At 42.5% G+C, this 57,671-nt stretch carries 60 protein-coding genes, 2 tRNA genes and 2 riboswitches (2 of these 64 only partly in view); of the genes, 50 read left to right on the top strand and 12 right to left on the bottom strand.

Going from position 1 to position 57,671, the window contains the following annotated elements:
• On the bottom strand, window positions 1–847 hold the 5' portion of the coding sequence (locus EJP82_RS07635; protein ID WP_127191441.1) for a YhgE/Pip domain-containing protein. 1,316 nt of this gene lie to the left of the window's left edge; only the first 847 of its 2,163 coding nucleotides appear in the window; the start codon lies at window positions 845–847; its stop codon lies off the left edge, out of view.
• A 500-nt stretch (window positions 848–1,347) separates the two neighbouring features.
• On the opposite strand from EJP82_RS07635, the gene EJP82_RS07630 reads away from it, so the two are divergent.
• Together EJP82_RS07630 and nagE are read left to right on the top strand one after the other, a co-directional pair.
• A complete protein-coding gene (locus EJP82_RS07630) occupies window positions 1,348–1,848 on the top strand; it encodes a PTS sugar transporter subunit IIA (protein ID WP_127191440.1) in 501 nt (166 codons plus the stop codon).
• A gap of 28 nt (window positions 1,849–1,876) precedes the next feature.
• On the top strand, window positions 1,877–3,328 hold the full coding sequence (gene nagE / locus EJP82_RS07625) for an N-acetylglucosamine-specific PTS transporter subunit IIBC (protein WP_127191439.1): 1,452 nt from the start codon (window positions 1,877–1,879) through the stop codon (window positions 3,326–3,328).
• Window positions 3,329–3,447: 119 nt separating this feature from the next.
• On the opposite strand, the gene EJP82_RS07620 is transcribed toward nagE, so the two are convergent.
• Both EJP82_RS07620 and EJP82_RS07615 read right to left on the bottom strand, forming a co-directional pair.
• Window positions 3,448–3,762: a DMT family transporter gene (locus EJP82_RS07620; RefSeq protein WP_127191438.1), complete on the bottom strand. Its 315-nt coding sequence runs from the start codon at window positions 3,760–3,762 to the stop codon at window positions 3,448–3,450.
• Window positions 3,762–4,103: a DMT family transporter gene (locus EJP82_RS07615; RefSeq protein ID WP_127191437.1), complete on the bottom strand. Its 342-nt coding sequence runs from the start codon at window positions 4,101–4,103 to the stop codon at window positions 3,762–3,764. The genes EJP82_RS07620 and EJP82_RS07615 overlap by 1 nt, the downstream gene beginning before the upstream one ends.
• 80 nt (window positions 4,104–4,183) lie before the next feature.
• Window positions 4,184–4,280: riboswitch (guanidine-I (ykkC/yxkD leader) on the bottom strand.
• Window positions 4,281–4,635: 355 nt separating this feature from the next.
• Between EJP82_RS07615 and EJP82_RS07610 the strand changes: the two genes are divergently transcribed.
• The 9 genes from EJP82_RS07610 (at window position 4,636) to EJP82_RS07570 (ending at window position 17,625) form a co-directional block, all read left to right on the top strand.
• The gene (locus EJP82_RS07610; protein WP_127191436.1) at window positions 4,636–4,998 is read left to right on the top strand and encodes a replication termination protein; all 363 of its coding nucleotides are present in this window, start codon (window positions 4,636–4,638) and stop codon (window positions 4,996–4,998) included.
• A gap of 99 nt (window positions 4,999–5,097) precedes the next feature.
• A riboswitch (cobalamin riboswitch) is annotated at window positions 5,098–5,293 on the top strand.
• A 217-nt stretch (window positions 5,294–5,510) separates the two neighbouring features.
• A complete protein-coding gene (gene metE / locus EJP82_RS07605; protein WP_127191435.1) occupies window positions 5,511–7,793 on the top strand; it encodes a 5-methyltetrahydropteroyltriglutamate--homocysteine S-methyltransferase in 2,283 nt (760 codons plus the stop codon).
• Window positions 7,794–7,984: 191 nt separating this feature from the next.
• Entirely contained in the window at window positions 7,985–8,611 is a 627-nt protein-coding gene (locus EJP82_RS07600; RefSeq protein ID WP_127191434.1) for an FMN-dependent NADH-azoreductase, read from the top strand.
• Between the two features lie 238 nt (window positions 8,612–8,849).
• On the top strand, window positions 8,850–9,389 hold the full coding sequence (locus tag EJP82_RS07595; RefSeq protein WP_127191433.1) for a hypothetical protein: 540 nt from the start codon (window positions 8,850–8,852) through the stop codon (window positions 9,387–9,389).
• A 64-nt stretch (window positions 9,390–9,453) separates the two neighbouring features.
• Entirely contained in the window at window positions 9,454–9,972 is a 519-nt protein-coding gene (locus EJP82_RS07590) for a GNAT family N-acetyltransferase (RefSeq protein WP_127191432.1), read from the top strand.
• A gap of 31 nt (window positions 9,973–10,003) precedes the next feature.
• Window positions 10,004–10,672 (top strand): hypothetical protein, encoded by a 669-nt coding sequence (locus EJP82_RS07585; protein ID WP_127191431.1) that lies wholly within the window; start codon window positions 10,004–10,006, stop codon window positions 10,670–10,672.
• 215 nt (window positions 10,673–10,887) lie between these two features.
• Entirely contained in the window at window positions 10,888–11,760 is an 873-nt protein-coding gene (locus EJP82_RS07580) for an AraC family transcriptional regulator (RefSeq protein ID WP_127191430.1), read from the top strand.
• Window positions 11,761–12,026: 266 nt separating this feature from the next.
• Window positions 12,027–16,109, top strand: coding sequence for an immunoglobulin-like domain-containing protein (locus tag EJP82_RS07575; protein WP_127191429.1), 4,083 nt, complete (start codon window positions 12,027–12,029; stop codon window positions 16,107–16,109).
• 271 nt (window positions 16,110–16,380) lie between these two features.
• Window positions 16,381–17,625: a chitinase gene (locus EJP82_RS07570; RefSeq protein WP_246054004.1), complete on the top strand. Its 1,245-nt coding sequence runs from the start codon at window positions 16,381–16,383 to the stop codon at window positions 17,623–17,625.
• A gap of 183 nt (window positions 17,626–17,808) precedes the next feature.
• On the opposite strand, the gene pdxR is transcribed toward EJP82_RS07570, so the two are convergent.
• Window positions 17,809–19,239, bottom strand: a complete 1,431-nt coding sequence (gene pdxR / locus EJP82_RS07565; RefSeq protein WP_127191427.1) for a MocR-like pyridoxine biosynthesis transcription factor PdxR — start codon at window positions 19,237–19,239, stop codon at window positions 17,809–17,811.
• Window positions 19,240–19,455: 216 nt separating this feature from the next.
• Here pdxR and EJP82_RS07560 point away from each other — a divergent pair, with 216 nt between their 5' ends.
• Window positions 19,456–20,004, top strand: coding sequence for a pyridoxamine 5'-phosphate oxidase family protein (locus EJP82_RS07560; protein WP_127191426.1), 549 nt, complete (start codon window positions 19,456–19,458; stop codon window positions 20,002–20,004).
• 244 nt (window positions 20,005–20,248) lie between these two features.
• Window positions 20,249–21,163 carry an HPr(Ser) kinase/phosphatase gene (gene hprK / locus EJP82_RS07555; RefSeq protein ID WP_127191463.1) on the top strand — a complete coding sequence of 305 codons (915 nt, stop codon included), beginning with the start codon at window positions 20,249–20,251 and terminating at the stop codon, window positions 21,161–21,163.
• Window positions 21,164–21,233: 70 nt separating this feature from the next.
• Here hprK and EJP82_RS07550 read toward each other — a convergent pair whose 3' ends face one another.
• Window positions 21,234–22,175, bottom strand: a complete 942-nt coding sequence (locus EJP82_RS07550) for a copper amine oxidase N-terminal domain-containing protein (RefSeq protein WP_127191425.1) — start codon at window positions 22,173–22,175, stop codon at window positions 21,234–21,236.
• 242 nt (window positions 22,176–22,417) lie between these two features.
• Here EJP82_RS07550 and pnuC point away from each other — a divergent pair, with 242 nt between their 5' ends.
• The 7 genes from pnuC (at window position 22,418) to EJP82_RS07515 (ending at window position 27,866) form a co-directional block, all read left to right on the top strand.
• Window positions 22,418–23,095 carry a nicotinamide riboside transporter PnuC gene (pnuC, locus tag EJP82_RS07545; RefSeq protein WP_127191424.1) on the top strand — a complete coding sequence of 226 codons (678 nt, stop codon included), beginning with the start codon at window positions 22,418–22,420 and terminating at the stop codon, window positions 23,093–23,095.
• Window positions 23,092–24,102, top strand: coding sequence for an AAA family ATPase (locus EJP82_RS07540; protein ID WP_127191423.1), 1,011 nt, complete (start codon window positions 23,092–23,094; stop codon window positions 24,100–24,102). The genes pnuC and EJP82_RS07540 overlap by 4 nt, the downstream gene beginning before the upstream one ends.
• An 81-nt stretch (window positions 24,103–24,183) precedes the next feature.
• Window positions 24,184–25,074 carry an NUDIX hydrolase gene (locus EJP82_RS07535; protein ID WP_127191422.1) on the top strand — a complete coding sequence of 297 codons (891 nt, stop codon included), beginning with the start codon at window positions 24,184–24,186 and terminating at the stop codon, window positions 25,072–25,074.
• Window positions 25,074–25,625, top strand: coding sequence for a riboflavin biosynthesis intermediates N-glycosidase (locus EJP82_RS07530; RefSeq protein WP_127191421.1), 552 nt, complete (start codon window positions 25,074–25,076; stop codon window positions 25,623–25,625). Before EJP82_RS07535 ends, EJP82_RS07530 begins: the two co-directional genes overlap by 1 nt.
• 137 nt (window positions 25,626–25,762) lie before the next feature.
• Window positions 25,763–26,338, top strand: a complete 576-nt coding sequence (locus tag EJP82_RS07525) for a LysE family translocator (protein ID WP_127191420.1) — start codon at window positions 25,763–25,765, stop codon at window positions 26,336–26,338.
• A 25-nt stretch (window positions 26,339–26,363) separates the two neighbouring features.
• Window positions 26,364–27,134 (top strand): helix-turn-helix domain-containing protein, encoded by a 771-nt coding sequence (locus tag EJP82_RS07520; RefSeq protein WP_127191462.1) that lies wholly within the window; start codon window positions 26,364–26,366, stop codon window positions 27,132–27,134.
• A gap of 45 nt (window positions 27,135–27,179) precedes the next feature.
• A complete protein-coding gene (locus EJP82_RS07515; protein ID WP_127191419.1) occupies window positions 27,180–27,866 on the top strand; it encodes a cyclase family protein in 687 nt (228 codons plus the stop codon).
• Between the two features lie 257 nt (window positions 27,867–28,123).
• On the opposite strand, the gene EJP82_RS07510 is transcribed toward EJP82_RS07515, so the two are convergent.
• A complete protein-coding gene (locus tag EJP82_RS07510) occupies window positions 28,124–28,342 on the bottom strand; it encodes a helix-turn-helix domain-containing protein (RefSeq protein ID WP_211350058.1) in 219 nt (72 codons plus the stop codon).
• Between the two features lie 182 nt (window positions 28,343–28,524).
• Here EJP82_RS07510 and EJP82_RS07505 point away from each other — a divergent pair, with 182 nt between their 5' ends.
• Window positions 28,525–28,938 (top strand): hypothetical protein, encoded by a 414-nt coding sequence (locus tag EJP82_RS07505; RefSeq protein ID WP_148125748.1) that lies wholly within the window; start codon window positions 28,525–28,527, stop codon window positions 28,936–28,938.
• Window positions 28,939–29,034: 96 nt separating this feature from the next.
• Here EJP82_RS07505 and EJP82_RS07500 read toward each other — a convergent pair whose 3' ends face one another.
• On the bottom strand, window positions 29,035–29,604 hold the full coding sequence (locus EJP82_RS07500) for a hypothetical protein (RefSeq protein WP_127191417.1): 570 nt from the start codon (window positions 29,602–29,604) through the stop codon (window positions 29,035–29,037).
• Between the two features lie 118 nt (window positions 29,605–29,722).
• Here EJP82_RS07500 and EJP82_RS07495 point away from each other — a divergent pair, with 118 nt between their 5' ends.
• The 14 genes from EJP82_RS07495 to EJP82_RS07435 all read left to right on the top strand — a co-directional run bounded on the left by EJP82_RS07495 (window position 29,723) and on the right by EJP82_RS07435 (window position 41,401).
• Window positions 29,723–30,229, top strand: coding sequence for a metal-dependent hydrolase (locus EJP82_RS07495; protein ID WP_127191416.1), 507 nt, complete (start codon window positions 29,723–29,725; stop codon window positions 30,227–30,229).
• Between the two features lie 32 nt (window positions 30,230–30,261).
• On the top strand, window positions 30,262–30,747 hold the full coding sequence (gene infC / locus EJP82_RS07490) for a translation initiation factor IF-3 (protein WP_127191415.1): 486 nt from the start codon (window positions 30,262–30,264) through the stop codon (window positions 30,745–30,747).
• 54 nt (window positions 30,748–30,801) lie between these two features.
• The gene (locus EJP82_RS07485) at window positions 30,802–31,275 is read left to right on the top strand and encodes a hypothetical protein (RefSeq protein WP_127191414.1); all 474 of its coding nucleotides are present in this window, start codon (window positions 30,802–30,804) and stop codon (window positions 31,273–31,275) included.
• Between the two features lie 109 nt (window positions 31,276–31,384).
• Complete coding sequence (locus EJP82_RS07480; RefSeq protein ID WP_127191413.1) at window positions 31,385–32,098, top strand: MgtC/SapB family protein; 714 nt, start codon at window positions 31,385–31,387, stop codon at window positions 32,096–32,098.
• Between the two features lie 163 nt (window positions 32,099–32,261).
• Entirely contained in the window at window positions 32,262–33,983 is a 1,722-nt protein-coding gene (locus tag EJP82_RS07475) for an ABC transporter ATP-binding protein (RefSeq protein WP_246054010.1), read from the top strand.
• Between the two features lie 15 nt (window positions 33,984–33,998).
• Window positions 33,999–34,676, top strand: a complete 678-nt coding sequence (locus tag EJP82_RS07470) for a response regulator transcription factor (RefSeq protein WP_127191411.1) — start codon at window positions 33,999–34,001, stop codon at window positions 34,674–34,676.
• A gap of 2 nt (window positions 34,677–34,678) precedes the next feature.
• Window positions 34,679–35,752, top strand: coding sequence for a sensor histidine kinase (locus tag EJP82_RS07465; RefSeq protein WP_127191461.1), 1,074 nt, complete (start codon window positions 34,679–34,681; stop codon window positions 35,750–35,752).
• A 107-nt stretch (window positions 35,753–35,859) separates the two neighbouring features.
• Entirely contained in the window at window positions 35,860–36,558 is a 699-nt protein-coding gene (locus EJP82_RS07460; protein ID WP_127191410.1) for a response regulator transcription factor, read from the top strand.
• Window positions 36,548–37,642, top strand: a complete 1,095-nt coding sequence (locus EJP82_RS07455; RefSeq protein ID WP_127191409.1) for a sensor histidine kinase — start codon at window positions 36,548–36,550, stop codon at window positions 37,640–37,642. Before EJP82_RS07460 ends, EJP82_RS07455 begins: the two co-directional genes overlap by 11 nt.
• Before the next feature lie 214 nt (window positions 37,643–37,856).
• Window positions 37,857–37,991 carry a hypothetical protein gene (locus EJP82_RS28625; RefSeq protein ID WP_281278186.1) on the top strand — a complete coding sequence of 45 codons (135 nt, stop codon included), beginning with the start codon at window positions 37,857–37,859 and terminating at the stop codon, window positions 37,989–37,991.
• 90 nt (window positions 37,992–38,081) lie between these two features.
• A complete protein-coding gene (locus EJP82_RS07450; RefSeq protein ID WP_127191408.1) occupies window positions 38,082–38,573 on the top strand; it encodes an RNA polymerase sigma factor in 492 nt (163 codons plus the stop codon).
• A gap of 150 nt (window positions 38,574–38,723) precedes the next feature.
• Window positions 38,724–39,164 carry a VOC family protein gene (locus tag EJP82_RS07445; RefSeq protein ID WP_127191407.1) on the top strand — a complete coding sequence of 147 codons (441 nt, stop codon included), beginning with the start codon at window positions 38,724–38,726 and terminating at the stop codon, window positions 39,162–39,164.
• A 147-nt stretch (window positions 39,165–39,311) separates the two neighbouring features.
• A complete protein-coding gene (locus EJP82_RS07440; RefSeq protein WP_127191406.1) occupies window positions 39,312–40,154 on the top strand; it encodes an aldo/keto reductase in 843 nt (280 codons plus the stop codon).
• A gap of 29 nt (window positions 40,155–40,183) precedes the next feature.
• On the top strand, window positions 40,184–41,401 hold the full coding sequence (locus EJP82_RS07435; RefSeq protein WP_127191405.1) for an MFS transporter: 1,218 nt from the start codon (window positions 40,184–40,186) through the stop codon (window positions 41,399–41,401).
• 15 nt (window positions 41,402–41,416) lie between these two features.
• Here EJP82_RS07435 and EJP82_RS28140 read toward each other — a convergent pair whose 3' ends face one another.
• Entirely contained in the window at window positions 41,417–42,160 is a 744-nt protein-coding gene (locus EJP82_RS28140; RefSeq protein ID WP_211350057.1) for a hypothetical protein, read from the bottom strand.
• Window positions 42,161–42,439: 279 nt separating this feature from the next.
• On the opposite strand from EJP82_RS28140, the gene EJP82_RS07420 reads away from it, so the two are divergent.
• The 3 genes from EJP82_RS07420 to EJP82_RS07410 all read left to right on the top strand — a co-directional run bounded on the left by EJP82_RS07420 (window position 42,440) and on the right by EJP82_RS07410 (window position 43,676).
• Window positions 42,440–42,868, top strand: coding sequence for a GNAT family N-acetyltransferase (locus EJP82_RS07420; protein WP_211350056.1), 429 nt, complete (start codon window positions 42,440–42,442; stop codon window positions 42,866–42,868).
• 22 nt (window positions 42,869–42,890) lie between these two features.
• Window positions 42,891–43,466, top strand: coding sequence for a nucleotidyltransferase family protein (locus EJP82_RS07415; RefSeq protein ID WP_127191403.1), 576 nt, complete (start codon window positions 42,891–42,893; stop codon window positions 43,464–43,466).
• 129 nt (window positions 43,467–43,595) lie between these two features.
• A tRNA-Leu gene (locus EJP82_RS07410) sits at window positions 43,596–43,676 on the top strand.
• 115 nt (window positions 43,677–43,791) lie between these two features.
• On the opposite strand, the gene EJP82_RS07405 is transcribed toward EJP82_RS07410, so the two are convergent.
• Window positions 43,792–43,968: a YjfB family protein gene (locus EJP82_RS07405; RefSeq protein ID WP_127191402.1), complete on the bottom strand. Its 177-nt coding sequence runs from the start codon at window positions 43,966–43,968 to the stop codon at window positions 43,792–43,794.
• Between the two features lie 195 nt (window positions 43,969–44,163).
• On the opposite strand from EJP82_RS07405, the gene EJP82_RS07400 reads away from it, so the two are divergent.
• From EJP82_RS07400 to EJP82_RS07380, 5 genes are all read left to right on the top strand, one after another.
• A tRNA-Leu gene (locus tag EJP82_RS07400) sits at window positions 44,164–44,245 on the top strand.
• A gap of 455 nt (window positions 44,246–44,700) precedes the next feature.
• On the top strand, window positions 44,701–45,495 hold the full coding sequence (locus tag EJP82_RS07395; protein ID WP_127191401.1) for a DUF817 domain-containing protein: 795 nt from the start codon (window positions 44,701–44,703) through the stop codon (window positions 45,493–45,495).
• A gap of 12 nt (window positions 45,496–45,507) precedes the next feature.
• Entirely contained in the window at window positions 45,508–45,903 is a 396-nt protein-coding gene (locus tag EJP82_RS07390; protein WP_127191400.1) for a hypothetical protein, read from the top strand.
• Between the two features lie 34 nt (window positions 45,904–45,937).
• A complete protein-coding gene (locus tag EJP82_RS07385; RefSeq protein ID WP_127191399.1) occupies window positions 45,938–46,822 on the top strand; it encodes an NAD-dependent epimerase/dehydratase family protein in 885 nt (294 codons plus the stop codon).
• An 85-nt stretch (window positions 46,823–46,907) separates the two neighbouring features.
• Entirely contained in the window at window positions 46,908–47,657 is a 750-nt protein-coding gene (locus EJP82_RS07380) for an SDR family NAD(P)-dependent oxidoreductase (RefSeq protein WP_127191398.1), read from the top strand.
• Window positions 47,658–47,677: 20 nt separating this feature from the next.
• Here EJP82_RS07380 and EJP82_RS07375 read toward each other — a convergent pair whose 3' ends face one another.
• Window positions 47,678–48,910 carry a chromate transporter gene (locus tag EJP82_RS07375; protein ID WP_127191397.1) on the bottom strand — a complete coding sequence of 411 codons (1,233 nt, stop codon included), beginning with the start codon at window positions 48,908–48,910 and terminating at the stop codon, window positions 47,678–47,680.
• Window positions 48,911–49,087: 177 nt separating this feature from the next.
• Here EJP82_RS07375 and EJP82_RS07370 point away from each other — a divergent pair, with 177 nt between their 5' ends.
• Together EJP82_RS07370 and EJP82_RS07365 are read left to right on the top strand one after the other, a co-directional pair.
• Window positions 49,088–50,014, top strand: coding sequence for a Gfo/Idh/MocA family protein (locus tag EJP82_RS07370; RefSeq protein WP_127191396.1), 927 nt, complete (start codon window positions 49,088–49,090; stop codon window positions 50,012–50,014).
• 54 nt (window positions 50,015–50,068) lie between these two features.
• Entirely contained in the window at window positions 50,069–50,998 is a 930-nt protein-coding gene (locus EJP82_RS07365) for a hypothetical protein (RefSeq protein ID WP_127191395.1), read from the top strand.
• 85 nt (window positions 50,999–51,083) lie between these two features.
• Here EJP82_RS07365 and EJP82_RS07360 read toward each other — a convergent pair whose 3' ends face one another.
• On the bottom strand, window positions 51,084–52,259 hold the full coding sequence (locus EJP82_RS07360; protein ID WP_170220149.1) for a beta-alanine-activating enzyme beta-propeller domain-containing protein: 1,176 nt from the start codon (window positions 52,257–52,259) through the stop codon (window positions 51,084–51,086).
• Window positions 52,260–52,354: 95 nt separating this feature from the next.
• Complete coding sequence (locus EJP82_RS07355) at window positions 52,355–54,052, bottom strand: RNA polymerase sigma factor (protein WP_170220148.1); 1,698 nt, start codon at window positions 54,050–54,052, stop codon at window positions 52,355–52,357.
• Window positions 54,053–54,274: 222 nt separating this feature from the next.
• Between EJP82_RS07355 and EJP82_RS28325 the strand changes: the two genes are divergently transcribed.
• The 5 genes in view from EJP82_RS28325 to EJP82_RS07330 are tightly spaced (at most 47 nt apart) and all read left to right on the top strand, a layout consistent with a single transcriptional unit that may run on beyond the window.
• Window positions 54,275–54,463, top strand: a complete 189-nt coding sequence (locus EJP82_RS28325) for a hypothetical protein (RefSeq protein ID WP_127191392.1) — start codon at window positions 54,275–54,277, stop codon at window positions 54,461–54,463.
• Window positions 54,464–54,510: 47 nt separating this feature from the next.
• Complete coding sequence (locus tag EJP82_RS07345) at window positions 54,511–55,440, top strand: helix-turn-helix transcriptional regulator (protein ID WP_127191391.1); 930 nt, start codon at window positions 54,511–54,513, stop codon at window positions 55,438–55,440.
• A gap of 27 nt (window positions 55,441–55,467) precedes the next feature.
• Window positions 55,468–56,466, top strand: a complete 999-nt coding sequence (locus tag EJP82_RS07340) for a hypothetical protein (RefSeq protein ID WP_127191390.1) — start codon at window positions 55,468–55,470, stop codon at window positions 56,464–56,466.
• A gap of 23 nt (window positions 56,467–56,489) precedes the next feature.
• The gene (locus EJP82_RS07335; protein WP_127191389.1) at window positions 56,490–57,497 is read left to right on the top strand and encodes a cysteine peptidase family C39 domain-containing protein; all 1,008 of its coding nucleotides are present in this window, start codon (window positions 56,490–56,492) and stop codon (window positions 57,495–57,497) included.
• A 40-nt stretch (window positions 57,498–57,537) separates the two neighbouring features.
• Window positions 57,538–57,671, top strand: the 5' portion of a protein-coding gene (locus EJP82_RS07330) for a GNAT family N-acetyltransferase (RefSeq protein WP_127191388.1). The gene runs 856 nt beyond the window's last position; the window shows 134 of its 990 coding nt (coding positions 1–134); the start codon lies at window positions 57,538–57,540; its stop codon lies beyond the right edge, outside the window.

The following is a 57,671-nucleotide window of genomic DNA, read 5'->3' as shown; positions in this document are numbered from 1 at the left end:
GAACCACCGCCTTAGCTGTCTGCTGTAACTGCACAATCATCTCTTTGGCGACCGGACCTGAAGAATCAATAACTTGCTGGCTATGCTCCAGAAATTGTACAGTACTTGCGGCAAACTCCTGTCCTTTAGTAGCTAAATCGGTGGCACGCGGGATTTCATTTTGTACTTTAGATACAACTTCACGGCTCGTTTGTAGATCCTTGATCGCCGTGTCTGCTGCCCGGTTAATCTCGGGAAAGAGTGCCTCGATTTGCATAACGATACTTTTTGTTTTGCGAATAAGTGGGAGTTCCTGCTCCAACTCAACTCCGATTTTATTGAATATTTGAAAAATTGTTCCGTTCGCCGTTTTGATAAAATTTTGGTTGACCTCTTCAATGATCGAATTAGCTCCCTTAGATGTGATTTTCGGGGCAATCGCATTGATTTTCTCGTTAACAAAATATTCGATTTTTGCCTTCACTGGATTCGTAGATAGTACTGTGGCAATGCGGGCTGAGAAATCGGACGGGATAATGATGACTGCATAGTAATCGCCATGGTTTAGTCCAGTTAAGGCTTCGTCTTTACCCGTAAAAGTCCAGCCGATATTGTGGTTCTCTTTTAACGAATTCGCTATTTCATCACCAATTTTGAGATCCTTACCACGTAAAGTAGTTCCTTGATCTAGGTTGGTTACGGCAATTGAAATGCCGGAGGTTTGTCCATAAGGATCCCATGAGGCTTTGATATTGAACCAAGCGTATAAAGAGGGCAAAACGATCAAACCGATAATCATAACTGCGGCTACCCAGTTGGTGATAATACCTCGAAGATCCTGAAGATAGATGGAGAAGATCTTGTTCATCGAAATCTCCTACTTTAACGTTTTTTGAGTTAGTATTCCGCGAGTCCTACAAAAAAATCCATCAGCCTGTTATTAATAGGACTATGGATCTATAGACTCTTAGGATTCAGTTGTCGACAAAAAAAGTGACCGCTTTCAATTTTTCTATTGACGAGATAAGCAAGCTTGATTTATTATAGTCACATAACAAAAATAACCTTTGCATTTGGCGTGTTACCATTACATTTATGGGCATGAGCCAAGAAAAGCTGACCTATTCATTAGGCTTCTTTTCTTGGCTCTTTTTATTTAAATCTTTTAGTAATAGGTGGAACCCTACCCGAATAAATGTAATTAGGTACATGCTGGAAATGTAATCGGTATCATTACTGTGATGACAAGGGAAGCTACAAGAAAGAGTTCTTATACGATTGCCCTATGTGTAATCAAGGAAGAAATCGCTTGAAATTTCTCAAGGATGGGTATTATATACTTCAATCACAGGATAGGAGGCAAAAATTATGTTTTCAAAATGGAGAAAAAAATCTACTGAAAGCCAAGTTGTAGAAATCTATTCACCTGTAACAGGTAATGCGGTTCCTTTAGCGAATGTGCCGGATGAGGCGTTTGCGGGGGGACATATGGGCAAAGGGGTGGCAATTGAGCCCTTAGTTGGTCAACTGATCGCTCCGTTTGACGGAACGGTTGCTCATGTAATCAAATCCAATCATGCAGTTATGTTGGAACATGCCTCAGGATTACAGTTTCTGTTCCATATAGGTATCAATACGGTATCGCTCAAAGGGGACGGGTTCACATCTCATATTTCTACAGGGGATAAAGTCAAAGCAGGGCAAGTATTAATCGAGTTTGATATTGAAAAGATTAAAGGTGCAGGTTATCCAATTATCACCCCAATCATTGTTACAAACGCTGATGAAGTAACCAACAGCATAGAGTTATTCAACGGACCTGTAAAAGCAGGCAGTGATGTTATTTTAAAAGCGGTTATCAAGTCATAATATTACACTATGAAAGGATGATTTATGAATGTTAGCTTTTCTCCAGAAAATCGGGAAATCGCTCATGCTTCCGGTCGCTACGCTACCTGCAGCGGCTATTCTACTTCGGTTTGGTAACATCAATTACATCACGGAATTTCATCTAGGAGATACTGTAGGGGGTTTCTTAAATACTTATGTTGCACCGTTTCTAAATGCGGGCGGGGGTACAATATTTGATAACCTCCCACTTATATTTGCGGTTGGGGTTGCAATCGGATTAGCCGGTGATGCGGTTGCTGCATTGTCAGCAGTCATCGGGTATATGATCTTACTTAAATTGCTTGCAATTGTACCAGGAATATTCCCTGGAATAATGCAATCCGCGGATACTAAATTGAACATGGGTGTTCTCGGGGGTATCCTTGTAGGTTGTATTGCAGCAGCACTCTATAAGAAATATCACAATATTAAGCTTCCGGATTGGCTTGGATTTTTCGGGGGTAAACGTTTCGTACCGATGGTTACAGCCTTCACAATGGTATTTGTTGGTTTAGTTTGTGGTTTGATCTGGGGTCCGGTTCAAAACGTTCTCGATACATTCGGCAACTGGGTTGTAAGTCTCGGCGGTATTGGATCTGCGGTTCACATTATTGCAAACCGTCTCCTCGTACCATTTGGATTACATCATATCATTAACTCTATCGTTTGGTTCCAAATTGGTGATTTCACTAACGCTGCAGGCGATGTAATTCATGGTGACTTGAATCGCTTCTTCGCTGGAGATAGTTCGGCTGGTATGTTTATGACAGGGTTCTTCCCAGTTATGATGTTTGGTCTTCCAGCAGCAGCTTTCGCAATTATCCACACAGCAAAACCTGAAAGACGCAAAATGGTTGGATCTATCTTCATGGGTGCTGCTCTTGCTTCGTTCTTAACTGGTATTACTGAACCATTAGAATTTGCCTTTATGTTCGTTGCACCAGTACTTTACGGTGTTCACATCGTCTTGTCCGGTATCTCAGCGTTCGTCACTTATGCGCTAGGGATGAAACTTGGTTTTGGATTCTCGGCCGGTTTGATTGACTATGGACTCGGTTGGGGGCTCTCTAGCAAACCATTGCTCCTGATTCCAGTTGGTTTGGTCACAGCAGTACTATACTATGTGATCTTCCGCTTCCTCATCGTCAAGTTGAACCTGAAAACTCCGGGCCGTGAAGACGAAGATCCTGAAGAAGAAGATATAGCTTCTGGTCCCGTATCTGCGGATAGCCGTCCAGCTCTGATTTTGGCTCAACTAGGTGGACCTAGCAACATTACATCTGTTGACGCTTGTATCACACGCCTTCGACTCATCGTTAAAGATGAGAAGGCCGTTAATGACTCAGGACTTAAGAAGCTTGGGGCTTCTGGTGTTATGAGACTCGGCAAAGGCGCAGTACAAGTCGTGTTCGGACCACAATCCGAAGCGATCAAAGATGATATTCAAAAATTGTTGTAGAGCAATCAATATTATAAAATAATTAATTCGTTATTTCAAGCAGGACGGATCTTGATCCGTCCTGCTTTTCTATTGTTAATTCGCTATTGAAATGATCTCAGGCTCAGGTCGCCATACCTTTACGAGATAAGTTTTAAGCCAAGCGCAGCTCCTAAAACCATAGCAATAAAAACAATTCTTCTCCAATCTTTTGATTCCCCGTACAAAAGCATACCTGATATCGCGCCACCTGCGGTTCCAATTCCTGTCCAGATAGCATAAGCAGTTCCCATAGGTAGTGTTTTCATCGCAAATGCAAGTAGTACAAAACTAATTCCGAATCCTGTAATTAAAAGTACTAAGGATTGCCAGTTCCGGTCCTTATGCAACTTGTTGATCATAGTAACACCCAGCATTTCAAATACTCCTGCAAAAATCAAAGAAATCCAAGCCATTAGGAAGCAGCTCCTTCCTGATCTTTATCTTTCGTAACTAGCTTCAAACCAATCACACCAACTAATAAAAGTAGAATAAATAGTATTTTTGCCACTTTAATCGGTTCTCCAAAAAAGATAATTTCAGATAAAACAGTTCCAGCTGTACCCATGCCTACAAAAACAGCGTAAACGGTCCCAACAGGAAGTTTTCTTCCAGCCATAACCATTAAATAGAAGCTGAGGATCACAGCAACAACAGTTCCTGCCCAAGTCCAAATATCATTCGCGTGCTTTAAACCAATCACCCAGAACACTTCAAAAAATGCTGCAATATAAACCTTTATCCACTCTTTGTTCATAACATGCTCACTCCTTAATTTTTTTGCGTTATCTCCTAAAAAAACAAAATAAGCCTAGGAGATAACTGTTATTATACAGTTCCTCCCAGGCTTTTATCCCTCCGTGACACAGCCGTAGCTGTGAGTTTTCTCTCGGACCAGACCAACATGTGTTGCGGAACCCTAGAAAACATTTAATATACAATTACGTATGATTATACCTATATTCTAAATTTAAACAAGAACCAAATAATGGTAGATACGAAGAGAAGGAGAGATGAGCAGCAAAGTTGTTTCGAGAGGGAACATTTTTTGCGGGCACGATAGACGAAAACTTACGAAGACCCCAAAAGAACCCTTTAAGATGAATATTTCAATATATGAAAAATTCACAATAGAAAAGATATTTCAGTTGTATCTACTTCACACGTGTTTTTTCATCAGTTCACGCTGTTTACTTACAACGGATCAAGTTATAAAAGAAGACCGAAAAACCCTATTGTGAAAAATTCATACCTTATATATACTAGGTAGAAAAGGCGGGGTGAAACGGATGGCGTTCATGATAGCACAAAGAGCATATCTTAAATTATTCCTGATAGGAATGGTAGAGAGAAGACGGGGATACGGTTATGAAATGTTGGATGAGCTGAAGGAGCAGTTCAAACCATTTGGTTATGTTCCTCCACAAAGTGAGATTTACAGAGCGCTACATGAATTGGTACAGGAAGGTGTATTGTATCGTACTAAGAAATTGAAGGGGAACGATCCAAAGGTTGATTTTCAGGAAATCGTGTTATATCACTTTACTGAAGAGGGTTACGAGAAGGCGGAACTGTACAAGAAACAGGTCAAAGCTGATTTGGATCGGTGCATTGGGATGTTGAATAAAGCGGTTACGGATCACTATTTATGAAGTTACCGCGTTAAATTAATTAATCCGAGTTGTTTGGTGTTGTATTATGAAGTGATATGCAGTAACATAAATAACATATTCATAGAATTGTAACCAAAACTGAATAATGTGGAGATAGGTGCTTCAATCATCATGGCTGAAGCTTAAAAGGGAAGACCGGTGTAATGCCGGCGCGGTCCCGCCACTGTAACAGAGGAGTCGAATAACACAATGCCACTGGTGATGCATCACTGGGAAGGCTGTTGTTCGGCAAAGATTCTGGAGCCAGGAGACCTGCCTATTTTGACAGCACTGTTGTACCTACGGGAGATAGGGGGGTGTTAAAGATGCAAGCCATTGATACTAATTTCAAGGGTCCTCTTTAGCTATTTCGCTATAGGGGGCCCTTTTTGATTTCGTTTTATCTTACGAAGTAACGCTCACAAAACTTTAAAGCATATGCTTACGAAGTAGTTTTGTACGAAGCAAATTCGTAGAAGTAACGTTCACAAAACTTTTAGGAGGTTATCGATTTGAGTAAAATTATTAGTGGTAACTTGGGGTATCCAAGAATTGGGCAACAACGTGAATGGAAGAAGAGTATTGAAGCATTCTGGAGCGGTAAAATTGAGGAATCAGAACTTCATGAGCGTCTAACAGACATCCGACTTCATAATCTGAAATTGCAAAAGGACAAAGGTATTGATATTATCCCTGTGGGTGATTTTACGTACTATGATCATGTACTCGATACTGCCGTTATGTTCGGACTTATTCCTGCTCGTTTTGAATTTGCAGGCGGTGAAGTGCCATTAACTACATATTATGATATTGCCCGGGGGAATAAAGGGGCAGCTGCCAGTGAAATGACGAAATGGTTCAATACGAACTATCACTATATTGTTCCGGAGCTCGGATCAAGAAAACCTGAAATTACGGTTAATAAGCCGCTTGTGGCTTATCGTGAAGCCAAAGAAAAGTTGAATATCGAGGGTAGACCTGTGTTGCTTGGCTTATACACTTTCCTGAAACTTTCGAAAGGTTTTGACAATGCTGGATTGGACGGCTGGATTGAACAACTATTACCCCTCTATGTGCAGGTACTGCGTGAACTTCAAGAAGCTGGAGTGAAATGGGTTCAAATTGATGAACCTGCTCTGGTTACATCGGTTACAGCTGAAGATCTTGGACGTTTAACGTTGATATATGACACGATTAGTCGTGAAGTTCCAGAATTATCTCTTCTATTACAAACTTATTTTGAAGCTCTTAGCAGCTATGAAGGGATTGTTTCATTACCGGTTGCCGGAATTGGACTTGATTTGGTACATGGACTGAACGAAAATTTAGAGGCATTACGCCGTTATGGATTCCCATCAGGTAAGACGTTAGGTGCTGGGGTCATTGATGGACGTAACATTTGGAGGGCGGATCTCTATCGCCAGTATGAACTTCTTCAAGAGTTGACGAAATTGACGCAGGGTGCGGATATTATCGTTCAACCATCTTGTAGCTTATTGCATGTACCCGTGTCGGCAGCCGCCGAGGTATCGCTACAACCTGAACTGAAGGATGCACTTGCATTCGCCGAAGAGAAGCTTGAAGAAATTGCTGCGTTGAGTCGCTCAGTATCAGAGGGGAAACTAGATGAGCTGTTTCAGAAGAACCGTAAATCTCTTGAGAGCTTGAGTGCTGACCCTGCACGCAACCGGGAGAATGTTACTTTAGCGGTAGAGCAAATCCTGCTTCAACCATCGGAAAGAAAAAGTGAGTTTTCCGTACGTAAGTCCCTGCAAAAAGAGAAATGGAACCTTCCATTCCTACCTACTACTACAATTGGGAGTTTCCCTCAAAGTTCAGAGATCCGTTCAGCTCGTCAAAAATGGCGTAAAGGTGAATGGTCCGAGCAACAATATGATCAGTTCATTTCGGAACAAATCAGTCAGTGGATCACACTTCAAGAGGAGATCGGACTTGATGTGCTCGTACATGGTGAATTCGAACGGACTGATATGGTCGAGTTTTTCGGTGAGAAATTGCCGGGCTTTGCTTTTACAAAAGGTGGATGGGTTCAATCTTATGGAACACGCTGCGTGAAGCCTCCGGTTATTTATGGGGATGTTGATTTTGACGCACCGATGACTGTGAAGGAAACAGAGTATGCTCAGTCTCTCACCGACAAACCAGTTAAAGGTATGCTGACTGGACCGATCACGATTCTGAACTGGTCGTTCGTACGCAGTGATCTACCTCGTGAGAAGGTTGCCTATCAAATTGCACTTGCACTGCGTAAGGAAGTAGAGGCACTTGAGCAAGCGGGGATCGAAATGATTCAAGTTGACGAACCTGCACTACGTGAAGGACTTCCGTTGAAGCGGGAAGACTGGGAAGGATATCTGGAGTGGGCTGTGAAGGCATTCCGCGTGTCAACTTCCACCGTACAGGATACTACCCAAATCCATACACATATGTGCTACTGTGAATTCCACGATATTATCGATTCGATTCAAGCATTGGATGCAGATGTTATTTCTATAGAGACATCAAGAAGCCATGGGGAGTTGGTGCATAGTTTCGAGGAGCACACGTACCCACTAGGTATTGGCCTTGGCGTATATGATATCCACAGTCCTCGTGTCCCGGCTGAAGAAGAGATGATCTCGATGGTTGAACGTGCACTCAAGGTTCTTGACCCCGAGCTGTTCTGGATCAATCCAGACTGTGGTTTGAAGACACGTGGGTTGGAAGAGACGGTATCCTCTTTGAAAATCATGGTATCAGTAGCAAATCACTTCCGTGAGAAGGTAGCGAACTAGTAAATATGTTAAACTAAATACTGCGAGAACTTATGGGCCATACCAGCTTATAGGTCTCGTAGTTTTTTTGTTACAAACTGTACTTGACAAAATTATAGATTCATAAGATACTAAGCATTGTTAAGTAGCAGAAATAAATACCGTTCATCACAAATAGTAAGTGCAAACACAACAGGAGGGAACTACCAATTATGTCTACCGTTTTATTTGTAAAAGCAAACAATCGTCCAATGGAGCAATCCGCAACAGTTAAGTTATATGAAAGCTTCTTGAAAACTTACAAGGAAACTCATCCTAACGATGCCGTTACAGAATTGAACTTGTTCGAAGCTGATCTTCCATATTACGATAACGATATGTTAAATGGATTGTACAAGCTTGCTAATGGTTATCCATTAACTGCAGAAGAGCAAAAGGCTGCAGATCTAGCAAATACTTATCTTGATCAATTCTTAGGTGCTGATAAAGTCGTATTTGCATTCCCACTATGGAACTTTACAATTCCAGCACAACTTCTAACTTATATGTTCTACCTTAACCAAGCTGGCAAAACGTTCAAATACACAGAACAAGGTCCAGTAGGTTTGGTTGGAGATAAGAAAGTTGCATTGCTTCACGCTGCTGGTGGTGTTTATTCTGAAGGACCAATGGCTGGACTTGAAATGTCATTGAATTATGTGAAGAATACCCTAGCATTCTGGGGTGTTCAAAACCCTGAGACTGTTGTAGTTGAAGGCCACAATCAATTCCCTGACCGCGCTGAAGGCATCCTTCAAGAAGGTGTGAAACAAGCAGCAGAATTGGCCGCTCGTTTCTAATTAGGAATACAATAACGAACTTATCTTTTTATAGAAGCTACTCCATAGGTCGATTTTGGACCTTATGGAGTAGCTTTTTTTATTGACCAAAACAAGTATATAGCCGAATACGCGAGAGTAACACATATAGCTGTGGGGCACTTACATTTAAATGGACCGTAACTCTTCAAGCCTTAATCTCGTCTAATATTAGAGTAGTATATTTTTGAGTAATGGTAAGTAGGAAAGTGGGTAAGGAATGAATAAAAAAAGAGGTATACTTTTATTGCTAGGCTTGCTCCTATTTTTAGATATTGTATTTATATTATTACGAATGAATCAGTACTATATCGTTCCTTTTACTAAACCTCCAGTAGCTATGATTATCTTATGTAACATAATCGTACTTGGAATAATACTTGTACTTAAGAAGAAAATTTTTGTGGCTACGTTTACAACTCTAATTTTAATATCGATTTGGGTTGCATGTTCCTTATGGTCTTCTTTCATGGGATATAACTATGTTGATTTTCAGTCTCCCCAACATAAACAAACCATTGTTGTTAAGTATCGTGTAGCGACTCTAGGTGAGAGTCATTATTTTTTTGAGTTTTATCAAAAGTCTAGCTTGGGTTTTTTTATGAGAAAACTAGAGGGACAAGATTATAATGTCATGCTTGAATGGAGTCAATATGCATCTCCTGAGGATGTACTTGGTACAAACGATGTGAAGTGGGCAAGTGAGAAAGAAGCTGTTTTTGATACGGCCGAAGGGGAATGGAGAGTAACACTGAAATAAAACTAATAATACTAGTTGTTTGGTAACTTTTAATTCAGTAAGTATAGAATGGTGGTTAATACAAATGGATATATTTATTGAAAAATTACATATTAGAGATGCTGAAGACTTGTTAAAATTCGAACTCGAAAACAGAACATTTTTCGAAGAAATGGTACCTACTCGAGGAGCTGACTATTATACTCCTAACATTTTTAATAAAAAACTTGAAGCTTTACTTGATGAACAATTTCAAGGAGTGTCTTATTACTTTTTAATTAAAGATAGAGATAATTCCATTATAGGAAGAATAAATTTAGTCGATATTGATGAATCTCGAAAAGTAGGACACCTTGGTTATAGGATTGGACAAGTACATACTGGAAAAGGTATAGCTAGCAAAGCATTAACATTACTATTAGAATCAATCTCTGATAAAGAAATTAAACTGATTGAAGCGAAGACAACAACAAATAATGTAGCTTCACAAAAGGTATTGGAGAAGAATGGATTTAAAAGGTTAGATAGAAGTGATAAACAGTTCGAAATGAACGGTCAAAAAGTAAGTTTTGTATACTATCGATTCGAATATACTTTGAAGTAGTAACTTATGTTGGAAGGATGATTCATTCATAATGAGTTTAAAAAAATGTCTGGTTGGCGGTGCCATACTGCTTATGTCAATTTTAGTCGCTTGTAGTGGTGGACAATCGTTAGATGGAAAAGTGAAGCTGCAAATTGTAGAAAAGATAAAGGAACTTGAAACTAGCGAATACGATCTTTATTACTTCAAAATAGACTATGATACATATTTTCTTCAAGTGGACGGAATTGTTAGTGATTCATATTTAGTTGCTGAGAGTAAGCGAGTCATATTTGGTTATGACGGAGTTAATTACACAAGTAAAGAATTGAAGGGAATGCCTCAAGATGAATGGAATAAACATAAGGATTATATGCTTAGGTTGATAGAAAAAATAGGGCTGGATGGTCAAAAAGAAACGATTCAATTTTCAGAACCATATGATAGTGAGCAGGAAAACGAAGTATTCATTTATACGAGCCATATGAAAGAAGTACAAGATAAGCCGTTCACAAAGACGAATAAGAAATACATACTGAACCTGATTGAGGGTCAATGGTTGGTAACGAGCGTTGAGTTTGATCGTTTTACTTATGGTAGCGAGAGAACAGAAGAAGAAATCAAATCCCAATTAGCTGAGATGGAATATCAAATGCATGAAGATCAACCTGTCGAGTACCTTGATGATACAATCGTTCTCCAAGGTGTCGCAGAAAAGTAAATTATGTTCCTTGGTGAGCAATAGTTCATTATGAAGAGGGCTCTCGAGTGGCAGCCCTTTATTAAGCTAACAGGCTGGATAGGTTAAGATTATACGGGGAGAACCGTACCATAGTAGTGGCATTTTCTCTTAGGTACCCCAGCAAAACTGTGCATGAGATGTCGGATGGATACCGACGAAACTTGCTATATTGTTAGTGAAGGGAGGTCATTCGAATGGATTTGCTTGCCAATCTGAACGGGGCTCTACAATACATTGAAGAGAATCTTGATGAAGATATAGACCTGAAGGAAGCGGCGAGGTTGGCTCGTTGTTCCGAATATCATTTTTCTAGAATGTTCTCATTCCTTGCAGGCATCACGCTATCGGAATACATTCGCCGGAGACGCCTAACATCTGCGGCATTTGAGCTTCAAACCGGAGAATTGAGAGTTATGGATGTGGCGGTGAAATACGGATATAGCTCAGCAGACGCGTTTTCTAGAGCTTTTCAAGGCTTGCACGGTATTCCGCCCTCTTCGGTAAAGTTGCATGGCTCATCATTAAAAGCCTATCCGCGCTTGACCTTTCAATTAACCATTCAAGGGGGAAGTGCAATGAATTATCGTATCATTGAAAAAGAGCCATTCTATATCGTAGGCATCACGAGAAGGGTGCCTATCCAATTTAATGGCGTAAATCCGGAAATCGTATCTATGTGGAAAAGCTTAACTAGTGACGACATCTACCAGCTCAAAAAGCTCTCGAATGTCGAACCTCAGGGACTGATTCAAGCATCGTTGAATTTTTCTGAGGGGAGAATGGAAGAAGAGGGTGAGCTTGACCATTATGTTGGTGTGGCTACAACCAAGGAATGCCCCGAACATTTAACAAAACTAGATGTCCCTGCAGCAACATGGGCTGTATTCGAAGCTGTTGGACCATTTCCCGATACATTGCAAAATGTCTGGGGACGCATCTATTCTGAATGGTTCCCTACCGCTAATTATGAGTTAGCAATAGGCCCGGAGATTTTATGGAATGAGAGTAAGGATGTATCTTCACCAACCTTCAGAAGTGAGGTTTGGATACCGGTTTTGAAAAAATAATAAACGGTGATTACTACTGTCGTTCTGATTTGTCAGGCCATCCCACAAAGGGATGGTCTTTCCATTATAATACAATTTGTAATATGACAGAATTCATGACAGCGATCACTATTTATTAGGCGAATATTATTGTAAAATCAATTAATTATCGAAAACTCCTTTTAATACATTTGTCGATTAATGAGGATAAAGTAAAAGATTGGGAGAGGCTAGGAATTTATCGTGCTCAATTTGTTATGTAAAAATTATTAAAGGGGGTTCTAGTTTTGAAGATAAGTAAACGCATTATAGCACTGAATGTTATTATTGCTATGATTTTGAGTTTGATACCTACTTCTATGATTGCTGCACAACAGAATGAATACGATGTTAATTTAGCTTTGGGAAAGACGGTTGAAGTTTCAAGCATTTCAGGGAGTGAACCGTCGCTAGTAGCAAGTAATATTACAGATGGCCTTGCCAATACCCGGTGGGAATCGGATGCCGATGATAAGGGAACTGTAACGATTGACCTTGCTGACATATATGAATTTAATGAAATTTCAATTAATTGGGAAGGTACTTACGGAAAGGACTACACGTTGCAAGTTTCATCCGATATGACAGACTGGGAAACTGTTGCCACGATAAGCAATGCGTCAATCGGGTTAAATATACATAAATTTTCTGCAACAACTGCTCGCTACGTTAAGCTAGAGAATAGTCAATTTGAATCATCCACATTAATTAGTATTTTCGAGATAGAGGTATATAAGCGCAGAGTGCTTCCGGCTGATCAAATGATGACTAATATTATTCCTAGTGGTTCTAGTATTATCGGTGGATTTAATGCTGATCAAGCCATATTTGATGTCAATGTAGGTAAAGAGACAGCATCAATTGCGTTCACTCCTATTCTAGCAGGCAGCTCTGCAGTAGCTTTAGTAAATGGCGAGTCTGTAGTTAGCGGTGAGGAATCAGAGCAGATTGAGCTTACTGTGGGGTTAAATCCTATTCAAGTTGTAACGGCGGATCCTAGTGATGCAGACAACAATATTGTTTACACAATAAATGTGCACAGAAAGGATTACAACTTTAACGGTGAGCAATATGCTAATGTCGCTACATCGGTAGCGGCTGCCGATACGCTGGATCAAACATCAGGAGCAGGGGATCCGGGGAGCTCATATCGGGCGAACGGACTTGCACAAAGCTTTACGGCGGGTAAATCCGGCTATCTGAATCAAATTGAATTGTACATGGCGGATTACGGGAGCTCGGGAATTGTGTTTACGCTCAGTATCTATGCAGGAGAAAGCGTAGCCGGATCGGTGCTTGCTTCTGCGACTTTTGGCAGCAGCAATATTCCTACCAATCCAGGAGGCTGGACGACTGTTTTGTTCGATCAGCCGGCACAGTTGCAGGCAGGACAACAGTATACGATGCACTTAACGTCTTCCATCGGGGAAACGCCACAAACGACATGGAAGCTCTATGCTACCGACGTATATGCAGGAGGAAGAGCTTATACTGCTTCCAATTGGTCCAATTATGACATGGGCTTTACCACTTATGTTGGTGACTCTCCAAGGGATTATACGACTACGCTAACCGTGGCTCCCATAACCGGTACATATGGCCAATCTGTAAATATATCGGTGACACTGACAACTCCGGAAGGGCCGCTTGCAGGAAAGAGAGTTAATGTCTACAGTGACGGAAGCGCTATAGGATACTTGACGACGAATTCAGCGGGGTATGGTTCAGGCAGCTATTCTCTTAGACAAGCTGCGGGCAGCTATGAACTTAAAGTATCGATAGCAGCTTCATATCCTTACCCTGCGGCGGAGCAGACAACGACGCTAACGGTCAACAAAGCCCCGCTCACTGTAACGCCTAACAATGCAACTAGACCCTATGGAACGTCTAATGGCAATTTCACAATGAGCTATGGGGGACTGATGGCATGGGACACGGCCTCCTCGCTTGGGCAACCGGTGTATTCTACTCCCGCTGACGCATCCAGCCCAATTGGAAATTATAACCTAACAGCCAGCGGTTTGACATCAACGAAGTACGCAATCACTTATTCGCCAGGCACTTTAACCGTAACGCCAGGAGCCTTAACCGTCACTACTGCGGATCGAGCGCGGGCATATGGACAAAGCAATCCATCTCTATCTGGTTCGATCACTGGTCTTGTTAATGGAGATGCTATTCTGGTGTCCTATTCGACAGCAGCAGCCGTATCAAGTCCAGTGGGATTGTATTCGATCGTTCCGGTCTTATCTGATCCGGGAGGCAAGCTGAGTAACTATCATGTTGTCATCAAGGAAGGCGAACTGACGGTTACGAAGGCAGAGCTACGCGTTGCACCGGATTCGGCGTCTAGATGGGTCGGCAAGACGAATCCGCAGTTAGACGGTAATCTTACAGGTGTTGTTGCCGGCGACTCCATTACCGCACAGTATGAATCGACGGCGACAGAAGTTAGCCCAGAAGGTGTTTATGATATTACTGCACAGCTTCTCGATCCGTTGAACCGTTTGTCCAATTATGAGGTCATAACCGACACTGGCAAGTTAACCGTCTATGCTGCTCCAAAGCCGGTGTTTGTCACAGGAGAGACGGCGGATGCGGTGAAATCGAATGTTGGGCTGCCGAGCGTAGATGCTGCAGGCCGTCCGATCCGCTGGACGTCTTCGGACAACAGCTTACTTGATGCAACAACAGGAGCCGTGCATCGGCCAGCTTACTCGGCGGGCGACTCAGCCGTAACGCTGGAAGCAGCGGTTGATGCGAATCAGACAACATATAACGTCTTATATAACTTAACGATCACCACTGCCGATATGATGGATGAAGAGGCAGTAGACCGAGACATAGCGCTGCTTGCGATCGGATACGTAGCCGGTGATGACGAAACGCACGTGCGCAATGGACTGACGCTCCCAGCTGCAGGAACGAATGGCTCTGCCATTACATGGGCTTCAAGTCGAACGGAGCTGATTAATCCCACTAACGGTTCGGTATCACGGCCATCGTATGGGGCCGGCGACCAAAAGGTTACGCTAACGGCTACAGTAACGAAAGGGTTGGAATCGGACAGCCGCCAGTTTCAATTGATTGTTTTAAAGAATAATCGAATTGATGAGGGGCCTGCGCAACCTAAGGAACCCGATCATCCTAAAGAGCCTGAGCAGCCGCAATCGGATTTTTATATCTCTTTCATCGGCGAGAATAATAAGAAGGAACGAATTAAACTTAAACAGTCTGAAGTGAAATCCGGATTGATTGAGGTCGTTAAGAATGCAGCAACGGGATACTTCGAGCTGAGCGGAGAAACGGCACACAAGCTGCTCCGGTTGAATCCTTCGTTTGTGATTCAAGTGTCAACGGCCGGAGGCACAATGAAGTTGCCTGTCTCCGAGCTGGCTGCTGCCGCAGATAAGCAATATGCAGGCAAAGACGGAGATAAACTCAACTTTGCGATATATGCTGGAGAGAATGAGGTTGCTGCTCCTTTATTGACAGAGCTGAAATCCCGGGGTGCAGAATTATTGTCTGGCCCTGTTCAGTTTAAGATTGTTATGAGCATTAGCGACGGGGCTGAAATCGCCATTGACCAATTAGCTAGCAAAGTAAAAAGGCGCATTGCAGTTCCAACTAACGATGAAGATACATTTGTAGCGGTATGGAACGAGCAGGTTCGACAGCTGCAATATGTTCCGGTCCGATATGAAAATATCGGAGGGAAAGCCTATGCGCTGCTTCCCATCAGCAGCGACGGCTTGTACGTGAATATTGATAACCGGAAATCTTTTGCCGATATGCAAGGACACTGGGCAAGAAACGAAGCGGAGAAGCTTGCTTCCTTGCTCATCTTTGAAGGAAAAGGGGAGGGCATCTTCGATCCGAATGCCGGCTTAACGCGAGCGGAGACAGCAGCGCTGCTGGTCAGGGCGCTAGACATTCCCGAGGCGGCTCAGCCCGCAGCTATATCCGATATTGCCGGGCAATGGTACGAAAAGGTGGTTTCCTCCGCAGAAGCGGCCGGATTGGTGACCGGGTACAAGAACGGAAGCTTCCGCCCGAATGATTTTGTTACAAGGGAAGAACTGGCGGTCATCCTTGCGAGAGCGATCGCATACGATAGCGTCTCCGCCTCCAATGCCCTGGAAAACGGTTCGACGCTGCTGAATGATTCGAGTGAAGTGTCGAAATGGGCTGCTGAGGCAGTGCAGCAAATGCTTGCATACGGCATCATCAAAGGCGACCATGCCGGAAATTTCAAACCGCATCAAACCACAACCCGTGCTGAAATGGCACTTATGCTGAGCCGTCTGCTCATCAAGCTTGGATATATGTGAAAAATTGCTGGTGCCTGTGTTCAACAGTCGCCAGTTTTTTTGCATTCGATTATAACATACAGTTTTCTTATATAGTTATATTCCGCCCCTAATGGCAAAACAAATGAGCGCTCTCGTCATTTCTTCATAAGAACAGATAAGCGGGTCATGAAGTAGTAATCTAAAAATAAGTTTTTTTCTATCAATAATAGTTGATTACTCATATATATAACAATTTTAATGCTGACTATAATTGGGATTATGGTAACATTTCCAGAATTGGAGGATGAACATGAAAACGAAGATGACAAACAATAGGTTTATTTTAATTAGCGCCATTGCACTGTCTGTCTTGTTAGTGTTTACATATTTAGGTTCATATTTTTTGACTGATTCTGTGAAAATGAAGCCGCAAGTTCCATTAACCACCTTATCTGAAGTGAAAACTGGAGGGAAAAGTGAAATGAAATCTGAAGATTTAGATGAATTAATTGTTGGTCAAAGTCGCGTTCTTACCGATTCCCAGGTCACATCCTTATGGGGTACATTAGATCCACAATTTTCACCTGATAATGCCGTTGCCGCCGTACAAAATGCACTGCCACAAGAGGAATATGATCAATTGTTCCCTTACCGCATTGGCACGTCGGAATGGCATAAATTTGCCGCTGATCAACCAAATTACAATGCAGAGCAAACCGACTATTATTCCTATAATAACTTGATTGCTGCCGTTAAGGATGTAGCTAATATCAAATATAAGGTGGAGTACAGACAGGACGATTCTAACAACAGTCGCGTATTTCGATTAGATAAAGGAACAAAGACGGAAACGCTCATCTACCAAAATGCTAATTTTAAAAAAGTAAAGAGCCCGATTCTATCGAAAACGGTCGATTTTGGTTCTTTTATTAAAGAAGGCTCTGATTTGAAACGAAAGCATGAGTTGGCAGCTTTTCTTGCCAATATTTCTCATGAAACGGGCGGAGGTATGCCAACATCTCCTAGTGGCCCGTTTGCATGGGGGTTGTATTGGAATGAGGAAATATCTTATATCAACATCACTACGGTCAATTACGTTGAAGCAAATGACAACTTTCCGCCAGTTGCGGGCAAATCCTATCATGGACGTGGACCGATACAGCTAAGTTGGAACTACAATTACGGGTTGATTAGTGGAATTATTTATGGCACCAAAGATAAGCTGCTTCAGCAGCCTGAGATTATTGTTAATGACGGCAAGTTAGGCTTTATGACGGCGATCCTGTTCTGGATGACACCACAACCTCCGAAGCCTTCCGCTCACGATGTGATGGTTGGCAACTGGACACCTTCAGAATCGGATTTTTCTAAAGGATTAACACAGCCGGGCTTTGGTATTACTATTATGATCATTAACGGCAATCTTGAAGGCAACTTAGACGAAACCGACCGTCGTATCGGTCGCCGCGTTGGTTTTTATCGTGAAATTACAACTCAAATGGGAATTTCGATTGAAGGAGAGAAAGTAAATACTTTAGGTATGAGTCCATTTTAAAGCTGTACGCCGAGAAAAATAAACGGTATTGATTGAGGATTTACTAAACTATGTTTCGCTGTATAACCATTATTAATGGAATCAGGGCACCTCTTAATAAGGTGCCTTTTTTCATAAATGATGTATAAATTTTTGGACAAAAGAGTGTAGTGCCGTATCAAAATTAGCTTGTGAAGATCAGAGCTATAAGATCAACTCCGCAAGACGATAAATCCCTTGCTCAATCGATGTTTCATCTACCTTTGCAAACCCCAACACCCATCCCTTTCTTTTACTTTCCAAGCAATAAGGTCCAAGAGGGTATATACGTATTCCCTGTTGTAGGGCTAATTTTGTCACATTTTCTTCGTCGTATGACTCTTCAGCTTCAAGTAACATATGCAATCCCGTTTCTACTCCACTTAGTGTGAAACGTTCTCCTAAACCGCTAGCCATAATAGCCTTTGTCATGGCTTCGTGCCTGCGTCGGTACACATTTCTGACTCTTCTCATATGTCGCATAAAATGCCCATTCTTAATGAAGTGGGTTAGTGTTAGCTGATCCATAATCGGAAGATGACGGTAAGTGAGTTCCTGCACCTTCGCTAGTTGAGCAATGGACTCGACGGATCCAACGATAGCCGAAATGCGAATGCCTGGAGCAATCATTTTAGAAAAACTCATGAGGTACAAAGTATTATTAGATGCCTGACTAAACAGTGTTGGAAGCGGCTCCCCACGATAGCGAAATTCACTGTCATAATCGTCCTCAATGATCCAAAATTTTTCTTGAGCGGCCTTATGTAGCAATTGTTGCCTACGTGGCTCCGACATAACGACTCCGACCGCGCACTGGTGCGAAGGGGTCGCAAAGATCAGTTTGGATTGTGGGTGAATATGCTCAACCACTAGACCATACTCATCAACGGGAACGGGCACCACATTCATACGCCGGTATTTCATCGCCATCCAGGCAGATGGAAAACCGGGATCTTCTACAGAGACAGTGTTCCCATCAGCTAAAAGTGCTTGTGCGATTAAGTCGATACTATGCTGAGCTCCCGAGGTCAATAAAATCTGATTGGTTTGGATATGGATGCCTCGTTCAAGTGATAAATAACGCTGAATTTCCTCACGTAATGGTGTGAAACCATAGGGATTACCGTAAGCCCAGCTTGATAAATCCATTTCAGCGGATGCGTGGAGAAGCGATTGTCGCCAGTTCTTTTGAAATTGTCCATCCAAATAAGGTTCATGGGGACTAAAATCAATATCGACCTCACGTTGTTCTTTGCCTCTGAACCAATCATGTAATTGATCGACAGCCGAGTTTAACAATGGAAGTGAGGGGGGGAGGGGGCCATCTGTTATGATTTCCTTCGTTGACTCCGTGACTTGCCTCCAATTACTAACTCGCGTTCCTCCTCGGCGAGATGTAACTGTATAACCTCGACTTAGCAATTCCTCATAGACGATCTGTATAGTTGAGCGAGAGACACCTACCATGTGAGCAAGTTCACGGGTAGGAATCAGCAACTCTCCTGGCGCCCAGATTCCACTAGTAATATTATGAATAGCTTGATCAAGCAATTGCTGCCAGATGGGTCTTTTATCATTACGAATTACTTTCATCATCGTACACACCTCCAAATAGAAGCTCCAATCATAAAATTTAATTATGGATTGTTCAAAAATGCAATGTTTGGATGTTTTAACCCAATCCAATCATTGATATACTACCGTAACAACGTTAGTATTGGCAATCTAGTCGCTGCTGCATTCTAGAAGACTATCGGATTTAAGTCAATTGGAGTGGGATGAATATTTTATGAATGAAGGAGAGATTTCGAAATGGATAGAGTTCGTTACAAGATCAGGGAGTGCCAGGATCAAGTGAAGATTGAAAGTTTCCTTCACCGATCGAGAATTGGGTATCTTGGGTTGGTTGATGGAAACCGCCCCTATGTTGTACCGCTTAATTATGTATGGACTGATGGGAAGCTCTATTTTCACGGGGCTGGAGATGGAAGACGTAATCAGGTAATGAGTGAAAATCCAGAGGTATGTTTTACGGTATGTGAGGAATACGGAACCATCACGGATCCGGTACCTGCCAAAACGGATACGGCTTATATGAGCGTAATGATATTTGGAAAAGCAGAGCCAATCACAGATTTGGACGAAGCCACTCATGTACTTCAGGAAATGATGAATAAATATGTACCCGGCTATCATAACCGCCCCTTGTCGAAGCAGCATGTGGACAAGTATAGGTCGGCTGTATTCGGTGGACCGGTTCAAGTTTGCCGAGTAATTCCGCACCAGGTGACAGCAAAAGAAAGCCCTATTGAAGCGGAGAAAATGTATAAAACGAACTCGAATGTCGAACGAGGAATTTAAATAAAAGTTAACGTTACAAGCGAATGCCCTATGACTATGTAATATAGTATTGGGCATTTTTTCGTTATTAATTATAATTATTTTGCCTGAGTTACTTAGTGGAGATATAATACTAAAGCTAACTGACCCTGCTGAAGACCTCTCAATTGCAGGAATAGATCTATCTGTCGTGGAATATATCAGTAACCGCAGTATTGAATATCAGGCGTATTCCGGGTACGCCTTAGTGCAGGAGGAGAACTACATGAAGGTGATTACCGTTCAAAGTCTTGTGGAGACGTTCAAATTAGAAGTGCTTGCGGGAGCCAGCCACATGGATCATGTGATTACCCGTCCACGGACGCACAGACCGGGGCTGGAGTTCGTAGGGTATTTTGATTTTTTTCCTATGGAGCGGGTGCAAGTGCTCGGCCGCAAGGAAATTAACTATTTATTGACGCTAAGCGTAGAAGAACGCAAGCTGCATATCGGAAACATTGTCAAATATCATCCGCCGTGCTTTATTGTGACGTCGGGGCAGCAAGAGATTCCCTATCTGATCCTGTTCTGCAATCAAGAGGGCATTCCGCTATTGCGGACGGAAGAGACGACCACGGAGTTTATCGCCAAGCTGGATAGATATCTAGTAAAGAGTCTGGCTCCAGAACTGTCAATCCATGGGGTATGCGTGAATGTATCGGGCATTGGGGTTCTGCTTAGAGGAAAATCTGGGATTGGAAAAAGCGAGACGGCCCATACGCTCATTCGAAGAGGTCACCGGTTCGTAGCGGATGATATAGTGGTGCTCAAGAAGCTTGGTCCGACGACACTTCTCGGCACGCATAATGAGACAACACGCGAGTTCCTCGCACTGCGTAGTATTGGTCTGATCAATGTTGTACGCCAATATGGACGCAAGGCATTTCAGGACGAGACAAGAATTGTGCTCGATATTGAACTGGCCCCGTGGCAGGATAACTCTCTGAACAACGAGTTGGAGGTTGTTCCTCAATTCACAGAATATCTCGGCGTCCAAATTCCACATATCGAAGTCCAGCTTCAGCCTGGACGCGACGTAGCCGGTTTAATCGAGGCAGCGGCCAACAATTGGTATCTCAAGCAGCTCGGCTACAGCGCAGCCGAAGAGTTCATGCAGCGGATCGAAAATGAGATGCAGTAGGGAGCGACTTAAACAAGTATTTAACTATAAAGAAGGAGCCGGTATCATCGCCGGCTCCTTCTTTATTTGATTATTTAATAGCATCCAAGGCAGCATTGAGTTGTGTTTCTACGGAAGTATTTACATATTGCATGCTTATGGTGTAACTGCTATCCGTTTCTTTTATTAAAGTCTTGATTTTGGTGTCTCCAACCTTCCACTCACTCGAAATGTAGCCTTCGTTGGAAAGGAGCGTAAGATATTGATCAAGTGTCTCCTTATTAATATCAACGGAACCTTTGGTTGGTTCCCCGTAAGCTTTAACTACAGTATTGAACATGCCGGAGTAAACACCGAGTAAGAAGGTTTCGTTATCTTCATTGCCTGTAATAATCGGAGTAAATACCAATTTGGCAAGTTTGTTTTTGTGAAATATATATAATTCTTCAGCACCTTTAGTAGAATCTTGGTACATTAGGAGATAAATATCGCCTTGTCCTCCCTCATCGATAGGCAGATTCTGACCAGCAGCGGCTTTAACTTCGTCAGGGGTTACTCCCCAAATCTGAATAGGGTCAGCTACTGTCGGCTTTTCCCCAATCCAGGCCATACCCTGAGAGGCATCTACGCCGATAGATTTTCCAGTTAATTGTTTGATTGCCGATAAAGGTATGTACGTGGTTCCGTTCATCGTCTTGACCGATGCGGGGAGGAGCATATCAGACCCGTTGATTTTGGCTTTTTTGCTTCCAACCTTCACGATTATAATGGAGCCAGCTGAATTTTTAGCTGTAATCGCCTTCGTCTGGTTATTGACGGTGGTAGTGTAGTTTAGTTCGGTTAGAACCGATTTCATTGGAACTAGAGTGCTGTTATTCTCCATTACGATTGGGAATTTTGCCGGCGAAACCTTGCCGTCAATATAGAGTGTGTAAGAAACGGAAGCAGCGGCGGATGTTGAGGAAGCGAAAGAAAAAAGGCCAGTGAAGATAACAAGACACCCTATAAGCATTAAATAAACTATTTTTTTCATAATATCTCCTTTGATTTGATTTCAAAATAATAGAATTATTTTCTTCAATATAACATAGTTGGTCCTATTGATTAATCCAAAATTTAACAAATGTCGACATTTTTTTATTCCAAAAATTCACTTTACATCTGTCGGTAACTCTGTTATTTTTGATAGTAACAAAATGTTATTATCACAAAGCTACTAAGTGGCATTTGAGGTTGCACTCTGAAAATGAGTGGAGAAAGCTGAGGGGATACAAGGTGAAGAAGTATGCGAATGATTGGAACTTGTTCGAGATAGTCTGGTTAGTTTTGTTTACCTCGATTGCTATCGGTTTTACGGTGATTTCTAAGGATTCTTTATTCGGTTTTACGGTCTTTATCACCGGGGTGCTATGTGTGGTGCTCGCGGCGAAAGGAAACCTGATGAGCTATGTTTTCGGTATGTACAATACTGTAGGCTACGCATATTTGGCTTATGTCAACGGTTTGTTTGGAGAGGTGATGCTAAATCTACTTTTCTTTGTACCTATGAATGTCATCGGCTTCTACATGTGGAAAAATAACCTTCAGGGTGGCAAACTGTCCATGCGCCAAATGCAGGTTAAGAGTCTGGTCCTCGTGGGGGTAATATGTGTATTGGGCTGCCTGCTGCTGGGGCTGGGACTTTCGTTCATTCCGGGGCAGAACTCGCCTTACATCGATGCTATTACAACGGTGTTATCCATCGTGGCTACTCTTTTAATGGTCAGAAGGTTCAAGGAACAATGGTTGGTCTATATCGTGCTGAATATGTTCACGGTGCTGCTGTGGGCGATTCGGATGTTCGAAGGTAGCGGCGAAGGTTTGCTGATGATCGTCATGTGGAGCGCGTATTTGGTTAATGCGGTATACGGCTATTACAACTGGAACAAAGGGGCCAAGGAGGTGTCCGCATGAAGACGCTTGGATTAACACTGGGGAAGTTCGCCCCGCTGCATAAAGGGCATCAGTTCATGTTCGAGACAGCACTGCAAGAGGTTGACGAATTGATTGTGGTGATCTACGAGACGACGGTCACCCCAATTCCGCTTCATATTCGGGCGAACTGGATTCGCAAGCTCTATCCGATGATACGGGTGATCGAAGCCTGGGACGGTCCGGACGGGTATTCGAACGACCGAGAACATGAGATCCGGGAAGAGCAGTATATTCTGGGGTTGCTAGAGGGAGAGCAAGTGACCCATTTCTACTCCAGCGAGTTTTACGGGGAGCATATGAGCATCGCTTTGGGTGCTATGGACCGTCGAGTAGATGAAGCTCGCGAGCGGGTTCCGATCTCGGCGACGATGGTCCGTTCCGATCCTTATAAGTACCGGGAGTTTGTAAGTGATATCGTGTACCCGGATTTGATCACGAAAGTGGTTTTTGTGGGAGCGATGTCGACCGGCAAATCCACGATCGCCAAAGCGTTGGCGGATCGTTATCGTACGACCTTTGCGAGTGAATACGGACGGGATTATTGGACCGAGCATCAGGTGGACCGCAGAATCGGCCTGGAAGCGTTCGACGAAATCGCGGTGGGGCATATTGAGCGGGAGGAGCAGGTTGTTCTGGAAGCGAACCGTTATCTTTTTGTGGATACCAATGCGATTACAACTTATATGTTCGCATTGGATTACCACGGCCGAGCCCCCGAGCTCTTAACCCGGATTGCCTTGGAAAACGCGCAGCGATACGATCTATTTTTTCTGTGCGACGACGATATTCCTTACGATGATACGTGGGACCGCAGCGGGGATCAGAAACGACAAGTTTTTCATAAGCAGATCATCGCGGACTTGCATGAGCGACGGATTCCCTTTATCACGCTGCGGGGCAACTTGGAGGAACGAATGCGCAAGGTAGAAGAGGTATTGGCGAAGTTCGAGCCCTACCGGAACTATTTCGGGGAATTGAACGGCTAGAATGAGATGCAATAGTGGGAACATTTTACGTACAGGCAGCGACATTTGTGCTTAGAATAAAGAATCAAGGAGGCGAAACTGATGGACTTGTTGGATCGTGATGGACTTACAGAAAGCGAATTTTTGGATCAGTACCGGGTTGGGGATTTCGAGCGGCCTTCGGTTGCGACGGACATGATCATTTTCACCGTGACGGACGCGGAGGCGGATAGCTACCGCAAGTTACCGGAAAAAGAGCTGCGGATGCTGCTCATTCGCCGGGGAGGACACCCTTTCCTGGGCAAATGGGCACTGCCGGGCGGATTTGCCCGCCCAGACGAGACAACGGAGCAGGCCGCGGCTCGGGAGTTATGTGAAGAGACCGGCGTGGAAGATGTTTATTTGGAGCAATTGTACACCTTCAGCGATGTTGGACGGGATCCCCGTACCTGGGTCATAAGCTGCAGCTATATGGCTTTGATCAATAGCGATCAGGTACAGTTGCAGGCCGGAGACGACGCTGCCGACGCCGCCTGGTTCAAGGTTTCCTATCGACTTCTACGGGAACGGAAAGAACTGATCGAAAATGGATACATCAAGACATTGGAATATGAGCTTAAGCTCAGTTGCGAAGAGGAAGAACTTACGGCGATTGTAGATCGGACGGTGACAGCAAAGGCGACTTCGACATCAACCGCCTACTCGATCGTATCGAATGACGGATTGGCATTTGATCATGCGAAGATAATAGCCTGCGCTATCGAGCGGCTACGGGGAAAAGTGAATTATACCGATATTGCGTTGCACTTGATGCCACAGCTGTTTACATTGACAGAGCTGCAGCAGGTTTACGAGGTGATCCTGGACAAAGAGCTGTTGAAGGCTGCTTTCCGGCGTAAAGTGGCTGATCTCGTAACGGAAACCGATCATTACACCGAAAATGCGGGGCACCGTCCTTCTCGCTTGTATCGGAGAAATTTGGAGGAATACTGATGATATATAATATTGAGGAGCTAAGAAAAGCATATAACGCGGGAAAAACATTTAAGTATATGTTCTTTTGGGGCCATACGCCACCAAAGGACGGCGGAGTCGACAAAAGCTGCTTCAGCCAATGGTGGATGAGCCCATTCGAGGTAGAGGGGACGGAATACTCATGTGCCGAGCAGTTTATAATGGCGGAAAAGGCAAGGCTGTTCGGAGATTACGAAATGCTGGATGCAATCCTTAAGGCCAAACACCCTAAGGAGATGAAAGCCTATGGACGCGCGGTTCGAAACTTCAACAATGACATTTGGGATAAGGAATGCTACGACATCGTCAAAAGAGGCAGCATGGCCAAATTTTCACAAGACTCGAAGCTTGGCGACTATCTCAAGTCGACGAAAAACCGTATTCTCGTCGAAGCCAGCCCACAGGATCGCATATGGGGGATTGGTATGGTCCAGTCCAATCCGGATGCCGAGAATCCTGTGAAATGGCGGGGCAGGAACTTGCTGGGATTCGCGCTGACCGAAGTCAGGGAAGAGTTGCTGCGGGATTAGCTTTTGCAAGCCGTGAACTATGGGTAAGTTCTGCTCAACTAATAAATAGTGACCTAAGCAAAGCGCAATAATATACTATATACCCTTAAATTTAAGATGTATATTTCTATGAGATTACCTTGAAAGGGAGTTTCCTCATGAATATTACATCTTTTTTATTGTACTGTTTTATTGTAACTTTCACTCCAGGACCTACTAATATCGTTATATTATCTACAGTACAAAAATTTGGGACAAAAAAGGCAATGGAATATACGTATGGTGCAACCATAGCTTTTGCTTTATTACTTGCTATTTCTGCTATGTTAAATACTATGCTAATAACGATAATGCCAAAAATATTATTTGCAATGCAGATCATCGGAAGTTTTTATATGTTCTATCTTGCTTATCAAATCTACAAAATGGATAGTTCAAAACCAACTGTATACCAAACTGCTAGCTTTATGTCAGGCTTCATTATGCAGTTTATAAATCCAAAGGTGTTAGTATTTACGATGACTGTAATTCCTAGTTTTATTATGCCTCACTATTTCACAAAGTCTGCAGTAACAGTTAGTGTTATAGTTATTACGCTTGTTGGTTTTTTAGCATTTGCTACATGGGTTCTTTTCGGTACAGTATTCAAGGAGTTTTTACTAAAGCATAAAAAGACTGTTAATGTCATGATGGCATTATTTTTAGCTTATGCAGCAGTAATGATATGGATATAGTTAAGCTAATTAAGAGGTGAGTAACATAGAAAAATTTATATATAAAAAATTGGCAGGTATTACTGCCTTGTCAGCAAGTATTACTGACTTTACTTATAAAAAGCACTCCCACCAGGAGTATGCTATGGGTGTAACATTGCGTGGTATTCAAGAGTATAACTTGGATGGCAGTTCACAATTATCCTATCAAAATGGTGTTATGCTTTTTAATCCAGAACAGGCACATGACGGAAGGGCACATGATGAGGCAGGACTTGACTATATTATGCTATATATTGAGCCACAATTGTTTTTAGAGGTTATTGAGAAAAAGGAGATAGTTCGTTTTTCAACCCCGATAGTGTATGACAATAAACTTAAACAAAGAATATTAAGTCTGTCTAATGCAATATTGAGCGAACAAGATGAGGCTTTGTGTAGTGAATTACTCTTATCACTCACAGAGATCCTTATTCAAACTAATCTCTCAACAGACTATAAGAAAGATAACACTATAATTAAAAAAGCAAAGGATATGCTTCACAGCAACTTAGGAAATGTACTTAAACTTGACGATATAAGTAAGGAGCTTAATTTATCGAAATTTCAGTTTATCAGATTATTCAAGGCACATACTGGAATTTCACCTTACCAATACTTTCTTAACTGCAAGATAGAACGCGCAAAGCAGTTAATAGACAAAAATGGAGATATCTATTCAGCTGTAGTTGAATGTGGTTTTGTTGATTTGACTCATTTAAATAAACACTTTAAAAGCGTATATGGAACAACAGCATTTGGATATAGTCACATTTAATATATTACTGAGCTTGTAGTTATACTCAGGGAGGAGCGTCTTAGTATGCCAAAATACGTAGAAATCGGTTACCCAATTTATGAAGGAATGCCTGTTTATCCAGGATTGCCAGAAGTGAAAATAGAGCCTAGAGAGCGTTTGGACAAAGGGGATGACTGGAACGGAAGTGTGTTAAGCATGTATCTTCATGCTGGTACCCATGTCGATGCCCCATGGCATCATATGAATAACGGTAAGGGAATAGATGCAGTTCCAATTGAAGACTTCATCTATCGAAAGCCGCTATTAATCAACTGCCCGGTTGGCCCGAACGGCTTTATCACCATCGAAACGCTCGAGGAATATGAAGACCTGTATGAAGCGGATATTCTGATCTTTAATACGGGCCATTGGAAACACCGGGAAACGAATTTCGAGAAATACGCTAATAATTTCCCAGCTGTCTCTCCAGAAGCTGCAGTATACATCCGTACGAAGTTGCCAAACTGCAAAGCAGTGGCCATTGATACCTTGAGCATTGAGAATTTGACAGAAGCAAAAGGAAACGGATATTTTGTCCACCATGCCTTCTTAGACCACGAAAAGTATGAAGAGCCGACAATGCTCGTTTATGAAGACATTAATCCAGCACCATTGGTTGGAAAAAAGCTCATTTCTGCTTTCACAGCACCACTCCGCATTAAAAACCACGATGCATCTGTCGTTAATGTCATCGTTGAAATTGAAGAATAAAAGGTTGTTCTTGACATGTTTAGTAAACGAACTAAGGAGAACCTGTTGTAATATCATCTGGAAAAGGGGATTTGAGGACAGGACAAGAAGTACAGTCTGTCCTTTTACTTTTTGAAAAGGAAACTTTTGATATCAGACGATGAGGATAGTAAGAGTTTAAAGTTAGAAACTCTGTTGAATCAATACGTTAACGGGCAGGACTTAGGTTTTGTTATCCTTGATTGTTGGTTATTTGCCAAAAGAAAAACCGCCAATAATTAAACATCGGAAGGAGTTAATTCGTACAGGCTGCGCACCTCGCACTGAAGCGTATCGGCGATCGAAATCGCGAGCTTAAGAGACATCACTCTTTTATTGTCGATAAAGTCATCCAGCCGCTCCCGTCTCACACGCAGTTCCAGCGCCAGCCGTTCCAGCGGCATGCCTGCTTCCTGAAGTCTTTCCTCTAGCAGGCAACGGCCAAGTTCGTACTTCAATATGCATATGCCCCTCTCAGAAAAAATCGTCCAACGAATCTTATGATTTCCTTTCCGCTTTAGCTTTATCCTCGGGTTGGATCTCGTGAATCGTGAGCGTAAACAGCGTGCTCGCCCAGGCACTCTTGATGGATACCTCTTCGTCCAGCGCCCGGGTATTACTAAACATTTGGTGTTACGATTTGAAGGATATTTCATGGTACGTTCAAGAGATTCACAAAATCAGACAACTAAATTGGCTGGATTTTGATGAAAACGAACAGAAATCATTAAATCGAAACTTTGACAGTCTAAAACGGCAACTGGAGAGTTGTTTAAGTACAGTAATGAAAAGAGAACCATTAGATAGGATAATTCGTCTAGAAATAGAACAGTTTTTTATGCCTATAGATACAATGTTTAAAATATATCAAAGGTTATTAAAGATTGAGCCGAAAGATTTTAGTGTCTTCGTAGATTTCGCAGACTATTTACTGTTATATGGTCCCGATTGGGAAGAAGAAGCTAACGACACTTTAATGTATGTTACATCAAATGACCTGCAAGGAATGTATCGTGTAGCTTTAAGCGTCAATTATGATAAGTATAATGAATAAACTCTGGTTACACGCTAGTTTAATCATTAAAGCGGCAGTCAAGGACTTTGTTAACGTCTCTTGATCTGCCGCTTTGACTTAGCATTTATATACTTTTTAGTTCAACACATAGTCTCCGGATCCCTTATATTTATTAGTTTTTGGATTCCACGTCATGATGCCTTCAGCAAGATCCCATCCACCTTCGAGCTTATAGTTTTTCCAGAGCTGATGAACTCTACCTTTTTTGTCAATTTGAACATCTACATCACCCATTAGTTCTAGAACCTGCTTCAAAGTTCCATCTTTAAGTCGATAAACGTACAGTTGAGTATTTGATGGTAGATAGTAACCTTTAACAGCGATATGTTTTTCTTTACTATTTACAGCGTAAATTTGAATGTCTACTTCATCAAAACCTCCGTCGGCTGAAAAACCGGTATTAATTAAAACAACCGTTCTCTTAGCATTAATCAAATAAAAATTTCCTGATTCTGTGATAATAAAAGATTCCATTTTCTTATCTGAATTAACATCCGCGGTTTTGATAATTTTAATAATTTCATTAGGATATTTCTTGTTTAAGATATCTTGTGGCTTTAAAGATTGGGCATTTGAAATTGAAAAATTTGACCAAGATACAAAACATATGAAGATAAGGGTCGATACTAGTACTTTTACTTTCATGTGAGCCTCCGTCTATCTGTTTATAGTTGCTGTAATTAATTTCGAGATAAAACAAAGTAATCCTTCTTATCTTTGCTATAATAGCATGGACAACTTAGAGAAATTCGGAGGATTTATTATGCTTCAAAAGACTCATAGCATCGCTGGTATTGTGGCTGTGGAAACTGTTATTATGCATTATCATCAACCGCTGCTATCATGGGAATCAGGTGCAGCGCTGCTTATTGGGTGTCTGGCAGGGCCACTCGCCGACGTTGATAAGAAGGGATCGACCATGGCGAAGATCTTTTTGCCTATTTCTTTTATCCTTCAATTACTTAGAGTGAAGCATCGGACATTTACGCACTCCTTGTTTTTCCTTGCGGGATTGGCTGCATTACTAACTCCGTTACCTTTATTTTTCTTCTGGAGCTTTTTACTAGCTTATGCGTCGCATCCGTTAATCGATATGTTTAATGAGCAGGGGATTGCATTATTTTGGCCATGGAAAAAGAAGTTTCGGTTGTTACCCAGCATATTTTCGATTAAAACGGGTTCCAATGCGGAAGATTCATTCCGACTCGTTTTATTGGTTGTAATGGTCATGCTTCCGATCTTTTATATGCTGCCTGAAGGTATTTTATAGTAAGTAAAATTAATCTGGGGTGAATAAATCGAATGATTACGAATGAACAAATAAGAGCGACAGAGGTGCTTTTGACGGGTGTAAATGGAGAGAACTTGGGAGTGGTGCCCACCAAAGAAGCGCTGCAAATGGCGAAGTCGCTCAAAGTAGATTTGGTATGTACATCGCTTATGTCCAGTCCCCCTCCATGTAAACTGGCGGGTAAAGGTGCATCCAAAATGGAAAAGAATAAGGCTCAACAACAAGAACGCAAGGCATCAACCGGAACGAAGTTAAAGGAAATCAGACTTACTTCGCTGATCGAAGAGCATGATTATGATACAAAGAAACGGCAAGCCGAACGAATTCTAACTGCGGGAAATGATGTGCAATTAACGGTACTTGTTGATAAGAAGAAAACCGATCCGGCCAAACAGTTGGTGGAACGCCTCATTCGCGATCTAGAGCATTGCGGTAAGCAGGATAAAGGAATTCAGGTTAGTGGGAAGCAAGTGATTGCGATTCTGCGTGCCAAATAACTTTCGCAACTTCCTATCTATTATCGCCGTCTAGGATGTAGAGGGGGAGTTGGGGTGAGAAAGAAATCATGGATATCCTTGCTAATGTTAGTTTTGCTTGCGATAACGTTCTATATAGGATATACAGTGGGTATTAAGCACAACTCAGACAATACTATTCAATCAAAATGGATAAAGGATGGGAAACCACCTCTACCAGAGATAGATATTGATGGTGTGGCAATTAAAGTCGTTCAAGGTAGTTACACTTGGTGTTCCTCATCATTGGGTAACGAATCTAGTTGTGAAAGTGTGGATATGTCTTTGTCCGAGATACCTTCGACCCTTGTCCCTGCGGGTGCACAGATAAACATTAAAGCGCCTAAAAGAATCAAAGAATTTTCATTAATAAACACAAATCAAGATTTAGATAACGAAGATCCTTATTTCGTGCCCATGGATAAAGGAGTATATTTGTACAAAATTGAATGTGATTGGTTCTTGGATCAAGGGCATTCCGATTATTTGTTCTCCGTCGAAGTTAAATAAATACGAAACAGATGGAATGGTGGCCAATGAGGTCGCCATTTTTCTATTTGCACAAAATCAGTGGTTAAAATATACTCACTCTATATGCAATAAGGAGAGAGAGACTACTATGGAAATTGATTTGATTATGGTATTCAAATTAAGTGCGGCTTTATTATTTGGATTGTTTATTGGTATTGACCGTCAATTGAAACAGAAGCCTCTTGGCATCAAGACAAGTATGGTTATCTGTATTGCGAGCTGCCTAGTGACGATTGTATCGATTGAAGCGTTCGAGAAATTTTCTGGACCTGACCATCCTAATATGGACCCCATGCGTCTTGCGGCACAGGTCGTTAGTGGGATTGGTTTTCTAGGTGCGGGTGCCATTCTACGTAGAAATAATGAAGGAATATCCGGATTGACCTCTGCTGCGATGATTTGGGCGGCATCAGGGATTGGGATCGCAATCGGAGCGGGATTCTTTGTTGAGGCGTCACTTACTGTTATTTTGCTAATTATTGCAGTGAACTTTGTTCCCTACATTATTAAATGGATTGGACCGTATAAGCTTAACCAACGCGATGTTTCTATTAAGATTGTGATGGCTGACCACGGCAATGTAACGGAACTGATACGCGTTATTGAGCGTAAGGAGGCGATGGGACCGGGGGCTAAGCAGCAACGACATCACATCCGTCGATTGAAAATAAAGGACTTGGACGAAGGCCGTCAACGGGTGGATATGGTCATAGCTGCATCTGAGAAGGAATATACGACGGAAATTTATCATTTTCTCCGTGATATTGACCATGTCATCAGTGTAGAAGTTGAAAATCTATAATTCTGGTGTCTGTTTAACTTCAGTTTAAAATCTTGGTTTATTCTTTACTTAGCAAAGGAAGTCGAAGCTTTCTAAGTAGAAAAGGGGAAGAGGAACCATGAATTTAAATAACTCTAATAAACCAACCGGAGCAAAGACGAGTACCGGGACGTTCTTTACTTTAATGCGAGAAACAAAGCCATCCATTTGGATGTTGAGTGTAGCTATATTACTCAGTATTGTGTCCACATTAGTTGGCCTTGTAATACCCATGTTTACGAAAAGTCTGGTGGACGGATTTTCTTTATCCTCAATTAATAGTTCTCAGATCATTGCAATTGGGGCTGCATTTATCAGCCAAACTATCGCAGCGGGTGTCTCTATCTATTTATTGAACTATGTGGGTCAAAAAATGGTTGCTGGCCTGCGTGATCGATTGTGGAAGAAGATGCTCGTTCTACCAGTTCCCTATTTCGATAATAATCGTACTGGGGAGTCTGTCAGTCGTATGACGAATGATACCGGAGTCATTAAGAGTCTCATTTCAGAACATGTGGCTAGTTTCTTCAGCGGGATCATCTCGATTGTAGGTTCAATCGTAGTTCTGTTCTATTTGAACTGGAAAATGACACTCATTATGTTCACGGTGATTCCTATAGCGGCTTTGATCCTCGTTCCGCTCGGGCGGAAGATGTATAAAATTTCTGTAGGCATGCAAGATGAAACGGCAACTTTTACTTCAACACTAACCCAAGTATTATCAGAAATCCGGCTCGTGAAATCCTCCAATGCGGAGCACAAGGAATACGAGAACGGAAGTACAGGTATACGTAACTTGCTAAATTTCGGGATACGCGAAGGTAAAGTGATGGCGTGGATCAGTCCGATTATGTCCTTTGTACTGATGATGCTGCTAGTCATTGTAATTGGTTATGGTGGGATGCAAGTATCCTCAGGTGGATTGACGGCGGGTGAGTTGGTTGCTTTTATTCTGTATTTGATCCAGATTGTGATGCCGATGACGCAACTGACTACCTTCTTTACGCAATTGCAAAAAGCTAAGGGAGCAACGGAGCGGATCATGGAAACACTGGATGCTGAAGAAGAAGCTTTTGGCTCTGGTGTGGAAGTCTCCAATTCGAATCAGCCCGTAGTGCTTGATAATGTATCTTTCGGTTACAAACCTGATGAACCCGTATTACAAAATGTCAGCTTTCGGATGGATCCGGGAACGATTACGGCTGTGGTTGGTCCAAGTGGCGGCGGTAAAACTACCCTGTTCTCGATACTAGAACGTTTTTACCTCCCACAAGAAGGTGTCATTTCACTTGGAGAAGAGCCGATTGATGCCTTTGCACTCCGCTCCTGGCGGGGAATGATCGGTTATGTCTCCCAAGAAAGTCCCATGATTGCTGGAACGATCTCGGAGAATCTATGTTATGGAGTTCAGCGTGAAGTTAGCAGGGCTGAACTGATAAATGCGGCTAAGATGGCTTATGCGGACGAATTCATCGCCGAATTACCCGATGGCTACAATACGGATGTTGGAGAACGTGGTGTGAAGTTGTCAGGGGGACAACGGCAGCGGATTGCTATAGCTAGAGCATTGCTGCGTGATCCCAAGATCCTGATGTTGGATGAAGCGACTTCAAGTTTGGATAGCCGTTCCGAAGTTGTGGTTCAGAAGGCACTGAAGAATTTGATGGAAGGCCGGACAACGATTGTTATTGCCCATAGACTGTCTACCGTTGTGGGGGCAGATCAAATTATTTTCATCGAGAAGGGTCAGGTTACAGGAAGAGGTCGTCACGAAGAACTGTTAGAGAACCATGACATGTATCGTGAATTTGCAGCGCAACAATTACAGATTGCGGGTGCTGTAGAAGATGAAGATACGTATAAATAGGAGAATCTAATTACGATGGCTAAAATACTTGTAGTTGACGACGATATGCATATTCGCGAACTGATCAGAGTGTTCCTCGAAGAAGCAGGAATGGAGGTGCTTGAAGCCGCTGATGGGCTTGAAGCGCTGTCCATACTGGCTGAGGAGCGAGCTGATCTAGTAATCATGGACATTATGATGCCGAACATGGATGGCTGGGAGTTGTGTCATGAACTGCAGCGAGATTATGATATGCCACTCCTAATGCTTACCGCCAAAGGTGAAACCAAGCAAATCCTGAAAGGTTTTGAGCTGGGTACAGATGATTATCTAGTTAAACCATTTGAACCCGCTGAACTGGTGGCTAGGGTAAAGGCTTTACTTAAACGCTATCAAGTTGCTGTATCTCAAATGGTCAGTATTGGACAAATAAGTATGAATCGCAAAACCTACGAAGCTTCCACATCAGACGAGAGCTTCACACTACCACTTAAGGAGTTCGAGCTTTTATTTAAACTCGGTAGTTATCCGGGGAGGACGCTTACAAGAGAACAATTGATTGAAGATATTTGGGGATATGATTTCGAAGGAAACGAGCGTACACTCGACGTGCATATTAATCGACTCAGGGAGCGTTTTCCAGAAGATAAATTTGATTTCAAAATTACTACAATCCGAGGTCTCGGTTATCGTCTGGAGGTTTGTGAACGTTGAAGATGAGAGAGGTTTGGAAGAAGATATGGTTTGTGCTACTCCATGTATTGCAATCTATTGGTGTCCTGGCCTTTGTGGCACTCTCCTGGATGGCAGCCAATTTCTTGACGAAGACACTTTATAAGGTTTATGGTACTCCATCTTCCCCCTACCTAGTGCAAATGATCGATGCACTGTTAGGGGTTATTCTCTTTATTCTAGCGATGATGGTCCTTGGTCTATTTATCCGGCCGAGGCAAATCGCTATGATGACGTCAATCATTGATGCGATGCGACGGATAGCAAAAGGCGATTTCAAAGTAAAACTGGATACGAATGGGAAGGGTAGAAACGAATTCGATAAAATAATTCAAAGCATTAATGATATGGCCGGTGAGTTGGGTCAGCTCGAGAGTATGAGGCAAGATTTTATTTCCAATGTATCGCATGAGATACAATCTCCACTAACGTCAATCCGCGGATTTGCTAAGGCGCTACGTAATCGGGATCTTTCGGAGGAGAAGCGAGAACATTATCTGGAAATCATTGAAGGGGAGAGCCGGAGATTATCACAAATGAGCGACAATCTCTTAAAGTTGTCTTATTTGGAGTCGGACAAACCGTCCTTTGAAACATGTCGCTTTAGGTTGGATAATCAGTTGCGCACCGTTGTGTTGGCGGGTGAACCACAGTGGCTTGCCAAAGGAATCCAAGTAGATCTAGATTTGCAGGAAATTGAGATCGTTGCGGTTGAAGAATTATTGAATCAAGTGTGGGTAAATCTACTTCATAATAGTATCAAATTCACGCCTGTAGATGGAGAGATCTCGTTAAGACTAATTGCTACTGAGCATGGTGCAGAAGTGACCATAGAAGATACAGGAATTGGGATTAAAGAAGAGGATCTCGTTCATATATTTGAACGTTTCTATAAAGCGGATAAATCTAGAAACCGTACTGCTGGAGGCAGTGGTCTCGGCTTGTCGATAGTGAAGAAGATCGTGGATATACATCAAGGTGATATTTCAGCGGAGTCTCGAGTAGGGCAAGGAACTCGGTTCGTCATCTCTATGCCGTATTCTTTTCAACAAGAATGATAAGATCGTAATCCTTTTTTAACTTTTTCTTAGTAAATGGTTGTATCTATCATGCTATGATAGAATGGTGTGCATACTAGCCTCTAAATAAAAGGATGATCAACCTTATGAGTAAACAAATTTTAATTGTGGATGATGACGATAAAATAGCTAAATTAATAGAGATTTATCTTCATAATGAAGGATATATTGTCTTTAAAGCGGATAACGGACTATTGGCTTTGGATATGATGGAGCAGGAAGAAATTGATTTAATCATTCTTGATGTGATGATGCCCGGATTGGATGGTATTTCTGTTTGTTTAAAGATACGTGAGACACGGACAACACCTATTCTGATGCTCAGCGCTAAAGATGGAGATATGGATAAAATTACGGGGCTAATGACCGGTGCAGACGATTATATGGTGAAACCGTTTAATCCACTGGAGCTGGTTGCACGGGTTAAATCGTTACTGCGGCGCTCCTCTTATGCTGCGACTCAATCAGCGCATACTACCCAAGATCACATCATTAAATTTGGTTCACTACAAATTGATAAAGAAACACATACTACAACCATTGATGGGCGCCCCGTAAAGTTGACACCTATTGAATTTGGAATTTTGTTCTTGCTTGCTAGTCATCCAGGCCGAGTATTTGGCTCGGAGGAAATTTTTGAGCTAATATGGAAGGACAAGTATTTCGAGAGCAATAATTCAGTTACAGTGCATATTAGCCGGTTACGCGAAAAGCTAGAGAAGGAAATGGATGGGGAAAAGCTGATCCACACGGTATGGGGGGTAGGCTACAAACTTGAAAGCTAGTTTACGTTTTCTGGCTTGGTTGTTCTGGACGATTATAACTACGGTTGTCTCGCTGTTGTTTCTTGTGCTCTTAAGTAAGCTGTTCTATAAATTTTACCCAAGTGTATCCTTATATACAGTCATGGCATGGATCAACTTGAATATTGGCTATCCGACGGCTTATTACATAGTTGGGGTACCGATCCTGCTGTTATTCGCATTATACTTCTATAGGCGGAGCGTCAGACGTCACGAAGAGAAGTATTTGAAATTATTAATTGAAGAAGTTCATAACATGGAAGAAGACTCTGCGAATAGAATTCCGGTGGAAAATGTAGGTCAATTAGGTCAATTAGCTACGGATATTAATCGAATGGTGGACAGGCTTAGGACTTCGATGGAGGAAGAGCGGCGTGCTGAACGAACGAAAAACGAACTCGTCACTAACGTTTCTCATGATTTGCGAACACCACTGACTTCCATTACAGGATATCTAGGTTTGATTGAACAGGATCGCTATAGGGATGAAGTAGAGCTGCGATACTATGTTAATATGGCATATGAGGAATCGATCCGATTAAAGCAGTTGTTACAGGATTTGTTTGAATATACTAGACTCCAAGATAAGGAAATGAAACTCTATATAAGCAAAATTAATTTAGTGGAGATGTTACATCAAATCGCTGCACATTTCGCCTGGCAATTCCAAGAGAGTGGTATGGAATGCCGACTCTTAATGGAAGAACAGCAACTGTATGTGATGGCAGATGGTGATAAACTGAGACGGGTGTACGAGAACCTGATTTCAAATGCCATTCGCTACGGTCATGATGGTAAATATTTAGATATTCGTGCACGTTTCGATGGGCAAGAGGTGGTTACGGATGTGGTCAATTATGGAGAACCTATTCCTAAGTCAGACTTACCTCATTTGTTTGATCGTTTCTATCGTGTAGAGAAATCACGCGCTAAGAATACAGGTGGTTCGGGGATTGGTTTGGCCATTGCCAAGCATATCGTTGATCTGCATCATGGGAGTATTGGAGCAGATAGTGATGAATACCGGACGGTATTTACGGTTCGTCTTGGACGCAACTATAATTAGGGAATAAGAACTATTTTTTAAAAAAGTGTAAATTATTAAGAAGAAAACGCGTTATTCCTTTTGATGGAATAACGCGTTTTTTTATCCTACAATCCTAAAATATTGTTGTTTAAGGCAAATCTTAATAGAATCTTAAGGTTTTCTTAGTGGGGACTTAAACTCTCCCCCTCATAATGAATTTAGGTTAATAAGTTTAAGATGGAGGGCTATCCAAATGAATAGAAAAAAATGGATATTGCTTGCCCTCATTGTTCTGCTGCTACTACTAATTAGCGACAAATCTCAGATCAGTACACTGCGGAAACAAGCTGCTCTGGCATTAAATCAAATCGAATTAAAATGGCGCTAACAAAAGGGTGCTGTTTACATAGCCAATATGGATTCTGGTGAGCAGATGAGACTAAGGCAAGCATAGCTTATTTTAAGGGGGATTATCAAAATGAAGACGAATGGAATAGACATTATATATCGTAATTATAGTAAAGATGTGTACCGCTATTTACTCTATTTGAGTCGAAATCATCATACATCTGAGGACTTAACGCAGGAAGTGTTCTGCCGGGCATTGAAACATGTAGATGCATTGGATGGTAAGCAGGCGAAATCGTGGTTACTACGGGTCGCCCATAACGCGTATATTGACTTGATTCGTAAGGAGAGTCGTTCATCCATTTATGATAATGATTTCTTTATTGACTTTGCTAGTGAGGAGACTCCAGAGTCAAATGTGATCACGCAAGAGAATCGAAATGAGCTATATGGAATGTTGTCCTTACTACAACCGAATCAGCAACATGCGGTTTTATTATATGATGTGCAAGGATTCTCTTATCAAGAATCAGCCGAGCTCATGGGAATCACGTTATCACACTTTAAAATTATCCTCTATCGTGCGAGACAAAGACTCCGTCAATCTAGAGAGACCGCCTAAGGCGCTTAATGACCAGAGTGTATTTATCAACACTTTTCTGGTCATTTTTGTATTTTTCATGTAGGATATATAATACCATAAAAAGTAATTTTCATACCGGGTTACCTTGCATTCTGTATTTACAAATACGATTTGGGAGGGAAAAAACGTATGATACCGCAACGAGTCACGTTGGTCACTTTAGGTGCACTGGATTTACCCAGTTTAAGATCTTTCTACAAAAGATTAGGCTGGGAAGACACGCCCACAAGTACGGATGAATATTGTGTTTTTACGACCGCGGGAGTGCTGCTTAGCTTGTTTCCTTATCATGAATTAGTAAAGGATGCAGGCCTGGATGAGCAGGTTGTGAGCGATACGAAACCCTCCTTTCGAGGAATAACGCTGGCGGTGAATGTGGAAGAACCGGAACTGGTAGATGATGCAATTGAGAAAGCTAGGGAAGCCGGGGCTTTGATTCTTAGGGAACCAGAAGAAGCATTCTGGGGAGGTCGTACGGCTTATTTTGCAGATCCTGAATATAATGTTTGGGAGATTGCTTGGAATCCCTCGGCTGTATTTGATGAGACCGGGGCGATGATTTCGTTTTAAAAACGTGTGGTTGTAGAATTTGCACTATTAATATGTTGGCGGCCGGAGTCATTCTCCGGTCGTCTTTAAATTCGTGTTCTCTTTTAAAATACCGATCGGTCCTTCATAATAGAATAGTAAAATATAATTTTGAGGAGGATATAAACTATGCTAAACCATCTACAGGATACTGTAACACTTAACAATGGAGTTAAGATGCCGTGGCTCGGCCTAGGCGTGTATAAAGCACAAGAGGGCGAAGAAGTTGTATCTGCTGTCAAAACTGCAATTCGCCACGGGTATCGTAGTATCGATACGGCTGCTGCTTACAATAATGAAGAAGGCGTTGGTCAGGCTGTTGCAGAAGCAATACTTGAGAACGGGCTGGCTCGTGAAGATATATTCATCACGTCGAAAGTATGGAACAGTATGCAAGGATATGAGACCACACTGGAAGCATTTGATACGAGTCTGCGTAAATTAAATGTTGATTATCTTGATTTATTTCTGATTCACTGGCCAGTGAAAGGAAAATATAAGGATACTTGGCGAGCTTTAGAGAAAATATATAGAGAAGGTAAAGTTCGTGCAATCGGGGTCAGCAATTTTAATATCCATCATTTAGAGGATCTATTTGCCGATGCTGAAGTCGTTCCTGCAGTCAACCAAGTTGAGTTTCACCCACATTTGTTCCAAAAAGAGTTACTCCAGTTTAATCAAGATAAAGGGATTCAACTCGAAGCTTGGTCACCGCTTGGACAGGGAAAACTGCTCGAAAATGAAACACTGAAGGCCATCGCAGCAAAACATGGTAAGAATGTTGCTCAAGTCATTCTGCGTTGGGATTTACAAGTAGGTGTTGTTACGATACCTAAATCAGTAAATGAAGGACGAATTGTTCAAAATGCGAATGTTTTTGATTTTCAATTGGATATTGAAGATCTAGCTGCTATTGAAGCTCTGAATCAGGATTTACGATATGGATCGGATCCAGACAATTTCAACTTCTGATCATAACAGAGATGGATGGAGAGAGATAAATGAATCAAACTGCTACAAAAGCAGCTTCACCGGCAAAAACTGTGTACCCCATTTTATTTGCGATCAGTATGGTACATTTGCTAAATGATACGATGCAGTCTGCTATTCCTGCACTATTTCCAGTACTTCGTGAATCATTATCCCTAAGTTACGGACAAATTGGATGGATTGCTTTTGCCATGAATATGACGGCATCGGTATTCCAGCCGCTCGTCGGATTATATTCAGATAAACGTCCAAGACCGTATATCCTTCCAGTGGGTGTTTTCTTTACACTAATTGGCGTGCTCTTGCTCGCATACGCACCGACCTACGGTATTATCCTACTTGCCGTGACTTCCGTAGGCCTGGGTTCTTCGGTGTTTCATCCAGAGTCGTCACGCGTTGCTTATTTAGCGGCAGGTGACCGACGTGGGCTGGCCCAATCGATCTTTCAGGTTGGCGGGAATGTTGGGACCTCACTTGGCCCACTAATGTCGGCATTAATCTTCATCCCACTGGGACAAACCAGTGTTGCTTGGTTCGCACTAGCTGCGATTGTGGCTATCGTTATTCAGTTCTACGTTGCGAAATGGTACGGTTCGCAAGTAATACAGCCTCGCAAGAAGCGTACCTCTGTTGGAGCTGATCAACTGAATAGACCTTCCCTTAGCAAGGGAAAGATCGGTCTTGCGATTACTATATTGGTGCTACTTTTATTCTCTAAAAATGTATATTCGATAAGCATTTCTAACTTCTACGCATTCTTTCTCATGGACCACTACGGAGTAGCTAAAGAAGTGGCTCAGTATTATGTATTTGCATTCTTAGCTGCTGCTGCGGTGGGGACATTCTTCGGGGGACCACTTGCCGATCGATTTGGTCGCCGAAATATTATTTGGGTGTCAATACTCGGTACAGCGCCTTTCTCACTTTTACTTCCTTATGCGAACTTGTTCTGGTCGGGGATACTTGTCGTTGTGGCAGGTTTCATCATGTCCTCAGCTTTCTCCATTATCGTGGTCTATGCTCAAGAATTATTACCTGGTAAAGTGGGACTTGTATCGGGGTTGTTCTTTGGACTTTCTTTTGGGCTCGGGGGACTAGGTTCAGCTTTCCTCGGGAACTTCGCAGACCAAATGGGAATCTTCTATATTATGAAGATCTGTGCTTTTCTCCCATTGATCGGATTATTGACCGTTCTATTGCCGAAGGATGAAGCTTTACGAAATAATTGAGTAATGAATTGGTTATTACATACTTGTAGATGATAATTTCGGACCTGGATGCAATTCTCGATGTAGATGTGGATCTAGATATGCATCTAGATCGAAACCCAAATCCAGACCCAGACACAGACCCAGACACAGACCCAGACCCAGACCCAGACCCAGACCCAGACCCAGACCCAGACCCAGACCCAGACCCAGACCCAGACCCAGACCCAGACCCAGACCCAGACCCAGACCCAGACCCAGACCCAGACCCAGACCCAGACCCAGACCCAGACCCAGACCCAGACCCAGACCCAGACCCAGACCCAGACCCAGACCCAGACCCAGACCCAGACCCAGACCCAGACCCAGACCCAGACCCAGACCCAGACCCAGACCCAGACCCAGACCCAGACCCAGACCCAGACCCAGACCCAGACCCAGACCCAGACCCAGACCCAGACCCAGACCCAGACCCAGACCCAGACCCAGACCCAGACCCAGACCCAGACCCAGACCCAGACCCAGACCCAGACCCAGACCCAGACCCAGACCCAGACCCAGACCCAGACCCAGACCCAGACCCAGACCCAGACCCAGACCCAGACCCAGACCCAGACCCAGACCCAGACCCAGACCCAGACCCAGACCCAGACCCAGACCCAGACCCAGACCCAGACCCAGACCCAGACCCAGACCCAGACCCAGACCCAGACCCAGACCCAGACCCAGACCCAGACCTGTACACTTAGTTGGAATTACTCCATCTAATTTGCAGGTCAATTCATACTCGCTTCAAATAACTGGAAAACCTCCAGCTAATTTACCTACATTGCGCCTAAATGAGGCTTATATGGTGGATTAGCTCCGGTTTTTCCAGTTAATTTAGGTATCATGAGTATGAACACACATTTAGCAGGAGTAAATCCCGTTAGCACTCGAAGTGTCGCTTATTAGTCCATGTGTTGCTAACTTGATAGATTACGATTGGAACCTTAATTAGCAATTCTAATTAAAGTTGAAGAACTTATCTTCATATTAACCAGTAAGGGTGGGGGAATAATGATAAGAGAAGCGGAGATTCATGATGCGGCGGTGATTGAGGAATTATACCGGGTGCTTTTGCCCAATAATCAAGAGATTGCTGTCTGGCCCGAGCGAATTCAACAGGTTAGAGAAAGTGCTGATAGTTTCTTGTTAGTTTATGAGGAGGACGGGTGCATACTAGGTACACTACACTTACATATTTGTCTTGATGCGCTTAGTGGGGATCGACCATTCGGAGTTATTGAGCGTGTTGTTGTTTCTTCCGAACAGCGAGGTAAGGGCATAGGGAACCAGATGATGAAGTTTGCTGAGGAATTAGCTAAGGAGCGCAGTTGTGTTAAGTTGATGTTAACAAGCGGCTCAGCAAGAGTAGATGCACACCGTTTTTATTCGGCACTTGGTTTTGATGGCGAATCTAGCAAAGCGTTTAAGAAGTATTTATAGGTAGAGTAGGGGACTGGTGAGTATGAATACAAGAGCAATACGATTGGATGCCGAGGGATTGCTTCATATGATTAGAGAGAATTCTGACATGATGGCCGATTTGGAGTCAGTGTCTTTACTATCGTTACCACAAGCATGTATAGCTGCAGGATATCTACGTAATTATGTCTGGGACATCCTACACGGATATGAGCTTAGAACTCCTTATAACGATGTCGACGTCCTATATTATGACCCTTCATGTTTGGAGGAAGAGGTTGAGAAAGAGTATGAGGCCAAATTGAGGGAATTAAATCCTACACATAATTGGTCTGTCAAAAATCAAGCGCGGATGCACATGAAGAGTGGTGAGTCACCTCATTGTTCTGTAGAGGATGCCATGTTGCGTTGGCCAGAGACCGCCACGGCAGTTGGTGTACGTTTGAATAGGAACGGAGAGGTCGAACTCATTGCGCCTCATGGACTGGATGATTTGTTCTCTCTAAGGGTACGTCAAAGTCCTTATTGTCGAGATAATGAGTTATTTATGAGAAGGATAGCTCAGAAAGAATGGTTACGAATTTGGCCGCAGCTACTTGTGGTTGAGGATGTTATTTAGTGGCTTGCACTACAAATTCGAATTGGTTTTCTAAATTACGTACAGTTGATATTTTTTTAAAAAAAGCTTGACGCATGATATAGCAACATGATAAGATATATCTTGTCGCTGATGCGATACAGAGTACACGCGCGTGTGGCGGAATGGCAGACGCACCAGACTTAGGATCTGGCGTTTCACGACGTGGGGGTTCAAGTCCCTTCACGCGCATCAAGAAGAAAGCCTTGGATATCAAGGTTTTTTTTGTTGTTTATTCATGATTATTCACATAAATTAACTACCTGAAAGAGTGGAGAGGCTGAGAGCCTCTCCAAGCTTGTGCATGCTACAATTTGATGTCGAGATTGCCACCTAGATTAGGCAGAACGCTTTGCTCCATCATTTTGATGAGGGCTTGGCCTTCGATGACAGCTTGATCTTTTGACATTTTAACAACAGAGATACTTACCTCTTGCTGTAAGTTGGTTTGTGCCATTCTAGTTGAAAGTGCAACAATATCCATGGTGTCTACCTCCTAATAAGTTAACTACATATATTTTATCGGTAAGATGTTATTGAATGATAAGTCAGGGGCAATCGCGATAATTATTATTCGAAAATAAACCTTGACTTTCGTAGTCCGGATTTGTTAATATATTAATTGTCGCTGCTGCATTATGCATCTAGGACAGATACGGTGAGAACGCCGTAATCATGCGCGCGTATGGCGGAATTGGCAGACGCACCAGACTTAGGATCTGGCGTTTCACGACGTGGGGGTTCAAGTCCCTCTACGCGCATAAGAATAGGTAATAACGAAGAAACCCACTGGTTCATCCAGTGGGTTTTCTTTGTTATCCTCCGTGTTTAACCTGTGACTTTCACTTCAGTTTAATGTTGAGTTAATGTATCGCAATTTCAGGTGAGAGGTTTAGCCTTTATATTGGAATCTATCAAGGATAAAGGTGAATTTTCATATGAAGACAAGAATTACAATAGTAACAAAACTTCTCGTATGGACCAGCGTAATGCAATTGTATGAACAAGGCAGAGTGGGTTTTTATTATTAAAAAAGGCTCTATCGACAGGAATCTAAGCTCATATCTATCACTAGTTCCATGGTTCAAGTAACAAGTTGGATACAAAAATGTCCCTACCTTCAAGTCACTTTATGGTAAAATCTGAATGAATCACGGCGCGCTAGTAAGGTGCTGAATATCCGGCATCTGTCCGGTTACTTACAGTGGAGGGAAACATGACGTTTGTACGTAAATTGTTACTATTCGGTTGGCTAGAGGCGTTATCGTGTATTTTTCCAGTTATAATCTTCTTGACACTCGCGTTAACTAAAGTAGTTGGGATACCAGGATTGCCGAGATATGATCTAATTCTTATTATTTGTCTGTTAGCACAAGTGGGTATGGTGTTGTTTAAGCTGGAGACCATTGATGAACTCAAAGTGATCTGTATGTTTCATGTGATTGGCCTAGCTTTGGAAATATTCAAAGTACATATGGGGTCATGGTCATATCCTGAGGAAGGGTGGATTAAAGTATTTGGGGTGCCTCTATATAGTGGGTTCATGTATGCCAGTGTGGCAAGTTATATATGTCAGTCTTGGCGCAGATTCGATCTGCATATTACAGGTTGGCCGAGAACGATATTTGCGGTCGCACTGAGTACGGGGATTTACCTCAACTTCTTCACGCATCATTTCATAGGTGACTACCGCTGGGTGCTGATTGGGTTACTGTTGATCGTGTTTATCCGAACGTGGGTTCACTTCACCATTTCAGGCACTATTTATCGGATGCCACTCACATTAGCATTTTTGCTGATTGGCTTCTTCATCTGGATTGCTGAGAACATCTCAACTTTTCTTGGAGCCTGGCGCTATCCGGATCAAGAGCATGTTTGGCGTTTGGTCCATCTCGGTAAAATTAGCTCGTGGTTTCTACTGGTAGTCATCACCATAATTATCGTTGCTCAGCTTAAGCATGTTAAATCCGGTGACAAAGCTGTAAAACAAGTTAACCATATTAAATACTAGGGGAGTTAGGATATGAAAAAAGGATATTTTTATTACTTCTTGTGGATTGTTGGTGCGTTACTGCTTGTTTATTACGGTAATCAATTTATGGATATGATGGCGAGAAAAAATGACTCTCTGGGCAAAGTGGACTACACCTTAATTGGCCATATCGTTTATGCATTTGTATTTGGAGTCTATTTGAGTCTGCTGAATGGGGTGCCAAACCGACGCAAGTTTCATAGACCGCTGTTTTTCTTCGTATTCTTGCCGTGTTGTCTGCTGCTGATATACCCTGTTATTTCGCAATATGTTACCTTACCGTACTATTCACTTTATAACGAGCACATGGCTAAATGGAGCGGCTACTTCTTCTTTGGTTTACTTACTGGGCTCGCTTTTATGAAAAGTCTGTTTATAACTAAATAATCTGCGGGTAAATATATGAATTGAGGTTGATGTGATGAGTAAAATTTTAGTGTTAGGTGGGTCTCGTTATTTTGGGAAAAGGTTAGTCAATTTGTTGCTTCGAGAAGGGAAACACGAAGTGACCGTTGCGACGCGTGGTTTAACTGAAGTAAGTTTTGATGGACCTGTTCGAAGTCTCACCCTGAACCGTACGGATGTGCAAGATTTAAAAAAAGCCGCCGAAGCCGGCCCATGGGATGTTATTTACGACAACATCTGTTATTCGCCTAATGAAGCGTTGGCTGCTATAGATGCCTTTGAAGGTCGAGTTGGCCAATACATATTAACCTCTACGTTATCCGTCTATGATTTCTCTGAGATTGCGACAACAGAGTCTGCTTTCGATCCATATGATTACCCTTTACGTACAGGTAATAGAGAGGATTTTGATTATGGAGAAGGCAAACGCCTAGCTGAAGCTACTTTCTTCCAGAGGGCAAGCTTTCCAGTGTGTGCTATGCGGATTCCCATTGTTCTTGGTCCAGATGATTATACCAAAAGGCTCCATTTTCATGTTGAACGAGTACTGAATGAGACTCCAATTGGCATACCAAATCCGGAAGCGGCCATCTCATTGATCACTTCTGCGGGGGCGGCATCTTTTCTGAATTGGCTGGGAAGCTCACCTATAACAGGGCCGGTTAATGCCTGTTCAAACGGGAAACTTACCATTAGGGAGATCATTTCCTTGATTGAAAGAGAGACAGGAGTTGCTGCAGTTATTCAGCCGGAGACGGAACAGGCGGATATGTCACCGTTCGGCGTACCGTCGTCTTGGTTCATGGATACGTCCAAAGCGGAGCGGGCTGGATATCAATTCGATGCTATCGATGATTGGCTCCCTGAATTAATCCGGCTCCTTGTGGCAGAACGAGCGTAATGTCGTGATCATTGTTAAGATAGAATCGCGTTAAGCATAGCTAAATTTTCAACTCGAACTTTAATCCGTTAGGGAGGTAATGCGCATGTCGTTCGAACATCATACGGTAATCGTTACAGGGGCTGGAAATGGTATAGGCAGAGGAGTGGCGGAAGCCTATGCTCGCCGAGGGGCATCTGTTGTGTTAGCAGATATCAATACACAAAATGGTGAACAGGCTGCTAACGAGATAAGTCAGATGGGTGGAGAGGTTATTTTTGTACCTTGTGATGTCAGAAAAGAAGCTGACATCACAAATGTTATTTCAATTACCTATGAGAAATTCGGGAGTATTGATATTTTAATTAATAATGCGGGTGTATCTCGCTTCAAATCTCCATATGAACTAACAATAGATGAATGGGATGATGTGTTAAACACCAACGTACGAAGTTGCTTTCTAGCTTCTAAGGAAGCTGCTAAATATATGAAGAGGAACAAGAATGGGGGCTCTATCGTAAATATTTCATCTACGCGAGCTCTCATGTCAGAACCCGGATCTGAGGCGTATGCTGCTTCAAAAGGAGCCATCGTATCCTTAAGCCATGCGCTCGCAGTGTCACTTGGTAGCGATGGCATTACGGTGAATTGTATTAGCCCAGGCTGGATCGAGACAGGTGACTATAGTGTTCTTACAGAGATTGACCACCGTCAACATCCGGCGGGACGAGTAGGGAGGCCTTCTGATATTGCAGAAGCCTGTCTTTATCTAACCCATCCCGATAATACGTTTGTGACGGGGGCTAATTTGGTTATTGATGGTGGAATGACTCGAAAAATGATCTATGAGCCTTAATATTCTTAGATCGAATAGAATTAACTACCCAATATTCCTAGGAGTACTCCTCCAGCAGCACCCGCTAAGACAACGCTCCAAGAGGGAAGCTTCCAGTAGATTAGCATGCCAAACAATAGTAGTACTAGAACGAAGTCCAAGGCAGTGTTGACGGAAGTCGTCCAGATTGGATTATATAGAGCGGCTAGCAGGATGCCGACAACTGCGGCATTAACACCTTGTAATGCACCCTGTACATTGTTATTGTGTCGCAAACTGTTCCAGAACGGGAGAACGCCAACAATGAGTAGGAATGCGGGCAGGAAAATGGCTATTGTAGCAATAATAGCGCCAGGAATGCCGCTAATTAGTACTCCCAAGTAAGATGCGAATGTGAAGAGAGGTCCGGGGACAGCTTGGACCAGCCCGTATCCGGCAAGAAAATCAGACTCCGTAACCCATCCGGTATGAATAACTTCACCTTGAAGTAGGGGGAGAACAACATGACCGCCTCCAAAGACGAGCGAACCCGTTCGATAGAAGCTATCAAACAGCAACAGTCCGTTTGTCGTTCCGCCGCCGCCAAATATACGAACTAGCAGCGGAAGGATTAGAAGAAGGCCGAAATAGAGCACCAAACAAACGACCGACCATTTCCGAGAAATAGGGACGAAGAAAGTAGATTCGGCCTGGGAATCGGTTGATTTACGATACAACCATAAGCCGACTATACCAGCGATGGCAATGACGAACACCTGTATGAAGGCGTTTGGCCAGATGAGGGAGATTGCGGCTGCAAGTATCGCGATCGTGGCCCGACTGCGCCCCGTCGCGAGCTTTCGTCCCATGCTCCATACCGCCTGAGCTACGATGGATACGGCTGTAAGTTTCAGTCCATGAAGCCAAAAGGCGCTTCCGACATCCATCCCTTGCATGAATAGGGCAAAGACAATAAGCACAATGGCAGAAGGTAACGTAAATCCCAGCCATGCAGCAATGGCGCCCAGAACTCCGCCACGGCTAAGACCAATACCAATGCCGACCTGACTACTGGCTGGACCGGGTAGGAATTGACACAGAGCCACAAGATCGGCATAACTTCGTTCATCCAACCATTTGCGCCGACTCACGTATTCTTCATGATAGTAACCAAGATGGGCGATAGGGCCACCGAATGAGGTCATACCAAGTTTGGCTGACACGCCTAATATTTCTACTGTCTGTAGAAATCTACTCTTTTGTATTGGCTTATTGAGCGGTTTCGATGTATCCAAATTAGGATCTCCTCACTTCGTGATACTCTAATAAACGTCTATAAAAACTTCCTTAGATTAACATAAGATTGTAAAGAGAGAATTAGAAGATGGATATTCTGAAAGTCGTCAGTTTGTCCATAACCCTATATAATGAATGGTAACGTTATATTAATAACGATCCTAGGAGGATGTAAAATGCGAATTGGAATTATAGGACTCGGAAGTATTGCTTGCAAGGCTTATTTGCCGGTGATTACAGAAGTTGAACATATTGAACTTGTATTTTGTACCCGGAACCGTGAGAAGTTGGAGCAATTAGCGAACAAGTATCGTGTTAAGGAAACGGTGGAAAGTGTTGAAGAACTTATTCAAGCTGGGGTTGATGCCGCATTTATTCATACGAGCACAGATTCACATGTGGAGATTGCGGAACAGTTGATCAAGAACGGAATTCATGTGTTTGTAGATAAGCCGATCTCATACCATTATGAAGAATCGAAGAGAATTGTTGAATTAGCGGAAGAGTATGGCGTCACGCTCATGGTTGGATTTAATCGACGATTTGCACCGATGTATGCGGCAATGAAAGAGAAGGATGACCTACGGTTGGTTCATTTACAGAAGAATAGAATGGCTTCTCCAGATTTTGCTCGCCGCTTTGTATTGGATGATTTCATTCATGTAGTCGATACGATTCGCTTTCTGGCTCCTGGAGAGATTAAGGAAACATCCGTTTCCTCCTATATTCAGGAAGGCAAGCTCCATTATGTTATGCTTCAATTACAAGGTGATGGATTTACCTTCACAGGACTGATGAATCGTGATTCGGGAACGAATGAAGAAACATTGGAAGTGATGAATCCAGGCAATAAATGGGTCATCGAAGGGCTGAATCGGGAGGCTCATTTTATCGGGGGAGCAGAAGGTAGGCTTACATTTAAGGATTGGGATCCCGTGTTATATCGCCGAGGGTTTGAACAAATGATTACTCATTTTATCTCCTGTATCAGGGATAATACACAACCGATGATCTCTGCACGTGATGCGCTAGAAAGTCACCGCTTGTGTGAATACGTTGTACAGAAGGTAGAAGAGAAAGGTGCCCTAGTCTGGGGTGATTAAATAGTTATGTCCTGATCGTTTCACCATAACATAGTTGAGAGAGGAGTGATTGTTTTGTTTGAGGATCTGAACGCACGTCTGATCGAGCTTAAGGAACTTGGACGTAAGAAAGAGAAGTGGGAGACTCGCCTGGGTCAACTTCAGGAGGAGCTTGCCGAGTTGGAGTCTAAAAGGGATATGTGGCAAAACAGACTTATTTCTGAGGAGAAGGATGTTGAGAAGCTATCAGGCATGTCACTGACTTATTTTTTCTATACGATTCTTGGTAAAAAAGAAGAGAAACTTGATCAAGAACAACGGGAATTATTTGAGGCTAAGCTTAAATACGGAGAAGCCGAACGTGCAGTTACAGATACACTTGAGCAAATCAATCATTTAGAGCTTCAATTGAAGGAAGTTCGATTCTGGAAGATGGATTATGATCAATTATTCCGGACTAAAGAGGAGCAGATTGTTCGGGATAATGTAGAGCTTAAGGAATTAACTGAACGCCAAGCAGATTTGAAAGTCCAATACAAGGAGCTAAACGAAGCTGTACAGGCGGGTCAGTCGGTGATTTATGATTTGGGTCGTGCTGAAGACGACCTGAGTTCCGCCAAGAACTGGGGAACCTATGATATGCTCGGAGGTGGGATGATCTCCACGCATATTAAACACAGCCGCGTTGATGAGGCTATGGAACATATCTATACTGCACAGAATAGTCTTCGTCGTTTCCAGAAAGAACTAGGTGATGTGGGCGAGCATTTGCCAGTGGATATGGAGATTAGTGGGGCGCTAAAATTCGGTGATTATTTCTTTGATGGACTGATTACGGATTGGCTTGTTCAGGGGCGGATTAATGATACATTAGACCAGGTGAGAGAGAAGAAATCCAAGATTAATATAGTGCAGTCTGGACTCGAATCTGCAAAACGTAAGGTAGAATCTGAACTTGCTACCGTAGAGAGAAAGTATGTACAAGTGGTTGAATTATATAGCTAATCTACATGATAGAGTAGGACACAAAAAGCGGAGTGCCATAACTGTTGCCAGTTGGCACTCCATTTTCTTTGTCATTTTGTATATCTCAATGCAAAGCGTATACGATACCGTCTTTTGTAGCAAAAAATACGACCCCATCCGCAACAACGGGACTTGAGAGAATCGGTGTTTTTGTTCCTTCAAAGCGCCATAGCTCCTGCCCTGTCTCCAAGTTTAAAGCAAAGAAGGCGTCCCTTTCCCTTCCACCACCATTTGTATGACCAGTACCGAAATATGCAATTTGATCAACTATGACAGGCGAGGAGAACACTCGGCTAATTAATTCGAAATCGAAAAGATTTTTACCACTTTGGCTGTCGAAGACATGTAGTAAATAGGAATCGGATGAACCTATAGCGACATACTGATCGTTGACCGCGGCAGAAGATGTGACCCATGAGCCTCTTGGAGTAAGGTGAGTCCATTTTATTTCACCTGTTTTGGCATCGAGTGCATAGACATAGTTATCACGTGATCCAAAATATAAGACGTCGTCCTTAAATGCCAGACTTGATTGAATAACGCCGTAATTCTGTAACCATATTTGTTCCCCGGTTTGTTGATCTAGAGAGACCACAGAGCCTGACATATCAGCAAAATAAACCTTGCCGTCAGCTATTGCAGCCTTCCCATGAACGAAAGACGAAGTCTTAAATTCCCATTTGATGGTTCCGTCTTGGCGGTTAACAGCATAGAAGAATGGTCCTTCACCACCTACATAAATGATATCCTGATCGACGGTTGGTGAACCAATGAAATAATCCCATTCATCGCTTTTGTCTCCATTACTGAAACTATCATCGAGTTTCTGCTTCCATTTCACGCTTCCATCTTCTTGATCTAATGCATACAGAGTGGAGGTTGTATCTGTAAAATAGAGCATATTTTCGTAAATAGCAGCGCTTGATCTTATTTTTCCATCGAAAATGACATCCCAGACGATCTCTCCATCGGTGGCATTAACCGCATAAAAGTGTCCTTCCTCGGTGCCAAAATATAAAGTCCCATCTGCCAACACTAGAGAGCTATGAATTTCTCCAGGGATCTGTATCTTCCACTTTTCTCCGGTAAGTTCAGGCAATCCTTGGGTGACAGAAACACCTGTATTGTGAAGATCCCCACGGAATGGAGTCACCCCTTGAAAATTTTCCTCTGTAACCACATTACAACCCACAAAAACTATCGCCATACAAGTGAAACTCATCAACAAACGATTTTTCATTTTTACCCCTCCGTTGTTTATGGATTGACTCTTTACAGCCTCCATTAGTATCGATGCCAACGGTCAGGAAAATCTTACAACAATTTATATTCAGGTTAACGACATAAGATTTGTAGCATGCTTTTTAGTGTGTTAAGCCCTTGTTGTTCTGACATTTTTACTTGCTTAAGCAGTTTAATACCAGCATCTCTATTATTCGTTAAGTGGGGATTTCCACCGTTAGGAAAAGGAAATAGTTTGCGTAACTCATAAAGTGCTTGTAAGGCCACGACATAATGGGAAGAGGCTTGGGTCGCAAGAGTAGAAAGCTCCAGCCCTAATGATCCGTATACATCATCATCATGGTGCTCGGCGATGGTGTTGAGAAATTCCACTGCAAAAGAACGAGCATTAGATATAAACCATACATTATATGCATTTGCAAGGTGATCAATATGTCCTTGAGAGAGCGCGGAAATCCAAGCATCATAGGCGGGAACTCCTTGGATATATTCGGGATGGATACTTCGTTCAGCACCTTCAGCGTGCGTAATAATCATACTTAATGCCCCGCGTAAAGAATCGATAGGTTTGATCTCATACGCAGTTCCTAGCGTCAATACGAACAAATCGGCACTCCATTCCCGTCCAAATTGTTCATAATCAATAGTCTTTTGTTGGAAGAATCCTTTGATTCGAAATGATCTCTGTCGATCGTCATACCCATGAATCAAACTGAAAAAGGGCTGTTGAATGCCCCATACAATAACAGGATTTCCTTGATCTATAGACTCGTGGACAAACGAAAATGCATCGATTAGAAGCTCGTTCGTTTGGGGAATCCGCAGTCCTTCACCAAGTGAGCGTGGTGCATAACCGAGATTCAACAATCCTTTGCTAAACGTATTTCGCCAATTATATGTGGTTACTCCTGCTAGATCCAATTGATTACGATGAATTTGAATGCGGAAGGCTTGCCCAGTCAGACCCATGATCTCGGCCATCGAAAATTGTGAGTCTTGGTGGTGGGTGCTGTATTGTAATGCATGCATCACACATAGCGAATAGGTATCCCATATTTCTCCTATGTAAATGCCGTGGTCTTGAAGTTCATTATTAATGCTAAAAGGATGATTACTGCGTGTATGTAAATAACGTGTCAGGTTACTTTGGAATTGTGTCTGTTGAATTTTCCGTCTGGAGCGGGATAGTGTTGTATAAACATTGCTGGAGGAGGTGGAACACATAGCTGCGATTTCCTGAGGTGAATATTGCTTGAAAAAGTGGGCTTCGAACATTTCGCGTTCCTTAGGGTTTAGGCAATGAAGTAAGCTTCGTAACATGTCATTTGTCTCTAGTCTTATAGCTGAGTCTATGGGATCTTCGTCCTCATGTCGTAATAGATTAGCGTTTCTAGCTAAAGTATTCAAGATAAGGTCTATCGGAAAATCATCTCCTTGATTGTGATTATCTTGATCAGAACACATAGTGTAGGCGGAGAAAGGTTTCTCTTTAGCATAGGGACCACCACGTCTGACGTGCATCAAGGCTTGATTTGTAATAATACGCTGAAACCATGGAACAAATCGTTCGATATGTTCAAGTGATCCGAGGTGCAGAAATGCATTCATCAAAGCTTCTTGTACGACATCCTCTGCTAAATGGGGATCATTCGTTATTTTTGTTGCTATGTGGAGTGCCTTCTTTCGATGACGGGTCATTAATTCATTAAACGCTTGGCTCTGACCATCTCGAGCTTGAAGCACCAGCATATCGTCTGTAAGTGAATTTACATCAACAGAATCTTGATCCATATATCGCATCGCTCCTTACAACTATTATAACACTCGTAATTAGTACTAAGTTCCAATACTTTATGTATTTCGTAAGTTAAGAAAATTCTCCATAATCCAAGGGGCACATGGATATATGGATACTTAATTGTTAGCTTCACCTGCTACGACATTATATGTCGTAGCAGGTGTTTTATAATTGTCCTTGTAACATATCAACGAGGACAAAGGAGAATAAAAACTGTGGCAAAAACAAAAAGAGGGCATGCAATATGGAATCTTCCTTCACGTGGACGGGGAACTTGTCCGATTTGTAATAGTACTAGAATAAAATTGTTATATTCCTGTGCCAAATCAGATGGTTCTGTGGTAAAAGTATGTAAGAGATGTTCAAAGGCGGATCAGGTCAAAGTAGATGCTCTAACTACATAAGATGGCTTGAACCGTACGAAAAGGGAACGATAAAGGAGTTTTAACCTGTGAGTAGCTTGCATCGAATTCAATGGATTGATCAACAGATCAGAGCGGAGAATTATCCTAATAGTACTCTCATTGCGAAGAAATTTGAGATTTCCAAACGACAGGCACAACGGGATATAGAGTACATGGAGATGTCTATGCATGCTCCATTATTCTATGTAGCAAAGAAGCGAGGATATTGCTATGAAGATGATACTTATGTATTACCAAATGTCTATATCACAGAAGAGGAGCAGAAGATACTTAAATACCTAGCTCACCGTTATCGTAATCATCAATATGAGAGTAGTCGTTCAATTAGACGGGTGGCGCATTTATTGGAGCATTTCTCCGAATCTGGGGATGAAAAGGTAAATGAGCGGTTGCCTGTGTTTGATGTTCTGCCTTTAACGATTCATAACATGGAGTTATTATCCCACGCTATTGAGGAGTGTAATACCGTTTATATCACATACCGGAATCGTGAGGGGGAGAAGGAATATTATATCTGCCCATTGCAAATGACGTCCCGGTATAACAGTGACTATGTGATCGCCTATTGTGATCAGCAGGATAAGCAACTTTCTTTTCGACTGGATGATATCTTGCATGTAAGAGTTACTGCAATTCGGTTTGAACGTACAGCTGATATGGAGGTCGAAATAGAGCGTGGGAAATCACCTCTTCTTCAGCCTTTTGTGGCTAAGCTTAAGCTACAACATGAGGTAAATCAAGAGACGTGGATGGGATATCGCATTATTTCCAGAGAAGGTAGTTATATTGATGTTGAATTCTATGATACGGCTTCTTTTCTTCAACATTTGCTGATCTCAGAGTGGGAAGCGCTACTGTCACCGCATTGGCTGAGAAACCAACTATCTGCAAGATGCCACCGAACGTTGGCTTCTTTGGACATATCAACAACTAACCAAGATGAATCAAAATCCTAGAGTAATACAATTTGGGGAGGCATGAAATTGTCCAGTATTTATCTGGAGAAGCTCGTGATGAAGCGGGAATCAAAATCTTTTATTGATAGTTTGTATGCAGTGCTAAGCGCTGCGGGTCAATTTGACGGACCTAAGTATCTGCTTTCTGGGCTAACAGGTATGGCCTTTAAGTTGAGTATACATGAACGCCTGCTACCGATGTCGGTGACAGCCTACGGACAATGGGGGACTGAGCATCAGCCTGCAGTTGATAATTTGGGCTATTTAACCATTACAGATTCAGGGCGTGTCAGACATTCAACATTCCGGCATTTCCAGCAAGCTGCCATTCAAGATACTAGACAAAACCTTGATCAAGGAATGGGTGTTATATACTGGATTCCAGAGTTTGGTGTCATTCATGGGTATGATGATGTGGATCGTGTGTTTTTTGCTAAGGATGGAATATCAAGTGACGACCAGATTATCTTGTATGACAACTTTGGATTGAATTTTACCTCTTTCTGGTATTATCAAACCATTGGGGAGAAGGTAGATATTCCGATAGAGCAATCCATTCTGGAGTCATTGCGGCTGGCTATTCATGATTGGGACACTCCTTTTAAGTTACTACCGGGTAAGGAAGTAGCCAATGGTAAAGAGGCTTATACTTATTGGATTAATGCACTTAATAGTGGTGATTACGATGCTGGTGGGGCGATGTATATTTTGGATTCGCACATTGTTTCCCGGACGGAGATTAGAAACTATTTGCAATATATTCAGGGGACATGGGCAGGATTAAAGGATGTTGTGGGGCTCTTTGAGCAACTACTCCAGCACATGGAAATCGCAGCGACTTGTATTGTTAAGGATAGGGAGGCACGGAGAATTGATCCCACATTCCTTCAATTGTTTATTCAGTCACTTGAATCAGCAAGGTTGCTTGAGGACCAGGCCATGGGAATATTCAAGCAAATTTCAGCCGGATTCCCTGACCCAAAACGTACAACCCTACCTAGATGGGGAACACATTCGGCGCGTTAGGGTTGGCGGAAGGAGTGAATGAAATGCCAGCTGTCTTGTTGGATGGTCTGAGGATGACCAATGCCACACAATCATATATTGATGCCATGCACGCCATATTGTCACACCGGGGATGGATCACTTGCTCAAAATCTATGCTAACGGGGATGACTGTAGCCGGGTTTCGTTTTACAGTACAACGCTCTTTACAGGTGGAGTCTACTACAGCATATAACTGGATGGCAGAGAATTTTATCGCTGCTGATTTTATTGGGATTGCTGCTTCTCAAGGAGCTGGATTTAATTTTGAAAGTACATTCCCACTCTATCAGAAACAAGCAGTTGGGATGATCAAGGAGTCCATAGATAACGGAATTGGGGTTGTCGTTTGGAAGGACAGATTTGTTGTGGTCGCGGGGTATGATGACGATAAGCAAGTATTATATTACTCTGATGGTGAAGGCAACGAGCAGGGGATTCATGATGGATTAAAGAGTTTGGCTTATGATGATTTTGGCCGTAATGAAACACCGTATTGGTATTATCAATTTTTCGAAAATAAGATTGAGCTAGAAGAGATAGAGATTTACAGAGAGTCACTTATACAAGCGATTTATAAATGGGAGACACATGATCCCATGCTTCCTGAAGGAGAATATGCTTGCGGTCGGTTGGCGTATGATGCGATCATTTCTGCAATACAGACAGGTGATTACATCGCTAAAGATGGAGCGTCTGTTATTGGGTATTATGCAGGAGCTAAGCGGGATATCAGTTTATACATAAGGGAACTATCTCGAATGTGGCCAGAGATTGTTCAAGCAGCAGAGGAATATGGTCGAGTTGCAGCTATTTTTACAGAGGTAGCATGTTTGTTAGTTGAATGGCGACAAGAAATTAGCGATATTGCGTTAAACAATCATCCTCAAGTAACTCTACTAGTTGCTCTTGTCCAAGAAGCTAAAGAAAAAGAAGCGAATGCCATAGAGAAACTTAGATGGTGGATGCGTGAATCTCTTGATAATCGTTTCCATGACATTGGTCTGAGGTAGAATTTTTGTTGTAATAAATGAAGGATTATCGGGGTGAATTATGCAGGTTGTTGTGCGAAAAGTAAAGTTACCACAGGATTATCCTTATATTGCAGAAGTTTTGAATACATGTCTGCCGGAACCCATAACTGCTCAAGATCTAGAACTAGATGACTCCAAAATTCCATCACAAGG

This window comes from Paenibacillus anaericanus, assembly GCF_003994475.1.
GTDB lineage: Bacteria > Bacillota > Bacilli > Paenibacillales > Paenibacillaceae > Fontibacillus > Fontibacillus anaericanus.
This window is presented reverse-complemented; position numbering and strand designations above follow the sequence as displayed.

Excerpts from the sequence above, each read along its gene's own strand:
- EJP82_RS07630 (WP_127191440.1), top strand. The coding sequence starts at position 1,348 with ATGTTTTCAAAATGGAGAAAAAAATCTACTGAAAGCCAAGTTGTAGAA.
- nagE (WP_127191439.1), top strand. The coding sequence starts at position 1,877 with ATGTTAGCTTTTCTCCAGAAAATCGGGAAATCGCTCATGCTTCCGGTC.
- EJP82_RS07620 (WP_127191438.1), bottom strand. The coding sequence starts at position 3,762 with ATGGCTTGGATTTCTTTGATTTTTGCAGGAGTATTTGAAATGCTGGGT.
- EJP82_RS07615 (WP_127191437.1), bottom strand. The coding sequence starts at position 4,103 with ATGAACAAAGAGTGGATAAAGGTTTATATTGCAGCATTTTTTGAAGTG.
- EJP82_RS07610 (WP_127191436.1), top strand. The coding sequence starts at position 4,636 with ATGGCGTTCATGATAGCACAAAGAGCATATCTTAAATTATTCCTGATA.
- EJP82_RS07600 (WP_127191434.1), top strand. The coding sequence starts at position 7,985 with ATGTCTACCGTTTTATTTGTAAAAGCAAACAATCGTCCAATGGAGCAA.
- EJP82_RS07595 (WP_127191433.1), top strand. The coding sequence starts at position 8,850 with ATGAATAAAAAAAGAGGTATACTTTTATTGCTAGGCTTGCTCCTATTT.
- EJP82_RS07590 (WP_127191432.1), top strand. The coding sequence starts at position 9,454 with ATGGATATATTTATTGAAAAATTACATATTAGAGATGCTGAAGACTTG.
- EJP82_RS07585 (WP_127191431.1), top strand. The coding sequence starts at position 10,004 with ATGAGTTTAAAAAAATGTCTGGTTGGCGGTGCCATACTGCTTATGTCA.
- EJP82_RS07580 (WP_127191430.1), top strand. The coding sequence starts at position 10,888 with ATGGATTTGCTTGCCAATCTGAACGGGGCTCTACAATACATTGAAGAG.
- EJP82_RS07570 (WP_246054004.1), top strand. The coding sequence starts at position 16,381 with ATGAAAACGAAGATGACAAACAATAGGTTTATTTTAATTAGCGCCATT.
- pdxR (WP_127191427.1), bottom strand. The coding sequence starts at position 19,239 with ATGATGAAAGTAATTCGTAATGATAAAAGACCCATCTGGCAGCAATTG.
- EJP82_RS07560 (WP_127191426.1), top strand. The coding sequence starts at position 19,456 with ATGGATAGAGTTCGTTACAAGATCAGGGAGTGCCAGGATCAAGTGAAG.
- hprK (WP_127191463.1), top strand. The coding sequence starts at position 20,249 with ATGAAGGTGATTACCGTTCAAAGTCTTGTGGAGACGTTCAAATTAGAA.
- EJP82_RS07550 (WP_127191425.1), bottom strand. The coding sequence starts at position 22,175 with ATGAAAAAAATAGTTTATTTAATGCTTATAGGGTGTCTTGTTATCTTC.
- EJP82_RS07540 (WP_127191423.1), top strand. The coding sequence starts at position 23,092 with ATGAAGACGCTTGGATTAACACTGGGGAAGTTCGCCCCGCTGCATAAA.
- EJP82_RS07535 (WP_127191422.1), top strand. The coding sequence starts at position 24,184 with ATGGACTTGTTGGATCGTGATGGACTTACAGAAAGCGAATTTTTGGAT.
- EJP82_RS07530 (WP_127191421.1), top strand. The coding sequence starts at position 25,074 with ATGATATATAATATTGAGGAGCTAAGAAAAGCATATAACGCGGGAAAA.
- EJP82_RS07525 (WP_127191420.1), top strand. The coding sequence starts at position 25,763 with ATGAATATTACATCTTTTTTATTGTACTGTTTTATTGTAACTTTCACT.
- EJP82_RS07515 (WP_127191419.1), top strand. The coding sequence starts at position 27,180 with ATGCCAAAATACGTAGAAATCGGTTACCCAATTTATGAAGGAATGCCT.
- EJP82_RS07500 (WP_127191417.1), bottom strand. The coding sequence starts at position 29,604 with ATGAAAGTAAAAGTACTAGTATCGACCCTTATCTTCATATGTTTTGTA.
- EJP82_RS07495 (WP_127191416.1), top strand. The coding sequence starts at position 29,723 with ATGCTTCAAAAGACTCATAGCATCGCTGGTATTGTGGCTGTGGAAACT.
- infC (WP_127191415.1), top strand. The coding sequence starts at position 30,262 with ATGATTACGAATGAACAAATAAGAGCGACAGAGGTGCTTTTGACGGGT.
- EJP82_RS07480 (WP_127191413.1), top strand. The coding sequence starts at position 31,385 with ATGGAAATTGATTTGATTATGGTATTCAAATTAAGTGCGGCTTTATTA.
- EJP82_RS07475 (WP_246054010.1), top strand. The coding sequence starts at position 32,262 with ATGCGAGAAACAAAGCCATCCATTTGGATGTTGAGTGTAGCTATATTA.
- EJP82_RS07470 (WP_127191411.1), top strand. The coding sequence starts at position 33,999 with ATGGCTAAAATACTTGTAGTTGACGACGATATGCATATTCGCGAACTG.
- EJP82_RS07465 (WP_127191461.1), top strand. The coding sequence starts at position 34,679 with ATGAGAGAGGTTTGGAAGAAGATATGGTTTGTGCTACTCCATGTATTG.
- EJP82_RS07460 (WP_127191410.1), top strand. The coding sequence starts at position 35,860 with ATGAGTAAACAAATTTTAATTGTGGATGATGACGATAAAATAGCTAAA.
- EJP82_RS28625 (WP_281278186.1), top strand. The coding sequence starts at position 37,857 with ATGAATAGAAAAAAATGGATATTGCTTGCCCTCATTGTTCTGCTGCTA.
- EJP82_RS07450 (WP_127191408.1), top strand. The coding sequence starts at position 38,082 with ATGAAGACGAATGGAATAGACATTATATATCGTAATTATAGTAAAGAT.
- EJP82_RS07445 (WP_127191407.1), top strand. The coding sequence starts at position 38,724 with ATGATACCGCAACGAGTCACGTTGGTCACTTTAGGTGCACTGGATTTA.
- EJP82_RS07440 (WP_127191406.1), top strand. The coding sequence starts at position 39,312 with ATGCTAAACCATCTACAGGATACTGTAACACTTAACAATGGAGTTAAG.
- EJP82_RS07435 (WP_127191405.1), top strand. The coding sequence starts at position 40,184 with ATGAATCAAACTGCTACAAAAGCAGCTTCACCGGCAAAAACTGTGTAC.
- EJP82_RS07420 (WP_211350056.1), top strand. The coding sequence starts at position 42,440 with ATGATAAGAGAAGCGGAGATTCATGATGCGGCGGTGATTGAGGAATTA.
- EJP82_RS07415 (WP_127191403.1), top strand. The coding sequence starts at position 42,891 with ATGAATACAAGAGCAATACGATTGGATGCCGAGGGATTGCTTCATATG.
- EJP82_RS07405 (WP_127191402.1), bottom strand. The coding sequence starts at position 43,968 with ATGGATATTGTTGCACTTTCAACTAGAATGGCACAAACCAACTTACAG.
- EJP82_RS07395 (WP_127191401.1), top strand. The coding sequence starts at position 44,701 with ATGACGTTTGTACGTAAATTGTTACTATTCGGTTGGCTAGAGGCGTTA.
- EJP82_RS07390 (WP_127191400.1), top strand. The coding sequence starts at position 45,508 with ATGAAAAAAGGATATTTTTATTACTTCTTGTGGATTGTTGGTGCGTTA.
- EJP82_RS07385 (WP_127191399.1), top strand. The coding sequence starts at position 45,938 with ATGAGTAAAATTTTAGTGTTAGGTGGGTCTCGTTATTTTGGGAAAAGG.
- EJP82_RS07380 (WP_127191398.1), top strand. The coding sequence starts at position 46,908 with ATGTCGTTCGAACATCATACGGTAATCGTTACAGGGGCTGGAAATGGT.
- EJP82_RS07370 (WP_127191396.1), top strand. The coding sequence starts at position 49,088 with ATGCGAATTGGAATTATAGGACTCGGAAGTATTGCTTGCAAGGCTTAT.
- EJP82_RS07360 (WP_170220149.1), bottom strand. The coding sequence starts at position 52,259 with ATGAAAAATCGTTTGTTGATGAGTTTCACTTGTATGGCGATAGTTTTT.
- EJP82_RS07355 (WP_170220148.1), bottom strand. The coding sequence starts at position 54,052 with ATGGATCAAGATTCTGTTGATGTAAATTCACTTACAGACGATATGCTG.
- EJP82_RS07335 (WP_127191389.1), top strand. The coding sequence starts at position 56,490 with ATGCCAGCTGTCTTGTTGGATGGTCTGAGGATGACCAATGCCACACAA.